The organism is Glutamicibacter sp. AOP38-B1-38, assembly GCF_052377485.1.
In the GTDB taxonomy this organism is placed as follows: Bacteria; Actinomycetota; Actinomycetes; order Actinomycetales; family Micrococcaceae; genus Glutamicibacter.
In genome coordinates this window covers 1-57,671 of the sequence record NZ_JBQSWU010000010.1, presented here as the reverse complement: position 1 = coordinate 57,671, position 57,671 = coordinate 1, and the positions used below count along the sequence as shown (strand labels likewise).

46 protein-coding genes and 2 tRNA genes (1 of these 48 running past the window's edge) are annotated in these 57,671 nt (G+C 55.0%); 40 read left to right on the top strand and 8 right to left on the bottom strand.

The window, feature by feature from the left end:
- Positions 1-552 carry the final stretch of a methionine--tRNA ligase gene (metG, locus tag ACT3TP_RS07680; protein ID WP_444620198.1) on the top strand. It extends 999 nt beyond the left edge of the window, so only the last 552 of its 1,551 coding nucleotides appear in the window; its start codon lies off the left edge, out of view; the stop codon is at positions 550-552.
- A gap of 68 nt (positions 553-620) precedes the next feature.
- On the opposite strand, the gene ACT3TP_RS07675 is transcribed toward metG, so the two are convergent.
- Positions 621-1,310 (bottom strand): response regulator, encoded by a 690-nt coding sequence (locus ACT3TP_RS07675; RefSeq protein ID WP_444620196.1) that lies wholly within the window; start codon positions 1,308-1,310, stop codon positions 621-623.
- A 5-nt stretch (positions 1,311-1,315) separates the two neighbouring features.
- Positions 1,316-2,527, bottom strand: a complete 1,212-nt coding sequence (locus tag ACT3TP_RS07670) for a sensor histidine kinase (protein ID WP_444620194.1) — start codon at positions 2,525-2,527, stop codon at positions 1,316-1,318.
- A gap of 161 nt (positions 2,528-2,688) precedes the next feature.
- Here ACT3TP_RS07670 and ACT3TP_RS07665 point away from each other — a divergent pair, with 161 nt between their 5' ends.
- The 7 genes from ACT3TP_RS07665 to ACT3TP_RS07635 all read left to right on the top strand — a co-directional run bounded on the left by ACT3TP_RS07665 (position 2,689) and on the right by ACT3TP_RS07635 (position 12,784).
- Positions 2,689-3,747: a 3-isopropylmalate dehydrogenase gene (locus tag ACT3TP_RS07665; protein ID WP_444620192.1), complete on the top strand. Its 1,059-nt coding sequence runs from the start codon at positions 2,689-2,691 to the stop codon at positions 3,745-3,747.
- A gap of 118 nt (positions 3,748-3,865) precedes the next feature.
- Positions 3,866-4,960, top strand: coding sequence for a branched-chain amino acid aminotransferase (locus ACT3TP_RS07660; RefSeq protein ID WP_444620190.1), 1,095 nt, complete (start codon positions 3,866-3,868; stop codon positions 4,958-4,960).
- A gap of 85 nt (positions 4,961-5,045) precedes the next feature.
- Positions 5,046-6,131 (top strand): UDP-glucose 4-epimerase GalE, encoded by a 1,086-nt coding sequence (gene galE, locus ACT3TP_RS07655; RefSeq protein ID WP_444620188.1) that lies wholly within the window; start codon positions 5,046-5,048, stop codon positions 6,129-6,131.
- A 229-nt stretch (positions 6,132-6,360) separates the two neighbouring features.
- Entirely contained in the window at positions 6,361-8,613 is a 2,253-nt protein-coding gene (locus tag ACT3TP_RS07650) for a hypothetical protein (RefSeq protein ID WP_444620186.1), read from the top strand.
- 145 nt (positions 8,614-8,758) lie between these two features.
- Positions 8,759-9,523, top strand: a complete 765-nt coding sequence (locus ACT3TP_RS07645; RefSeq protein WP_444620184.1) for a fumarylacetoacetate hydrolase family protein — start codon at positions 8,759-8,761, stop codon at positions 9,521-9,523.
- A 121-nt stretch (positions 9,524-9,644) separates the two neighbouring features.
- Positions 9,645-11,150, top strand: coding sequence for a glutamate--tRNA ligase (gene gltX, locus ACT3TP_RS07640; protein WP_444620182.1), 1,506 nt, complete (start codon positions 9,645-9,647; stop codon positions 11,148-11,150).
- Positions 11,151-11,773: 623 nt separating this feature from the next.
- Entirely contained in the window at positions 11,774-12,784 is a 1,011-nt protein-coding gene (locus tag ACT3TP_RS07635) for a hypothetical protein (RefSeq protein WP_444620180.1), read from the top strand.
- Here the strand turns inward: ACT3TP_RS07635 and ACT3TP_RS07630 are convergent.
- Positions 12,781-12,912: a hypothetical protein gene (locus ACT3TP_RS07630; RefSeq protein ID WP_444620178.1), complete on the bottom strand. Its 132-nt coding sequence runs from the start codon at positions 12,910-12,912 to the stop codon at positions 12,781-12,783. The genes ACT3TP_RS07635 and ACT3TP_RS07630 overlap by 4 nt on opposite strands.
- 660 nt (positions 12,913-13,572) lie before the next feature.
- Between ACT3TP_RS07630 and ACT3TP_RS07625 the strand changes: the two genes are divergently transcribed.
- The 5 genes from ACT3TP_RS07625 to thiL all read left to right on the top strand — a co-directional run bounded on the left by ACT3TP_RS07625 (position 13,573) and on the right by thiL (position 18,292).
- Positions 13,573-13,644 (top strand) — tRNA-Gln (locus tag ACT3TP_RS07625).
- Positions 13,645-13,692: 48 nt separating this feature from the next.
- Positions 13,693-13,765: transfer RNA gene (locus tag ACT3TP_RS07620), tRNA-Glu, on the top strand.
- Positions 13,766-13,859: 94 nt separating this feature from the next.
- On the top strand, positions 13,860-15,629 hold the full coding sequence (locus ACT3TP_RS07615; protein WP_444620176.1) for a dynamin family protein: 1,770 nt from the start codon (positions 13,860-13,862) through the stop codon (positions 15,627-15,629).
- Positions 15,626-17,269 (top strand): GTPase, encoded by a 1,644-nt coding sequence (locus tag ACT3TP_RS07610; RefSeq protein ID WP_444620174.1) that lies wholly within the window; start codon positions 15,626-15,628, stop codon positions 17,267-17,269. Before ACT3TP_RS07615 ends, ACT3TP_RS07610 begins: the two co-directional genes overlap by 4 nt.
- A gap of 6 nt (positions 17,270-17,275) precedes the next feature.
- The gene (gene thiL / locus ACT3TP_RS07605) at positions 17,276-18,292 is read left to right on the top strand and encodes a thiamine-phosphate kinase (protein ID WP_444620172.1); all 1,017 of its coding nucleotides are present in this window, start codon (positions 17,276-17,278) and stop codon (positions 18,290-18,292) included.
- 12 nt (positions 18,293-18,304) lie between these two features.
- Here thiL and ACT3TP_RS07600 read toward each other — a convergent pair whose 3' ends face one another.
- Entirely contained in the window at positions 18,305-19,027 is a 723-nt protein-coding gene (locus ACT3TP_RS07600; protein ID WP_096287226.1) for an IclR family transcriptional regulator, read from the bottom strand.
- 122 nt (positions 19,028-19,149) lie between these two features.
- On the opposite strand from ACT3TP_RS07600, the gene leuC reads away from it, so the two are divergent.
- From leuC to ACT3TP_RS07570, 6 genes are all read left to right on the top strand, one after another.
- Positions 19,150-20,589 (top strand): 3-isopropylmalate dehydratase large subunit, encoded by a 1,440-nt coding sequence (leuC, locus tag ACT3TP_RS07595; protein WP_444620280.1) that lies wholly within the window; start codon positions 19,150-19,152, stop codon positions 20,587-20,589.
- A gap of 14 nt (positions 20,590-20,603) precedes the next feature.
- Positions 20,604-21,209: a 3-isopropylmalate dehydratase small subunit gene (leuD, locus tag ACT3TP_RS07590; protein WP_105554571.1), complete on the top strand. Its 606-nt coding sequence runs from the start codon at positions 20,604-20,606 to the stop codon at positions 21,207-21,209.
- A gap of 247 nt (positions 21,210-21,456) precedes the next feature.
- Complete coding sequence (murA, locus tag ACT3TP_RS07585) at positions 21,457-22,776, top strand: UDP-N-acetylglucosamine 1-carboxyvinyltransferase (protein ID WP_444620169.1); 1,320 nt, start codon at positions 21,457-21,459, stop codon at positions 22,774-22,776.
- 14 nt (positions 22,777-22,790) lie between these two features.
- Positions 22,791-23,564 carry a lysophospholipid acyltransferase family protein gene (locus ACT3TP_RS07580; protein WP_444620167.1) on the top strand — a complete coding sequence of 258 codons (774 nt, stop codon included), beginning with the start codon at positions 22,791-22,793 and terminating at the stop codon, positions 23,562-23,564.
- 27 nt (positions 23,565-23,591) lie between these two features.
- Complete coding sequence (locus tag ACT3TP_RS07575; RefSeq protein WP_444620164.1) at positions 23,592-24,626, top strand: NAD(P)H-dependent glycerol-3-phosphate dehydrogenase; 1,035 nt, start codon at positions 23,592-23,594, stop codon at positions 24,624-24,626.
- On the top strand, positions 24,626-25,738 hold the full coding sequence (locus tag ACT3TP_RS07570) for a D-alanine--D-alanine ligase family protein (protein ID WP_096287102.1): 1,113 nt from the start codon (positions 24,626-24,628) through the stop codon (positions 25,736-25,738). Before ACT3TP_RS07575 ends, ACT3TP_RS07570 begins: the two co-directional genes overlap by 1 nt.
- A 65-nt stretch (positions 25,739-25,803) precedes the next feature.
- Here ACT3TP_RS07570 and ACT3TP_RS07565 read toward each other — a convergent pair whose 3' ends face one another.
- On the bottom strand, positions 25,804-26,238 hold the full coding sequence (locus ACT3TP_RS07565) for a DUF3515 family protein (RefSeq protein WP_444620162.1): 435 nt from the start codon (positions 26,236-26,238) through the stop codon (positions 25,804-25,806).
- Between the two features lie 153 nt (positions 26,239-26,391).
- On the opposite strand from ACT3TP_RS07565, the gene ACT3TP_RS07560 reads away from it, so the two are divergent.
- The 4 genes from ACT3TP_RS07560 to rsmD are packed head-to-tail and all read left to right on the top strand — an operon-like array spanning position 26,392 to position 31,225.
- Positions 26,392-27,438 carry an LCP family protein gene (locus ACT3TP_RS07560; protein WP_096287104.1) on the top strand — a complete coding sequence of 349 codons (1,047 nt, stop codon included), beginning with the start codon at positions 26,392-26,394 and terminating at the stop codon, positions 27,436-27,438.
- Positions 27,439-27,460: 22 nt separating this feature from the next.
- A complete protein-coding gene (locus ACT3TP_RS07555) occupies positions 27,461-28,426 on the top strand; it encodes a DAK2 domain-containing protein (RefSeq protein WP_176484203.1) in 966 nt (321 codons plus the stop codon).
- A complete protein-coding gene (locus ACT3TP_RS07550; protein WP_444620160.1) occupies positions 28,416-30,605 on the top strand; it encodes an ATP-dependent DNA helicase RecG in 2,190 nt (729 codons plus the stop codon). The genes ACT3TP_RS07555 and ACT3TP_RS07550 overlap by 11 nt, the downstream gene beginning before the upstream one ends.
- A 29-nt stretch (positions 30,606-30,634) precedes the next feature.
- The gene (gene rsmD, locus ACT3TP_RS07545) at positions 30,635-31,225 is read left to right on the top strand and encodes a 16S rRNA (guanine(966)-N(2))-methyltransferase RsmD (protein WP_096287108.1); all 591 of its coding nucleotides are present in this window, start codon (positions 30,635-30,637) and stop codon (positions 31,223-31,225) included.
- On the opposite strand, the gene ACT3TP_RS07540 is transcribed toward rsmD, so the two are convergent.
- Positions 31,196-31,978 carry a spermidine synthase gene (locus ACT3TP_RS07540; RefSeq protein ID WP_444620158.1) on the bottom strand — a complete coding sequence of 261 codons (783 nt, stop codon included), beginning with the start codon at positions 31,976-31,978 and terminating at the stop codon, positions 31,196-31,198. The two genes, rsmD and ACT3TP_RS07540, sit on opposite strands and share 30 nt — an antisense overlap.
- On the bottom strand, positions 31,975-33,186 hold the full coding sequence (locus tag ACT3TP_RS07535; protein WP_444620156.1) for an aminotransferase class I/II-fold pyridoxal phosphate-dependent enzyme: 1,212 nt from the start codon (positions 33,184-33,186) through the stop codon (positions 31,975-31,977). Before ACT3TP_RS07535 ends, ACT3TP_RS07540 begins: the two co-directional genes overlap by 4 nt.
- Positions 33,187-33,299: 113 nt before the next feature.
- Between ACT3TP_RS07535 and coaD the strand changes: the two genes are divergently transcribed.
- From coaD to ACT3TP_RS07475, 12 genes are all read left to right on the top strand, one after another.
- Positions 33,300-33,773, top strand: coding sequence for a pantetheine-phosphate adenylyltransferase (gene coaD / locus ACT3TP_RS07530; protein WP_444620154.1), 474 nt, complete (start codon positions 33,300-33,302; stop codon positions 33,771-33,773).
- An 80-nt stretch (positions 33,774-33,853) separates the two neighbouring features.
- A complete protein-coding gene (galU, locus tag ACT3TP_RS07525; protein WP_444620152.1) occupies positions 33,854-34,756 on the top strand; it encodes a UTP--glucose-1-phosphate uridylyltransferase GalU in 903 nt (300 codons plus the stop codon).
- Positions 34,757-34,876: 120 nt separating this feature from the next.
- On the top strand, positions 34,877-35,938 hold the full coding sequence (locus tag ACT3TP_RS07520) for an LCP family protein (RefSeq protein WP_444620150.1): 1,062 nt from the start codon (positions 34,877-34,879) through the stop codon (positions 35,936-35,938).
- A gap of 144 nt (positions 35,939-36,082) precedes the next feature.
- The gene (locus tag ACT3TP_RS07515) at positions 36,083-36,931 is read left to right on the top strand and encodes an ABC transporter permease (protein WP_444620148.1); all 849 of its coding nucleotides are present in this window, start codon (positions 36,083-36,085) and stop codon (positions 36,929-36,931) included.
- The gene (locus ACT3TP_RS07510) at positions 36,921-37,805 is read left to right on the top strand and encodes an ABC transporter ATP-binding protein (protein WP_444620146.1); all 885 of its coding nucleotides are present in this window, start codon (positions 36,921-36,923) and stop codon (positions 37,803-37,805) included. The genes ACT3TP_RS07515 and ACT3TP_RS07510 overlap by 11 nt, the downstream gene beginning before the upstream one ends.
- Before the next feature lie 8 nt (positions 37,806-37,813).
- Positions 37,814-38,851, top strand: a complete 1,038-nt coding sequence (locus ACT3TP_RS07505; RefSeq protein ID WP_444620144.1) for a glycosyltransferase family 2 protein — start codon at positions 37,814-37,816, stop codon at positions 38,849-38,851.
- Positions 38,848-39,672, top strand: coding sequence for a CDP-alcohol phosphatidyltransferase family protein (locus ACT3TP_RS07500; protein WP_444620142.1), 825 nt, complete (start codon positions 38,848-38,850; stop codon positions 39,670-39,672). Before ACT3TP_RS07505 ends, ACT3TP_RS07500 begins: the two co-directional genes overlap by 4 nt.
- An 18-nt stretch (positions 39,673-39,690) precedes the next feature.
- Complete coding sequence (locus ACT3TP_RS07495) at positions 39,691-40,581, top strand: glycosyltransferase family 2 protein (protein ID WP_444620140.1); 891 nt, start codon at positions 39,691-39,693, stop codon at positions 40,579-40,581.
- A gap of 36 nt (positions 40,582-40,617) precedes the next feature.
- Complete coding sequence (locus tag ACT3TP_RS07490) at positions 40,618-41,109, top strand: adenylyltransferase/cytidyltransferase family protein (protein WP_444620138.1); 492 nt, start codon at positions 40,618-40,620, stop codon at positions 41,107-41,109.
- 863 nt (positions 41,110-41,972) lie between these two features.
- Positions 41,973-42,923 carry a stealth conserved region 3 domain-containing protein gene (locus tag ACT3TP_RS07485; RefSeq protein WP_444620136.1) on the top strand — a complete coding sequence of 317 codons (951 nt, stop codon included), beginning with the start codon at positions 41,973-41,975 and terminating at the stop codon, positions 42,921-42,923.
- 61 nt (positions 42,924-42,984) lie between these two features.
- Positions 42,985-46,494 carry a CDP-glycerol glycerophosphotransferase family protein gene (locus tag ACT3TP_RS07480; protein ID WP_444620134.1) on the top strand — a complete coding sequence of 1,170 codons (3,510 nt, stop codon included), beginning with the start codon at positions 42,985-42,987 and terminating at the stop codon, positions 46,492-46,494.
- A 177-nt stretch (positions 46,495-46,671) separates the two neighbouring features.
- The gene (locus ACT3TP_RS07475) at positions 46,672-50,505 is read left to right on the top strand and encodes a CDP-glycerol glycerophosphotransferase family protein (protein WP_444620132.1); all 3,834 of its coding nucleotides are present in this window, start codon (positions 46,672-46,674) and stop codon (positions 50,503-50,505) included.
- On the opposite strand, the gene ACT3TP_RS07470 is transcribed toward ACT3TP_RS07475, so the two are convergent.
- Entirely contained in the window at positions 50,502-51,698 is a 1,197-nt protein-coding gene (locus ACT3TP_RS07470) for a CDP-glycerol glycerophosphotransferase family protein (protein WP_105569195.1), read from the bottom strand. The two genes, ACT3TP_RS07475 and ACT3TP_RS07470, sit on opposite strands and share 4 nt — an antisense overlap.
- 391 nt (positions 51,699-52,089) lie before the next feature.
- On the opposite strand from ACT3TP_RS07470, the gene ACT3TP_RS07465 reads away from it, so the two are divergent.
- From ACT3TP_RS07465 to ACT3TP_RS07445, 5 genes are all read left to right on the top strand, one after another.
- Entirely contained in the window at positions 52,090-52,611 is a 522-nt protein-coding gene (locus tag ACT3TP_RS07465) for a YceD family protein (RefSeq protein ID WP_096287240.1), read from the top strand.
- A 2-nt stretch (positions 52,612-52,613) separates the two neighbouring features.
- Complete coding sequence (rpmF, locus tag ACT3TP_RS07460) at positions 52,614-52,817, top strand: 50S ribosomal protein L32 (RefSeq protein ID WP_060701450.1); 204 nt, start codon at positions 52,614-52,616, stop codon at positions 52,815-52,817.
- A 3-nt stretch (positions 52,818-52,820) separates the two neighbouring features.
- Positions 52,821-53,519, top strand: coding sequence for a ribonuclease III (gene rnc / locus ACT3TP_RS07455; RefSeq protein WP_105569194.1), 699 nt, complete (start codon positions 52,821-52,823; stop codon positions 53,517-53,519).
- A 9-nt stretch (positions 53,520-53,528) separates the two neighbouring features.
- Positions 53,529-54,461 (top strand): bifunctional DNA-formamidopyrimidine glycosylase/DNA-(apurinic or apyrimidinic site) lyase, encoded by a 933-nt coding sequence (gene mutM / locus ACT3TP_RS07450; RefSeq protein WP_444620129.1) that lies wholly within the window; start codon positions 53,529-53,531, stop codon positions 54,459-54,461.
- 220 nt (positions 54,462-54,681) lie between these two features.
- Positions 54,682-57,390, top strand: coding sequence for a heparinase II/III domain-containing protein (locus ACT3TP_RS07445; RefSeq protein ID WP_444620127.1), 2,709 nt, complete (start codon positions 54,682-54,684; stop codon positions 57,388-57,390).
- The last annotated feature ends 281 nt before the right edge of the window (positions 57,391-57,671 follow it).

The window sequence follows — 57,671 nt, the reverse complement described above, 5'->3', positions numbered from 1 at the left end:
GAGGTGACCTTTGGCGCTGATGGTAGCTACAACCATGACACCATTGTTGCGCGCATTAATGGCGATCTCGCCAATAACTTTGGAAACCTAGCGCAGCGATCGCTTTCCATGGTGGCCAAGAACTGCGGGGGCGTCGTGCCGGCACCCGGGCAGTTGCTGGAAGCCGATGAGCAGATACTGGCTGCCGCCTCAAAGCTTTTGGAAATCAATCAGGAAGCATATGACCGCCAAGACTTCAGTCGGGCTTTGGAAGCCGTCTGGCACGTCTTGGGAGACACCAATGCGTACTTCGCCGAGCAGGAACCATGGAAGCTGAAGAAAACCGATCCAGCACGCATGGAAACGGTTCTCTACGTGACCATTGAAATTGTTCGCAAGGTCGCAATGCTCCTGCAACCGGTCCTCCCGCAGACCATGACCGGCATGCTCGACCTGCTCGCTGTTGGACAGGGGACCGCACGCAACTTCGAGAACTTTGACACCGTTCTGGTGCCGGGAACCGAATTGCCAGCGCCGGCTCCGGTTTTCCCGCGGTACGAAGAAGAAAAGTAAGTCTGAAAACTTAGAGCTCCAAGCTTGGTTCAACCCCGGCTTGGAGCCCTTTGTTTAATCGGTAAGCGCTAGGCGCTGACTACACCGGTCTGGTAGGCAATCACTACGGCCTGGACCCGGTCACGGGCACCGAGCTTGGCAAGAATGTGTCCCACGTGAGTTTTTACCGTGGCTTCGGATAGAAACAGATCTCTCGCGATCTCTGGATTCGAACGCCCCAAGGCGATGTGTCCAAAGACTTCGCGTTCACGAGGCGTCAAGGATTCTACTGCGGATACCAACGTATCGTTGGTTTGCGATGAGCGTTTTAGCAGCGGGGCCATATGGTCCAGAAGTCTTCTTGTCGTCGAAGGCGCAATCACGGCATCCCCGCGGTTTACTGTACGCACCGATTCCAGCAGTTCTTCGGGAGGGGCATCCTTGAGCAGGAAACCGCTCGCTCCAGCCTGAATGGCGCTGAACGCATACTCGTCCATATCAAAAGTGGTCAGCACGATGATGCGCGGCGCGGGCTTGGATTGATCCCTAGTAGCCAATAGCCGTTCGGTCGTTTCGATTCCATCCATTTCCGGCATGCGGACGTCCATCAATATGACATCTGCAGAGGCCAATGAGGGAGAGGCCAACGCCTCGCGTCCGTTGGAAGCCTCGGCGACAACATTCATATCCGGTTGGGAGTTGATGAGCATTCGGAAACCGCTACGAACCAGAAGCTGGTCATCGACCAAGGCGACTGTAATTGGCTCACTGGTGGTCATTCTATTTAGTCCTCGGAGTAGGGGATGAACACAGAGACGGCAAAACCTCCGCCAGGATGCGGAGCAGCGGTGCTGGTTCCATCGTATAGGGAGACTCGTTCGTGCAATCCGCGCAGACCTTGGCCGGTGCCAGCGATACCCAAGCTTCCTGCGCCCCGGCCGTCATCGATGACGCTTATTTCGATACCTCGATTAGTCCAGCTCAGGGTCACGTTCGTGGTTGACCTTGGGCCCGCGTGTTTCATGACATTTGTCAGCGCTTCCTGCACGCAGCGGTACGCGGTCAGCTCCGCTCCGGTTGGCAACTGGCGACGCGGCGATCCTTTGACTTGAAAATAAACTTCCAGTCCGGACCTCAGAGCAGTTTCAACCAACTCTGGAATGTTGTCCAGTGTTGGCAACGGGCGGTGATCAACCTCTTCATCTGTGCGCAGCACGCCCAATAAGCGTCGCATTTCGCGCAGTGAGGAGCGCCCCGCGTCAGAAACCGTCTTCAAGGTTTCAACCGCAATATTTGGGTCCTGTGCGGCCGCGTAGCGTGCACCATCTGCCTGGGTAATAATCACCGAGAGCGAGTGGGCCACGATGTCATGCATTTCTCTGGCGATATGGTTGCGTTCATCCGAGGCTGCCAGCTCACGTTCAATCAACCGTTCGTTTTCCAAGCGTTGTGCATGCGCGCGCAAGGCGTTCAGGGTTTGCCGCCGGCTTCGGGCGAGATCACCAAAAGTCCAGGCCAGCGTTACCACCAGCGATAAGCCCACAAAGGAGATGATCATGTCAAAGGATAAGGCGGCTTGACCGTAGGATCCCGGGCCAAAGATGTTAAAGGTTGCAAGAATCGCACCGAGCAACCCCACGCCCAAGGTAGCGAAGGATTGCCACCGCTTCCCGTAGACGGCCATGGTGTAAATCAGCAAGGGAACCGATAGCTGCGAGGGAAGGAAGAATCCTTGGAAGAACAGCTGCATGAGGTGAGCGCAGGCTACAACAATCGTGACGCCCCATGGATAGCGGCGGCGAACCATCAATGGGGCCGATTGCAAAATGGCGACGGCAAATAAACTAAGGGCGAAACCCATGCCGTCCCCGGCGCCCATGGCAAGCGCGACCCCTGTGCACATCAAAGTATAAAAAGCGCCGGTGAACAAATCGATCCGGCCTGGATTCGAACGAATCCACCGGTCGATGCGCCGGTGTGGGTTATTAAAGATCAACTGTTCCCTCGTGCCTAAAGACTTCTACTACTCGAGTCTAGTCAGCGTTCAGAGCTCCGTCCTCATGCCACGGTTTGATGTTCTGATGACTTACATAGAAATGATTCTCAGTATTTGAGATGGGTTCTCAAATGGTGGATTTGCTTCGTTATGATGAAAACATGGGAAACGTCATTAATATTGCTGTCATTCCAGGCGACGGTATCGGCCCAGAAGTGGTTGCCGAAGCCGTGAAGGTCCTGAAGTTCGTGACCAACGGTGGAGGTCAACAAGTTGATCTCACGGAATACACGTTGGGTGCGGAACACTGGCTCAAAACGGGGGAGACCCTGACGGATGAGACGCTTGAAGCTATCAAGCAGCATGATGCCATCCTGTTTGGCGCGGTCGGCGCGGCTCCTGGCGACACGAGAATCCCCTCGGGAATCATTGAGCGTGAACTGCTGTTGAAGCTGCGCTTCTCGTTGGATCATTTCGTGAACCTGCGCCCCGCCAAGCTCTACGCCGGAATCGAAAGCCCGCTGGCTAACCCGGGTGACATCAATTTCGTAGTCGTCCGCGAGGGCACCGAAGGCCCGTACGTTGGAAACGGCGGCTCGGTGCGTACCGGGACCCCGCATGAAATCGCGACCGAGGTTTCAGTGAACACCGCCTACGGTGTTGAGCGTGTAGTTCGTGATGCCTTCACCCGCGCAGCCGCCCGGGAGCGCAAGCACGTGACCTTGGTCCACAAGCACAATGTGTTGGTTTATGCCGGACATTTGTGGCGGCGCGCGGTAGAGATGGTGGCACCGGAATTCCCAGAGGTGACCCACGACTACCTGCACGTTGATGCGGCGACCATCTTCTTGACTACCGATCCATCCCGATTCGACGTAATAGTGACCGATAACCTATTTGGTGACATCCTCACCGACCAGGCCGGCGCCATCACCGGTGGCATTGGACTGGCGGCCAGCGGCAACATCAACATGGACCGTACCTACCCGTCCATGTTCGAACCGGTCCACGGCTCTGCTCCCGACATCGCCGGCCAGCAGAAGGCTGATCCGACCGCCGCAATTTTGTCGGTGGCGCTGATGCTGGATCACCTCGGCATGTCTGCCGAAGCGGCTACCGTTGAGCAAGCTGTCGAAAAAGAGATCACTTCACGCCAAGAATTGACCGATCACCGCACCACAAGTGAAATTGGCGATGCAATCGTGTCGCTACTGGCATAAGCTAAAAGCGATGTAACTCGATTATCCGCTAATCGAGAAGCAAATCCACGGACGGGTGTTCCGCCAATGGCGTGGGGCACCCGTTATTCGTTAATTGAGCAAGGAAGTCCTGAGGCAGATGGAATTCAACGAAAATCTTTCATCGAATCGCAAGAGCGCGGAAGAACGCGCTGCCGTTCTGGCCAACCCGGGGTTCGGAGACTTCTTCACCGACCACACCGTGGTCATTGACTGGACCGCCACCTCCGAGCCCGGCTCGGGCCAGTGGCATGACGCGCGGATTGAGCCGTACGGGCCGATCGCCATGGATCCCGCCGCTTCGGTATTGCACTATGGCCAGGAGATCTTCGAGGGCCTGAAGGCCTACCGTCACGAAGACGGTTCGGTCTGGACCTTCCGCCCCCATGCAAACGCTGCTCGCTTGAATAAGTCGGCAGCTCGGCTCGCCCTGCCGCAGCTTGATGATGAAGTCTTCGTTGAGTCCCTGCGCAAAATCGTTGCTACCGACATTGAGTGGGTTCCAACCGGTGACGGGGAAGCTCTGTACCTGCGCCCATTCATGATCGCTACCGAGGCGTTTCTGGGTGTCCGCGCGGCACGCGAAGTGTCCTACCGTGTGATTGCCTCACCGGCCGGAAACTACTTCGGTGGAGAGCTGAAGCCGGTGGGCATTTGGGTATCCAAGAACTATGCACGCGCAGGTCGCGGTGGTACCGGATCGGCTAAATGCGGTGGCAACTACGCAGCATCTTTGGTGGCTCAGCTCGAAGCAGAAGAAAACGGCTGCAAGCAAGTACTCTTCCTTGACTCTTTCAACGACAATGCGGTGGAAGAGCTCGGCGGAATGAACGTGTTCTTCGTGACCAAGGACAAAAAGCTGGTCACTCCGGCGTTGACCGGCACCATCCTCGAAGGAGTTACACGTTCCTCGATCATCCAGCTTGCCAAGGATCGCGGCATGGACGTTGAAGAACGAAAGATCACTTTGGATGAGTGGCGGGACGGCATTGCTAATGGAGATATCACTGAGGTCTTTGCCTGCGGCACCGCTGCGGTCATCACTCCAATTGGCGTGCTGAAGAATGGTGACGAACTAATCGGTGATGAAAATGCGCCGGCCGGTGAAATCACCATGTCGATCCGTGAAGAGCTTCTCGGCATCCAGCGTGGAACCGTAGAGGACCGCCACGGCTGGCTAGAGCGCTTGGCCTAATAGTGCAGTAAAAATTCGCTAGAATGGCCCATGTAAGTTCCATTTACATGGGTTATTCTAATTTTTGACGTTGGGGAAATCATAGATGCGCATACTTGTCACCGGCGGTGCTGGATATATTGGCTCCCATACGGTACTCCTGCTTTTGCAGGAAGGGCACCAGGTATCAGTCATTGATAACTTTAGTAATTCGTCCCCAGAGTCACTTCGCAGAGTGGCTAGTCTTGCCGGACGGAGTCTGGATGCATACCATATCGACCTATTAGACGCCGAAAGTTTGGCTCAAGCCGTCGGTGAGATTAAGCCGGAGGCGGTCATTCATTTTGCCGGGCTCAAAGCTGTCGGTGAGTCGGTAGCTCAGCCGCTTAAGTACTACAAGAACAATGTCGTCGGCACCCTGAATTTACTTGAAGCAATGAATAAAGCGGAGTGTCGAACCATCGTTTTTAGCTCTTCTGCCACAGTCTATGGCGAGTCGACAGATCTACCACTGCATGAAAACACATTAAGAAACGCTACAAATCCATACGGGCGCACGAAACTGCATATCGAGGAGATGCTTGAGGAGCTGGCTGCGTCAGACTCGCGCTGGCATATCGCTAATCTTAGATATTTTAACCCGGTTGGTGCACACGAATCTGGCCTTATTGGGGAAGACCCGCAAGGAATTCCAAACAACTTGATGCCTTTTGTGGCTCAAGTAGCTATTGGAAAACGTGCCGAAGTGCAAGTCTTTGGCGGAGACTATTTAACTGCTGACGGTACTGGAGTGCGAGATTATATCCATGTATTGGATCTCGCAACTGGGCATTTGGCCGCACTCGACTATCTGTCTAATTCTCAAGGTGTGCATGTTTGGAATCTAGGCACTGGTGCTGGTTCCAGCGTGTTGGAAGTAATTGACGCGTTCGCTCGAATCTCCGGGCGGCCGGTTCCCTATCGAATCACGGAGCGTCGTCCAGGCGACGTCGCAGAAAGTTATGCACATCCCGAAAAGGCCCGCCTAGATCTAGGATGGAAAGCCGAACGTGGTTTAGAACAAATGGTCGCAGACATGTGGAATTGGCAGTCCAATAATCCCGATGGATTTCCGGAAGCCAACCATCAACTTGTCAATGCTAAATCTCTGCAAGACTTTATCCGTGGATCTAGTCCTACAATCACGGAGTAGCAGGCAGCTGGACGTTCGCCATAGGCGGCTGGGACGGTTCCGGTCTATTACTCCACACTTCGGTCAATGCCTTGGTCGGTCGTGCGCCGGACCGGATGTAGGGAAAGAGAGAACCGAACTATCCAACTTTCAATTTGCCGCGTGGTGTCGTAGCTGAAATCTCAGGCTTCGATGAATGCGTCATTTATCCGCTATGCCGGCGTATTTCATGCGCGTAAGGAGATAGTCAGTGGCCGAAGACGATAGGGGTTCGTCGAAACGAATCAGCCGACGAGTAGTTTTGACTCTCGGAGCGGTCACCGCAGGGGCAATTGTCTACAATCAACTTCCGAACTCTGGACCTGGCGAATCGTCGGCACCTTCCAAACCAATCACTCCGACGATAACTCCACAGCCTGAATCAGCTCTCAGCAATCGTGATCCCTCAGTTGTCACTCTTCTCAAACGCACTCGCAACACCACCGGTGCACTGCAAAATCATGAAGGAGCCTTCCCGGCCACGAAAATTAGGCGCGTGGAACCGCTGCCCGGTATTGAAAAGTCCGGGCTTCCCTGGTTGGCAGTGTCGATTGTCGGCCCCGCCCACCAACTTCAAATAGTGGATCCGCGGCGAACTTCCCCCGTGCACGTTGTGGACGTTCCCAACAGCCATAGTGGTGGAATCCAATCCATGAAATGGCACAAAGCGAGCAAGACCCTATATCTAGCAACGCGCAATTCGCTTTTGGTTTGGAAGCCATCAAGCCCTTCGGTGACGACCGTGGTGGGTGAGGTTCCCAATGCCTCCACGATCTATGATCTGCAAATAGATTCCAAGGGGACTGTTTGGGGCGGAACTTATCCGCTGGGCGCTGCCTTTAACTACACTCCCAAGACGCGCAAGGTCCAGGTCTTTGCGCGGGTTGCGGCCGATACTGACTATGTCCGCCGTGTGGCCATTGGCGCGAACGACGTCGTCTGGCTAGGCACAGGTTCGCGTAATCCAAGATTATTTCGTTTCTCCGCGAGTTCTCCCAAGAGGACCACCGAGATCGCTCTGCCAGAGCCCAAAGCCACCGGCTTCATCTCATCGTTGGAAGCGATTGGCAATAGAATCGTCGTTTCGGTCGATACTACATCGGGACAATTGCTGTTCAATCCGGAAACAAATTCTTGGGATGGAACGGTGGAACGGGTTTGGTCAGGTCGAAAAGCCTCCGCGGTGACTCCTAAGGCAAAGAATTTCTACAGCGTGAGCAATGGTCAACTCTTTGCGACCAACATTTCCTCTTGGGAAGACCAACTGGTCGGCAATATTTCAGCCAGCGCCGCACTCAGCATCTATGCCACCGAAAGTCAGATCGTTGTCGTCTCTTCGAATGCAACGGGCCTGCAGATTGAAGTGGTAAGACTTTCGAGTCAATCGGTGCAATTGGTGAATACCGTGGCCCTGGCAAAAGGCGAGTTCGTGGTGCAATCCCTGATGGCGCATTCGGACGGCAACGTGTATGTCGGAGGCTATATGGGCGCCGGTATAACCTCGATCAACCCTGATACGGGACAACGATGGACATCACCAGCGGACCAAAATGTGATTAACCAGATCGAAGGCATGATCGAATTCAATGCCGGTAAAACTCTGGTTGGATCGTACGGGTCGGCTGACGTCGTGCGCATCAACAGTGCAGCCAAAAATAAGGCCGAGGGATATCTGAGAATCGAACGGCTCGCAACGAATTACGAGCAATCCAGAATTTTCGCCTGGGCGAAGAACTCGAAAAACGTCTTCTTCGGGACTGTTCCAGAGTACGGACGTTCGGGCGGCGCCCTAGGAATGCTTGATCCTCACACCGATGAGATCATCTGGGTGCTGGACGGCAAGGGCCAAGGATTTATTACCGAGCATTCGATCACCGGCCTGGTAGCAGACGAAGAATATGTTTATGGCAGCACCTCGGTACGAAACGGATACGGCCTGCCAGACACAGAGGGGATCGCGAGGGTGTTTAAACTTCACATTGCGACGAAAGAAGTCTCCTGGGATGTCGGGCCAAGGGCGAACTGCGGAGCACTGTACGCGCCAAAGCTCATTGCCGGATGGCTGCTCGTGGCTGATCTTGAAGGCGTGAACGTTTTGGATCCGGAGAGCGGAAGATTGCTCAGGAAGCATCGTCTGACCAATGCAAAAAACACAAGCTACCGGCCTGGATGGAAAAACGCGGACCTGGTTGTCCTAGAACAACAGGGCAAGGCGGTTCACAGCGCAGCTGGGACAACAACTGTCATAAATTTCCCGGCCGGGACTCGTGCAACCATTGGCAGCCCGCAGCTCACCCATCAGTTTGGAAGTCGGCTTACCGCATCAAATGATGGCCGAGTCTTTGCGAACGCTGCGAAAACTTCAATTGCCGAATTGGACTTGCAACCAATTGCTGCAAAGAAGAAATCCACAGGTACGCCGACACCAAAGGTGCCCGCGGCCACCAGTTCCAAGGCTCCTTAGCAGCAAATAACCGGCCTCCCGGAAACTGGAGCGCTACAGTCTGTGCGCATCGCTTTTGCCAGATGTAGCAAATCGCACGCCAACCTTCAGACCGGCTTTTCGGCAGCATGCGTTTCAGGGGAAAACATGCCCTAGGCTTATTACTATGCGCATTGCCAGATTTGTAGTTGATAGCGACCCTATGTACGGAGTCGTTGACGGAAACGATGTCCATGTTTTGGCTGGTGACCCATTTTTCCAGGGCATCAAGACCACCGGTGCCACACACCAGTTAGACGACGTACGACTAGTTGCACCAATCATTCCACGGTCAAAAGTCATTGGATTCGGGCGGACCTACGGCGAGCACGCCAAAGAGCTCGGCAACGAGATTCCTAGCGAACCGCTGATGTTCTTGAAGCCAAATACTTCGGTGGTTGGGCACGGCGACCCAGTGACACTTCCTTCGTTCTCCGAAGAAGTCTCCTTTGAAGGCGAACTAGCCGTGGTCATTGGACGTATCTGCAAGGATGTCCCTGCCGAAAAGGCAGCTGATGTGATCTTCGGATATACCGTGGCTAATGACCTCACCGCTCGCGATGCTCAGCGCACCGACCCGCAATGGGCGCGTGCCAAGGGCTTTGACGGCGCTTGCCCGCTGGGACCCTGGATTGAAACGCAGCTGGAGAACCCGGATGATGTGGGAATCTTCAGCCGCGTTAATGGCGAAGTCCGCCAAGACGGATCGACCAGCGAGATGATCTGGTCGGTGAATGATCTGGTGGCTCGGGCATCCGAAGCCTTCACTTTGCTACCCGGAGACGTGATCCTCACCGGCACACCAGCAGGTGTTGGACTGGTCACTGAAGGCGATAACGTCGAGATTGAAGTTGAAGGTATCGGAACGCTGCGTAGCGTCTTCCGCCGCTAGGCCAATGGGACCGGCAAGGCCGGTTTGACCATAGCGCGTTGGTCTTCGCATCCCAATGTGATGCGAAGACCAGCGCGCTATTGTGCTTCTTGCCTTGCAACGAGACTAGAATGAAAACACCATGACTGATCTATCGCTGATTCCTACCGTGACCGACGAAACCCCGGTTCGCGTTCGTTTCTGCCCATCGCCTACGGGCACCCCACATGTTGGCCTGATCCGTACCGCCTTGTTCAACTGGGCTTACGCACGCCACACCGGGGGCAAGATGATTTTCCGTATCGAAGATACGGATGCGAAGCGCGACTCCGAAGAAAGCTACAACCAGCTGCTGGACGCCCTGGCGTGGCTGGGCATCGACTGGGATGAAGGCGTCAATGTCGGGGGCCCGCATGAGCCTTACCGCCAGTCCCAGCGCGGCGACATCTACCAGGACGTCATTGCAAAGCTTCGCGCTGCCGGGCACGTCTATGAGTCCTACTCCACCCCGGAAGAAGTCGAAGCACGCCACAAGGCGGCAGGCCGCGACCCAAAACTGGGATATGACAACTTTGACCGCGACCTGAGCGACGAGCAAATTGCCGCGTTCAAGTCCGAGGGCCGCGAACCGGTGCTGCGCATTCGCATGCCGGAAGAAGACCTCACCTTCACCGACCTGGTCCGCGGCGAAATCACCTTCAAGCCGGGCACTATTCCAGACTTCGTGGTGGTTCGGGCAAATGGCCAGCCGTTGTACACCCTGGTGAATCCCGTGGACGATGCCTTGATGGGCATTACTCACGTGCTGCGTGGTGAAGACCTGCTCTCTTCCACTCCTCGCCAGATCGTGCTCTACCGCGCCTTGATCGACATCAAGGTGGCTCAGTACATGCCGCTGTTCGGCCACCTTCCCTACGTGATGGGCCAGGGCAATAAGAAGCTCTCCAAGCGAGACCCTGAGTCGAGCTTGTTCTTGCACCGCGACCGCGGCTTCATTCCCGAAGGATTGCTGAATTACCTCTCGCTTTTGGGCTGGTCGCTGAGTGCAGATGAAGATATCTTCACTCGTGAACAGCTAATCGAAGCCTTTGATGTCAAGGACGTGCTTTCGAATCCCGCACGTTTCGACCTGAAAAAGGCCGAAGCCATCAACGGCACCCACGTACGCCTGCTCGCGCCACAGGACTTCCGTGACCGGCTAGTTCCGTACCTGCAGGCTGCCGAGCTAGTTGGAGCCGAACTGACCGCGCGTGAAAACGAAGTCCTTGATGCGGCAGCACCGTTGGTCCAGGAACGCATTGGGCTATTGGGCGAAGCTGCAGAGATGATGGAATTCCTCTTCAAAACCGATGACCAGATCGTGATTGACGACAAGGCTCTGAAGGGAATGCCAGCGAATCTTGTCGAGGTCGTTGAAGCGAGCATTCAGGCATTGGAGGGCGTCCAAACCTGGAACGCCGAAGCCATTCAGGAAGCGCTGCGTGCGAAGCTGATTGACGAGCTTGAATTGAAGCCACGCCAGGCTTTCGGGCCGGCACGTGTGGCTGTCTCAGGAAAGCGCGTTTCGCCACCGCTGTTCGAGTCAATGGAAATTCTGGGCCGGGAATCCAGCCTGAACCGTCTTCGCATGTTCGGTGAATCCCGCTAGCAGGCCATAACCTGAAAAGAGTTAACTGAAGAACGCCTTCGATATCCCCGTCCTGTCGGATGGACGTATCGAAGGCGTTCTCTTTGATATTGATGATACTTTGGTGGGTTTGCACACGGCTTCCATTGAGGCATCGATCGCGGTGTGCGTCGAAAACTGCAAAACGTCACCCCGTTGTCCTTCGGTATTGTGCCGAGGGCTTTCCCATTAATCAGGCGGGCACATGCAAGAAGTGCATGTTCGGAGAACTCACACTCTTGGGACAGTGCCAACAGCGCTTGAACCAGTCTTTCGAACTCGCGGGACAAGAGAAGCACCGCGATGACGATTTTCGTTTTTGGGCCAGAGGCTTATGAGTTGGGTTCTGAGCATTTCGATCACGCACGCCCACGTTGAGAACCGCATGATTCCGAGGTGTTCCCACAATTGAATATACGTATTTTCCGAAAGTAATCAGAAAATCTATGCTCGAAACTATGCTCAGTTACCGCCTGAAGGAGCACCTCTGGCCATGAAAGAATTATGAGTTGGAAACAAATAGCTCCGGCTACTTCTAGGTCTTCCGAAACCGCATCTAGGCATCATTTCTTCCTGCATGGAATTAGAAGTGTTAGGATTGATCGGTGTATAAACGTGAGAGAGACACCACGAAATTCTCGGATCTTGGTGTGCATGAATACGAGGAATTCGAAGAATTTTTGGGCGCCCCTATTTTGGAGGGGCTAAACACGGTTCGTTTCGGCGGTCGCTTGTTTGATTTCTTTTATGAAGACCGTGGCGCACCGGTCACTTTTATTACTTTCACTGCAGCTATCAGTCCTTCTTTCGTGAAATACCCGATATTCTCTAGTCGCCCAGTTGCTGAACGTCTCAACGTGAACTTCTTGTCTTTTGCCGATCCTGCTTCTGGTGGAGACGAGGCTTTGACGACTTTCTGGCACTTGGGGACCGCCGAGATTCCTTCGCATGAGGTTCTCCCAAAGATAATTTCCAAGGCCATGAGCGAGGGCAGCGGGGAGCATTTGTTGTTCTTCGGTTCGTCTGCTGGTGGTTTTGCGGCGCTGAATTACAGCGCGCAGTTCTCTGGGTCTGCGGTGATGGTTATGAATCCTCGCGTGAGCCTCCTGAACGAACCGAAGCACACCGGCAGGTATGTTCCGGTTGCTTTCCCCGGACGCAATGTCACTGAGAAAATTCGCGAACTGCCCTACGACATGTCGAAGGTTTACGCCACGCCGCAAGGCAATCGCGTGTTCTATATGCAGAACTTGAAAGACCCGATTTATAAGCGGCACCATTACGCCCATTTTCAGAAGTCTGCCCGTGGGCGTGACGATGTCACGTTTATTACCGGTGATTGGGGTGAGAGGCATGTTGTTCCGCCCCGCGACCTTTTCGAGGGCGTGCTGGCTGAGCTTGTTGGGTCTGCCCCTCGCTGGGACGCGCACCCAGAAGTAGCGCGTCTCAGCCTGCCGGGTAGTGATGGCAGTATGAGCCGACGAGAGAAACTATTGAACGCTGCTGATACCTTCGCCCGCATTTCCGTATCCTTGCGTGAAGCTGAGGATAAAGAGATTGTGATTGAAGCTATTGCAGATGCGGAGACTGCCTTGACTGATCTCCGCTCGCTCTAGGTTTCCCTATCTTCAGGTGCCATGTTTTCCTGATCGACGCCGGCGCAGATCGCGCAGGTGCCGGTCGGCATGAACGGGGCAATGTCGTTGTGGACCTGCGCGCCGTTTTCGTCTACTTCGTGCCTCACGCTGCAACTCCTGGTGGAGAAGCCGGTCAAGGTTCATCAATACGCCAGCTAATTGTGAGGTTAGCACGCTGATTCTTTCTTGTAGGGCGTGCCGGACTTGAACCGGCGACAAAGGAATACGAGTCTTTGGTCAGAGAATCATGGAGACCCATCGACGTAGTTTAGGCACATCTCGATACGCTCACTGCGTGAGGCAATCCATTTGGAGCGGTCAGCAATAACATAGAGTCCTTCCAACGAATGAAGCTGGAGGCTGTGGTCCTTGCGGGATGCTCCGTGGTGATTGGGTCTAATGCTGCGGGCGCTCCGAAACCAGATCCGGCACCATCCTGGCAGGTTGCTCTGCATTGGCAACCTTGCCCGCTGGAAAGCTGTACACCGGAGATTATCGCGCTAATGACGTGCTCGTCGCGAAGAACGCAGGACTCATCGCGGTTTTGGCCGACCGCAAATTGGAGCGTGAGCCCCACACCGGAGGCACGGTGGCCAGCCTAGCAGAGCCTGCCTCTCTGCTGCGGATAATCCGAGTGACTCACGATGGGCGCTGAGTGCGCACTATCAATTTGTCATGGCTCGGCTACGTGGGTATAGTTAATTCTCGTGCTGCGGCGTGCGATCCGAATACTTTGGAGGTATTTTGATCAAATGCCCAAGTCACATTGGGATATGGTGTAATTGGCAACACAACGGTTTCTGGTTCCGTCATTCTAGGTTCGAGTCCTGGTATCCCAGCGCTTCACCAGAGTAATTTGGTGAGTTGAAGAGAAATCTTCAGCGTACGGCCCCATCGTATAGCGGCCTAGTACTCCGCCCTCTCACGGCGGCAACACGGGTTCGAATCCCGTTGGGGTCACAAAACCACGACACAGTCGTGGTTTTTTCCTTTAACCCGCCAAAGCATTCGTGTACTGATGGCAGAGTGCTTTCCATAAGGCATGATGGAGCTTATGGAGTCCACATCATTGCCGCAGGAGCCGACCGAACCGGTGAACCAGCTACCTGACGCTGGTGCCGTTCAGCTTCTGGACCGGTTTGCCAAGCTCGAATCGTCATTGAATGATCTGAACTTTATCCTCTCCACCTCGAATTCGGCTCCCGGCGGCGAACAGCTAAGAGTGAAGGCTTTGCACCAGATCAATGATTATCTGGAACCTCGTCTCAAGAACCTGAACGCCCCGCTGCTGGCTGTGGTTGGCGGATCGACCGGTGCCGGTAAATCTACCTTGGTGAACTCACTGCTCGGCGACCAGATAAGCCGCTCCGGCGCCGTGCGACCCACTACGCGAACGCCCGTGCTTGCGGTGAACCCCGCAGACGAACCTTGGTTCGCAAACGAGCGGGTACTTCCTGAACTGACTCGGCTGAGTGGGGCAGGCTTCAGCACAGGGCATGGGATGGATCGCCATGACGCGCTGCTGGTTGTGCCGCATATGAACGTTCCACGCGGACTGGCGATCCTCGATGCACCGGACATCGATTCGGTTTCCGACGACAATCGCGCCCTAGCCGGACAGCTCTTGAACGCCGCAGACCTCTGGATCTTTGTCACCACGGCAAACCGTTATGCCGACGCTATTCCGTGGGAAGTGCTGACCGAGGCTGGCGTTCGAGAAATCACCGTATGCGTGATTCTCAACCGTGTCCCGGCCGGCGCCGAAACGGATATCGTTCCGGACCTCGAACGGTTGCTTGCCGCAAAAAATCTGGACCCCAAACTCCTCCATGTAATTAATGAAGTTCAGCTGGACGAACAAGCAATGATTCCCGGGGAACGAATTGAACCTTTTTCGGCTTGGCTGAATTCCTTGGCTGCTGACGCTACCGAACGCCAACGCATCGCCGAGCAAACGCTCGAAGGCGCTATTAGGAGATTGCATGAAGACCTCCACGCGCTCAGCGAAGAAGCCGAAGACCAGGACTCGCAGCTCGACGCCCTGGGGAAGGTTGCGACCGAACGTTTCGCTTTTGCCGTGGGAAAAACTACGGAGGCCTTGAACGACGGGTCGCTGCTTCGTGGCGAGATCCTCGCCAGATGGCAAGATTTTGTGGGAGCCGGCGAACTGCTCCGCGGCATTGAAGGCGTCATAGGGAGAATTCGGGACCGAGTCGGTTCCTTTTTCAGCGGGAAGCCGGTGGCGACCCACCGGGTGGAAGAAGCGATAGAATCTGGGCTTCACACCGTGTTGGTCAGCGAAATCACCAATGCCTTCCAAGACATTGATCGTAACTGGCGCAATACACCCATCGGGGTTCATCTTTTAGCGTCGCTCCCGGCCGAGCGCCCCGGTAAAGACCTCGAAGTTCGGGCCGCGGATAGCATCCGGGCTTGGCAGAAAGATGTCTTGGAAATGATCCGGAGCGAGGGGGCCGGCAAACGAAAAACCGCGAGGATTGCCGCCTTCGGCGTCAACGGTGTGGCGGTAGCGCTCATGGTTGTGGTCTTCGCTTCTACCGCCGGCATGACCGGGCTGGAATTAGGCATCGCCGGTGGCTCTGCCGTTGTCGGACAGAAATTACTCGAAGCAATATTCGGTGAAGAGGCAGTTCGGCGCATGGCCACTCGCGCACGAACCATGCTGGAAGCCAGAACACGCGAACTCATGGACGAGAATCTGGCTGTCTATCAGGGAGAGATCGAGGCTAACCTTCAACCGGTCATCGTGCAAGAACTACGCGAACAAGTCAACGGACTGCGCAGGGGAGGATTCAAGGCATGAGCGAGCGCAAGGTGAATCGTGCTCATTCGGGACTTAGCGAGCAAATTGAGGCGGTGGTTTCGGCAATGCAAATTGCCGAACCCTATCTTGAACCTGAAGTAGTTGATCACGCCGCGGTGGTCATCGAACGAGCGGAAGCCCGCCGCCAGCTGTCGGCAGACCACGTGGTTTTCGGTCTGTTCGGTGCGACAGGCAGCGGTAAATCTTCGCTTTTCAACGCGCTTGTCGGTTCCGATATTGCGCAAACTGGCGTCATTCGGCCCACCACTACCAAGACGGTGGCCGCCATCTGGCAGCCGCAAGGCGCCGGTGAGCTGCTCGATTGGCTCGAAGTCAGCGAGCGTCATGTGCTTGATTCCCAGGTTCTCGGTGCGGAAGCTAAGAAATCACAGGACCCAGCCGGAGGACTGATCCTGCTTGACCTGCCGGATATGGATTCAACCTCCACCGAGCACCATCAGATCGCGTCGCGTCTGGCGGGGCAAGTTGACTACCTGGTATGGGTATTAGATCCCCAGAAGTATGCCGACGCTTCGATTCATCATGGATACCTCAGCGAACTTTCAGGACAACGCGGAAACCTCTTAGTCGTGCTTAACCAGATAGACACCATTGCGTCTAGTGACCGGGCACCTGTGAGCGGTTCCTTGGCCGCGTTGCTTGAAAGCGAAGGGGTTGGCCAGGTTCCCGTTATTCTGGCCTCAGCGCGTACTGGCGAGGGACTAGAGGACATTCGCGGAAAGTTCTCCTCGGCACTGAAAACCAAGGTGCAGGCAACCCGGCGCTTACGCGCTGACGTTGACGAACTGCTGCGCACGCTTGAAGGTGAACTCGCCGTGCCCAAGGTCAGAATGCCAGGAGTGATGGAGCAATCCGACCTGGAGCGCAATATCGCCAAAGCTCATGGAACGCACCGCATCGCCGAGGCCGTGCAGACCTCATATAAGTTACGCGCCTCAACGAATACAGGCTGGCCAATCACCAGCTGGCTCACCCGACTGCGCAACGATCCGCTCAAGCGCATGAACCTTGGGCGTGGAATCGAAAAGCCAGAAATCTCATTGACATCTCGCCCGGATCTTTCGGTGGCCGAAAATGCGGCGGTTGACCAATCGGTAGGGCGCTATCTTGGCGAAGCCACCGAAGATCTGTCGCCACGCTGGTCCCAATCATTGAAGGACGGCGTTCATGAGCAGAAGGAACAACTAGCCAACGATATTGATATAGCCATTGCCAGCAGCACCTTGGGCGTTGAAAAGAAGTCCTGGTGGTGGCCGGTCACCAAGTTCGTCCAATGGCTTGGCGTCATCGTGGCCCTGGCCGGCGCGTTATGGCTGGGCGGAATAGCGTTGGCCGCGTACTTCCAATTCGACCTGCCGCAGACGCCACGAGTCGAAGGGATCGCGATTCCCACGCTGATGGTTTTCACCGGGATACTTCTGGGCATAGTCCTCGGAATTCTTGGATCATTCGTCAATCGAATGGTCGCTAGACTGAAGCGTAGGAAAGCGCTTAAAAACCTCCAAAATTCAGTGTCGGGGGTCGTCCGTCGATATATCGTGGATCCCACTGCACACCACTTAGAGCAATACAACAGTTATGCAGCGTTGATTTCCAACGCGGCGAAGAAAGCCGAATAGCAACCTGTGACTAATCAACAGACTGACAATAGCCCGACCGTGGGCGACATTGGTGAAGAAGGAATCTTGAACGAGATCCTCCCGCTCTTGGATGCCAAGGACGCGGGACTCGGCCCAGGAGATGATGCCGGAGCGCTACGCGTTGCCGGGGGAGAAGTAGTCGTCTCCGTGGACACCATTGTCCAAGACCAGGATTTTCGTTTGATATGGCCCAGCGGACACGAACATGCCGCATATGACATCGGCTGGAAATCGATCGCGCAAAATGTCTCCGACATCAACGCCATGGGTGGCGTCCCTACAGGTGCCGTCATTTCACTTTCCATGCCAGCGGAGGTCTCGCTGGCCTGGGCCAAGGAATTTGCGCGTGGAATTGCTGCCGCGATTTCTTCGCTCGGGGCCGATCGCTTGGCCGTCTTAGGCGGTGACCTCAGCCGCTCATCAGAGATCTCGGTGACTACCACCGTATTGGGCGAGTGCGAATATGGAAAAATTCTTCGCACGGGGGCCAAGCCCGGAGACCGGCTCGCCGTAGCTGGCCGCCTTGGTGCAGCTGGGGCAGGGCTAGCCCTGCTAGAGGGAAAGCATGAAGCAACGACCTGGAGCCGCGCGGTGCTACGCCTTGCCGATGCCCAGTGCAAGCCAACTCCACCTTTGGAGTCTGGCCCGAGAGCCGCCCAAGCCGGCGCTCATGCCATGATGGACATTTCCGACGGGCTTGTCCGAGATGCTGGACGGCTGGCCAAGGCAAGCCATGTCAGTATCAAGTTGGATAAGACCGCACTTGAAGTATTCGCTCATCGGCTGGAACCAGCGGCAAAACTCTTGGACTTTGATCCTATGCAATGGATACTGCACGGCGGCGAGGACTTCGGATTGCTCGCTTGCTTCCCATCAGGCGTAGAGATTCCAGAGGAATTCTCGGTGGTGGGCGAAGTGGTGCCATTGACCGGCCGGCGTTCCAATGTTTTCCTCAATGGAAAGCAGCTGGACTACCGAAGCGGTTTCGACCACTTCGGCTAAGCGCCCGCTGTTTTATCCTTCTGACTGGATCCGCAGCAAGTCCGAAAGCTCGCGCGCGGCATTGACTATGGAATCGTGGTGGATCTTTCCCGGCTGACGGGTCAGTCGTTCAATCGGGCCAGACATCGATAACGCTGCAATGACCCGCCCCGATTGTCCGCGCACGGGAGCCGATACCGAGGCGACGCCTGGTTCACGTTCGCCTAGCGACTGGGCCCACCCGCGGCGACGTACCCCGGCCAAGATGGTCGGGGTAAATCGAGCGTGTTGCAAGCCGCCGATCATGCGTTCGTTGTCTTCCCAGGCTAAGAGAACCTGCGCGGCGGAACCTGCCTTCATGGACAACTGCGTGCCCACCGGAATGGTGTCGCGCAATCCCACAGGACGTTCTGCGCTGGCGATACACACACGGAATTCACCCTGCTTGCGGAATACCTGTGTGCTCTCACCGGTCAGGTCGCGCAACTTGGTCAATACCGGCCCCGCAGTGCTGACCAATCTGTCTTCACCGGCCGCGCTGGCGAGCTCGACAAGTCGTCCACCGAGCTCAAATCGGCCGTGCAAGTCGCGGCCCACCAGGCCATGGTGCACCAATGATTGGGCGATGCGGTGCACAGTTGGCCGGGAAATTCTCGTGATCTCTACCAGCTGCGAGAGGGACGTTGGCCCATTTTCCAATGCATTGAGAATGGCTGCTGCCTTATCCAGAACACCAACACCGCTACCTGTAGTCATAAAACCATTATCATGTCTCAGTATTTGAGATTCAAGTCCAGATACTGGAAATGGAGTTCTGTGAAGTGTCAAAGTAATGGTGTTGATAGTTCGTAGCTTGAGGAGTGTGTCGCATGTCCACCATGCAGTCGCCCCAGACCTTGGCAGAAAAGGTCTGGAACGCGCACGTAGTGCGCCAGGGAGAAGGGCAGGGCGAAGCCCGTCAGCCCGATTTGATCTACATTGACCTTCACCTGCTACACGAGGTCACCTCGCCGCAAGCCTTCGAAGGCCTGCGGTTGGCCGGGCGCAAGCTGCGCCGCCCAGATCTCACTATCGCCACCGAGGATCACAACACCCCGACCCTCGACATCGACAAGCCCATTGCGGATTTGACCAGCCGGACACAGATTTTCACCTTGCGAGATAACTGCAAGGAATTCGGTGTTCGCCTGCACTCCTTGGGTGACAAGGAACAGGGGATCGTGCACGTGGTTGGCCCGCAGCTGGGTCTGACGCAGCCGGGCATGACCGTGGTGTGCGGTGACTCCCACACCTCAACCCACGGCGCCTTCGGTGCATTGGCCTTCGGCATCGGTACGTCCGAGGTTGAGCACGTGATGGCAACCCAGTCGTTGAGCCTGAAGCCATTCAAGACCATGTCCGTCAATGTTGAAGGCACGCTCAAGCCCGGAGTGACCGCAAAGGACATTATCTTGGCTGTCATCGCCAAGATCGGCACCGGCGGCGGGCAGGGCTACGTGTTGGAATACCGTGGCTCCGCGATCCGTGCGTTGTCCATGGACGCACGCATGACCATCTGCAATATGTCGATTGAGGCCGGTGCGCGCGCAGGAATGATTGCGCCGGACGAAACCACCTTTGAATATGTCAAGGGCCGCCCGCATGCGCCACAGGGTGCCGACTGGGATGCCGCTGTTGAATATTGGCAGACCCTGCAAAGCGATGAAGGCGCACGCTTCGACAATGAAGTGTTCCTGAACGCGGATGAATTGGAACCATTCGTCACCTGGGGAACCAACCCGGGGCAAGGCGTTTCACTTTCCTCCAGGGTTCCGGTACCTGAAGATTTTGAAGACGAAAACGATCGCAAGGCCTGCGAACGCGCACTCGAATACATGGGACTCATCGGTGGAACACCGATGAAGGAAATCCGTGTCGACACCGTATTCCTGGGTTCCTGCACCAACTCGCGGATGGAAGACCTGCGCGCCGCGGCCGAGATTATCAAGGGCCGTGAAAAGGACCCGCAGATCCGCATGATCGTGGTTCCAGGTTCGGCACGAGTTCGACTCGAAGCCGAAGCGGAAGGCCTTGACCAAGTGTTCAAGGACTTTGGTGCCGAGTGGCGTTTTGCTGGCTGCTCCATGTGCTTGGGGATGAACCCGGATCAATTGGCTGAGGAGGAACGCTGCGCGTCCACTTCAAACCGAAACTTTGAAGGACGTCAAGGCAAGGGCGGGCGCACCCACCTGGTGTCCCCGCTGGTCGCAGCGGCCACCGCCGTCCGTGGCACGCTGGCTTCGCCTGCGGATCTCATTGACGCTCCGGCATCGGTCTAGGAAGGAACACCATCATGGAAAAAGTCATTACCCATACCGGGATTGGTGTCCCGCTACGCCAGAGCAACATCGACACCGACCAGATCATCCCGGCCGTCTACCTGAAGCGAATCACTCGCACGGGCTTTGAAGATGCTTTGTTTGCCGGCTGGCGCCGGGATGAAAATTTCATCCTGAATACCGAGCCGTACACCAATGGTTCGGTGCTGGTTGCCGGTCCGGACTTCGGCACCGGTTCATCCCGTGAACACGCCGTCTGGGCGTTGAAGGACTATGGATTCAAAGCGGTGATCTCCTCGCGTTTTGCCGATATCTTCCGGGGCAACTCGGGTAAGCAGGGTCTGGTAGCAGCCGAGGTCGCACAGAGCGACATCGAACTGATCTGGAAGGAACTGGAGAACAATCCGGGTACCGAGATCAGCGTAAATTTGGAAGCACGCACCGTGCAGTGCGGTTCGATCCTGGCGCCATTCCAGATTGATGACTACACGCGGTGGCGCTTAATGGAAGGCCTTGATGATATTGGGCTGACCTTGCAGCATGAGGAAGACGTCACATCCTTTGAAGCTACTCGTCCGGCCTTCAAGCCGCAGACTTTGCCTGCAAGAACTGCTGACTGATCACGAATCTAGGCCTCGTCCGTACCCACTAGTAGGTGGCTGCGGGCGAGGCTTTTTTCGTTTTGCCGCAATTGCAAGCCGACCCATCAATAGTCCAACCCTGAAAGCATGCTCACAATGTGTGCGCCACGGGCTAAACTGCCCAGAACTGCTCCCGCGATGGCGGTATGCTTGCTAAGTCCTGCCTGTTTTGTTGGCCCACCGGTCCGGGCAGGAAAAACGACTACGCGATGAGGTTTATTCATACATGGGTAAGATTCTAACGGTCCATGGCGGTGTCCCCTTGAAGGGCACCGTTCGAGTAGGCGGCGCTAAGAACTTGGTCCCCAAGGCAATGGTTGCAGCCCTGCTCGGAAGCTCTCCCTCGGTACTACGCAACGTACCGGAAATCAAAGACGTCGCGGTAGTCCGTAGCCTTTTGGAGATCCATGGCGTCAAGGTTTCCCAGGATCCTGAAACAGGCGACCTGACCATGGATCCGGTCGCGGCGAAGAGCGCTTCGAATCAGGCGATTGACGCCCACGCGGGCGACTCGCGTATCCCGATTCTTTTCTGCGGCCCGCTGATCCATTCCCTGGGGGAAGCGTTCATTCCCGATCTGGGTGGCTGCCGTATCGGTGACCGCCCCATCGATTTCCACTTAGAGGTATTGCGCGAATTCGGCGCGGTGGTGGACAAGGAAGCGGAGGGTATCCGCATTTCTGCACCCCTGGGGCTGACCGGTGCCAAGCTTGAACTTCAGTACCCAAGTGTGGGAACGACCGAGCAGGTACTGCTCTCTGCGGTCCGCGCCAAGGGCGTGACCGAAGTCAGCAACGCTGCGATCGAGCCAGAAATCCTGGACCTGATTTCCTTGCTGCAAAAAATGGGTGCCATCATTTCGGTTCACCGTGACCGCGTCATCCGCATCCAGGGCGTTGATGAACTGCGCGGTTATGACCACTACGCATTGCCTGACCGCAATGAGGCCGCCTCGTGGGCTTCGGCAGCGCTGGTCACCAAGGGTGACATTTTCGTAGAAGACGCCCAGCAACGGGATCTGACGGCCTTCCTTCACGTCTACCGCCAGATCGGTGGCGAGTTCGAGGTCGCCCACAACGGTATCCGTTTCTACCACCCAGGTGGCGAGCTGAATCCGTTGATCCTGGAGACCGACGTGCATCCAGGCTTCATGACGGATTGGCAGCAGCCGTTGGTTGTCGCGTTGACGCAGGCCAATGGCGTGTCGGTGATCCACGAAACCGTGTATGAAAACCGCTTCGGCTTCACCGACGCCTTGGTGCGCATGGGCGCTACGGTTCAGGTCCATACGGACTGCTTGGGCTCCACCCCGTGCCGCTTTGGCCAGCGGAACTTCAAGCACTCTGCGGTCGTGCTGGGCCCGGCCCAGCTCAAAGGTGCAAACATCGACGTCCCGGACCTCCGTGGCGGTTTCTCCCATATGATTGCCGCGCTGGCTTCCGAAGGCACCAGCAAGGTCACCGGAATAGAAATCATCAACCGCGGCTACGAGCACTTCATGGATAAGCTCACTGCCCTGGGCGCAAATGTTGAACTGAGCAACTAGGGGAACACTGGATCGTGACAGATAATCTAGTGCACCGGGAAACAGCTAAAACCAAGACCGCCTTTGCCATCTTGGCCGGGGTTGTGCGTCCGGCAATGAACGTGCTGATGGGCAAGACCTGGAAGGACTTTGACAAGCTTCCCTCCGGTGGATTCATCCTTTGCCCAAATCACCTCACCGAAATCGACCCACTGGTTGTCGGCCACGCGATCTACAGCAGTGGCCGTCTGCCTCGCTGGTTGGCCAAGGAGTCCTTGTTCAAGGTTCCGGTCCTCGGCGCTGCGTTGCGTGCCACCGGTCAGATCCCCGTCTCACGGAGTGGTGCTAACGCGGCAGATTCGCTCAGTGCCGCGAAAAGGGTGCTTGAAGCAGGCGGCGTCATCGTCATTTACCCCGAGGGTACCTTGACCCGTGATCCGGAATTGTGGCCAATGGTCGGCCGCACCGGGGCTGCGCGACTCGCGTTGCAGACGGGCGCCCCAGTAGTTCCCATGGCTCACTGGGGGGATCAAGAGCTGTTCCCTCGCTATGCCAAGAAGATGTACCCATTCCCGAGAAAGCACGTTACCTTGAGCGTGGGGGAGCAAGTGCAACTCGACGATCTGCGTAGCGGCCCGCGAACGCGTTCGGTCCTGCAAGCAGCCACCGAGCGGATCATGGCTTCGATCACCGAGCTGCAGGCCGAGCTGCGTCAGCAGACCCCGCCCGAGAAGCTCTGGAATCCGGCCGAACATGGACAAACAGCTACGGGTCGGGAATTTGATGCCCCACAACCTCCGAACGACTAAGTCTCAATACCTAGCGAAGGAACTGCCTTGAGTAAGCCGCTACCACGTAAGATCGCCGTCATGGGTGCCGGAAGCTGGGGAACAACCTTTGCGAAGGTGCTTGCGGACGCGGTGCCTGAACAAGGCATCCCGGTGCAAATCTGGGCTCGTCGGGATGAAGCCGCACAGGAAATCAATGAACGGCACACGAACTCGCGCTATCTGCGTGACACGAAGCTTCCCGCAAATGTGACTGCCTCTTCCAATGTTGAAGAAGTGCTGGCCAATGCAGACCTGGTGGTCTTGGCAATTCCGGCGCAGTCGCTTCGTGAGGAACTAGCGAAGTTCACCGCGCACTTTGAGCAAGACGTGGTGTTGCTTTCCCTGATGAAGGGGCTGGAGCGCGGTACGGATTTGCGCATGAGCGAGGTCATGGCAGCGGTCACTGGAATTCCAGCAGACCGCATCGCCGTGCTTTCCGGTCCGAATCTGGCCATGGAAATTGCCCGAGAGCAACCGACCGCTTCGGTGGTTGCCTGCACCAGCAATGAAACTGCCCATTGGATCGCACAGTTGTGCTCCGCACCTTATTTCCGCCCATATACCAATGATGACGTGCTTGGCGTAGAGCTTGGGGGCATTGTCAAGAACATCATTGCCCTGGCAGTTGGCATGTGCGACGGCATGGGGATGGGGGACAACACCAAATCCACGGTTATTACGCGTGGGTTGGCGGAGACCACTCGCCTGGTGATTTCCCTCGGCGGACGGTTGGACACCTTGGCGGGCCTGTCTGGGCTGGGCGACCTAGTCGCAACCTGCTCATCCTCGCTTTCGCGGAACAACACCGCCGGGCGTCTGCTCGGTCAGGGACTTTTCATCGAAGAAGTCAATGACCGGATGTCGCAGACGGCTGAGGGGATCAAATCGGCCCGTGCGGTCTTTGACCTCTCGCGAAGCCATGGGGTGGAAATGCCCATCACCGAAGCAGTGGTGATGGTCTTGGAAGGAAACTTAAGCGTGGAGAACATGGCTGAGCGACTTCTGGCACGAGAATTGAAATCTGAAGGGGAACAGCAGTAATGAGTCAGCGTAAACCACGGGTGCTATTGCTCTTTGGCGGCCGTTCCTCTGAACATTCGGTCTCTTGCGTCACCGCAGCCGGCGTGATGCAAGAAATCGACAAGGATCGTTTTGACGTGATCCCTGTCGGGATCACTCGTGACGGTGCCTGGACGTTAGTCGATGAAGATTCATCGGGGTGGACGCTGAGCTCCGGGAAACTTCCCGAAATCGCCGTGGCAGATAAGCCGGTCCACCTTTCGAACGATTCTGAACGCACAACTCTGTTGCATTACTCGGACTCGCAAATTATGGATCTGGGCCAGATCGACGTGGTATTCCCGCTGCTCCACGGACCGTTCGGCGAGGATGGATCCATCCAGGGCATGCTTGAAATGTCTGGTGTCGCCTACGTAGGTTCAGGCATTGCAGCCAGCGCCATGGGCATGGACAAGCATTTCATGAAGGTCGTGTTCGAAAATGCCGGGTTCAACGTAGGCCCCTACGAAGTGATAACCAATAAGCAATGGCTGCGCGACAGCGAAGCGGCGTTGGCCCGTTGCGAAAAATTGCAGTACCCCTTGTTCGTCAAGCCTGCACGTGCCGGTTCGTCGGTGGGAATCACCAAGGTTGATGAGCCTTCAGACCTTCGGGCGGCCATCGACGCGGCGCGCCTTGAAGATCCAAAAGTCATCGTTGAGCAAGGAATCAGCGGCCGTGAAATTGAGTGCGGGGTACTTGAAGGCCGTCACTCAGAGCCTGCCCGAGCCTCAATGCCGGGCGAGATCGCCGTTGCTGAAAATGGCCATACCTTCTATGATTTTGAAGCGAAATATGTTGATGGCACTGCCGCGAAGCTCAGCTGCCCGGCGGTACTCAGCGATGAGGCCACGGCGAGCATCCGCGAGCTGGCAGTCAATGCATTTGATGCCATTGACGCCGAAGGATTATCCCGGGTGGACTTTTTCTACACGCCAGATGGCCAGTGGATCATCAACGAGATCAATACCATGCCTGGCTTCACACCTTCCAGCATGTACCCGCAGATGTGGGATAAAACGGGGATTGGCTACAGCGCACTGATTGATGAGTTGATTGCCTTGGCCTGTGAGCGGAAGATCGGTTTACGCTAAACCGTTCAAGAAGTGTTTGACCGCGCAAGATCCAAGATCGCGGCCAAACACTTCTTTTGCGTTAATCAGAGATCCACGCTCTTATCGACGCTCAGGCAAGCACCCTCGGCCGGAATGCGCGAGGCTGCCTGGGAAAGCGAAGCCAGGACCGTACTGGATGGAATGACTTGCGGATCCAGCACAACTTCGGTCGCTGGCGTGCGGCCGTAGGTGGTTAGCGTCCAAACCCCGTCGTCACCCTCGTGGGCAATCCAATCAACATCATTGACTGATACGCACGGATCCGTAGTTGGTCCGGGCACCTGGACTCCGCATCGCAGGACCACCTTCGAAGGCTCGCCCCATACGGACGTCGCCTGTGAATTCGTGCTTCGACGCTCGGCATCTCCGACGAATTCGGGAAGGATGACCATCATCTCGGCGCACAATGGATTTCCTGCATCTGCGGCAGGTTCGACGGCGGCAATGGAGGCGCACGCGGAGAGCATCGGTGCAAGCACCGCTGCTCCAAGCAATAGCGCACTTGTACGCCTAATCCTTAGATTAAGTTTTGATGACTCTTGACTCTTATTACTGAAAACTGGCACTTTATCAGCCTACCGTTCGTTTCTGAAAGATAGGATGTAAAGAGTTGAAACTGTGAAAGGTAGCATATGTCCTTTGAAGAACAGCCTGTACGCCCGCGTGCGAAGAAGAAACGTACGGGGCGTGGAATCCTTATCGGTATTCTGGCACTGGTCGTTATTGCCGGATTGGTAGCCGGCGGGTACGTATGGAATCTTGGCCGCACCTTCGATGAGAAGAGCGACAAGATCGCCGAGGCTTTCCCGGCTGAGGAGACTCGTCCAGAAGTTAAGGAAGAGTCAAAGGACGCCGTAAACATTCTGCTCCTTGGCAGCGATACACGAGCCACTCGTGATGTCGATGATGCGGAAGATGACTTTGGCACACTGCCCAATGGTGGTCGTTCGGACACCATGATGCTGGTGCATATTCCGGCTGATCGCGATGGCGTTTATGTCACCTCGGTCATGCGCGATACCTGGCTGGATATTCCGGGCGTCGGTACTGCGAAGATCAACCGTGCTTTTGCCAGCGGAGGCGTGCCAAAAGCAGTTGAGACCTTAGAGGGCCTCTTCGGGGTACGCATCAACCACGTAGCATCAATTGACTTTGAGGGATTCAAGGGATTGACGGACGCGCTTGGCGGCGTGACCGTTAACAATCCTCAGGCTTTCCGCCAGTCAATTACCAATGGCATGTATTTCCCGGCTGGTGTCCAAACCCTTGATGGAGAACAGGCCTTGGCCTTTGTTCGTGAACGCAAATCGTTCCCGGGCAGCGACTATGGACGAGTCAAGAACCAGCAGCTGTTTGTCAAAGCGATGCTTGGGCAGATTATGTCTAAGGAAACCCTGACCAATCCGGCTAAGCTTAATAGCGTGGTCAGTGAGATGGCACCATTTATCGCGGTTGATGAATCGTTGGATGCATCTACCGTGGCCGGTTATGCCACCTCGATGATGAATGTGCGTCCAAACGACATGACATTCTTTACGCTCCCGAACAATGGCCCTGGCCGTTCGGCGGACGGTCAGTCGATTGTCATTCCGGATATGGCAACCATAGACAAGTTTGGCACCGCGTTGCAGGAAGACAAGATGGAAGAATTCGTGAATACCACGGACCTTTCCCGCTAAGAACTGAAAGACCCGATTTCCCATGACACAAAAACTCGATACCTCCGTGCGCGCCATCGGTGAATGGTTGCAGCGGAGCGTGAAGAGTCTCGGGAATCATTCCGATCGGCTGAATGCCATCAATGTTTTCCCCGTGGCGGATGGAGATACAGGTAGCAACCTGTATCTCACCGCCCGGGCGGGGCAAGACGCGGTCAGCAAGTTGGAAAGCGATGATATCGGCGCCTTTTTGGAAGTTGCTGCCCGCGCCGCCATGGAGTCGGCGCGTGGCAATTCGGGGACGCTGCTTGCGGTCTTCCTCAGCGGTCTAGCGGAACCTTGGCTGGGTCATGATCGGCTGAATGCCAGCATTCTGGCCAAGGGGCTGGAACGCGCCAAGGTCCGCTCATGGTCTGCGCTAAGCGAGCCAGTCGAGGGCACCATGCTCTCGGTGATCAGTGCCGCCGCGCTGGCAGCCGGATCCACGCTAGCCCACCTGAAAACCGATGCCGAAAGCCGTGCAGCGCTGGATTCGGTGCTAAGCCAGGTATCCCAAGCCGCACGTATGGCCGTGCACGGCACCGAAAATGAGTTGCCCAGCCTTGAAAGTGCCGGCGTAGTCGATGCCGGGGCGGTTGGGATGCTGGTTATTCTTGATGAGCTTTGCGCTGCCGTCCGCGGCACCGAGACGGATTTCGAATATTATGAAGGATTCCATGGGTACCATATCCAAGACCCACATGTGCATCTGATCCAGAATGATGCGCAGGGTGTCGAGGTCATGTGCACTATCACCCTGGACGCTTTGGGTGCTGCGACCTTGCGCGGTCAATTGGACCGAATAGGCGACTCGGTCATCATGTCGCCGGTCAATTCGACCAGCGAAGAATTCTACCGTTGGCGAGTCCATGTTCATGTTGCCCAAGCCGAAGCTGCGCTGGAACTCATCCGTCAACAGGGCGAGCCGGTGAACGTCAGCGTCACCGATCTGTGTACCCATGATGGATGAAATCCGTTTGAAGAATATTGAACTAGCCGAGCTCTCCAAGGCATTGGGCGCCAAAAATGCTGGAGCACTGGAGAAGGCCTTCGGGTATACCACCGTTGGAGAGTTTCTCTGGCATTTTCCCCGCCGCTATGTCGATGTGGGGGAGCTGACCCCCATCGCCGAGCTGCCCTTTGACGAACACGTCACCGTAGTAGCCCAAGTGGTCAACGTCAGCCAGCGGCAGATGCACTCACGGCGTGGTTTCATCTTTGAAGTGACGGTGAGCGACGAACTTGCCAATAATGGGCAAGAACTGCGGATGACCTTCTTCAACGGTTACCAAGCGCGCAACGATCTGCAAATTGGAACCATCGCAATGTTCAGCGGCAAGGTGGGCTGGTACCAAGACCATCTGCAGCTGAGCCAGCCGGATTACGCAATTCTGGACACGGCTGAGCAGGCCGATCCGCGGCCAATACCGATCTATCCGGCCTCGGCAAAAATGCCGAATAAGAAGATTCGTGATCTGATGGGCCTGCTCACCGAACTGTTCACCGAAGAGCAGCTTCCGGAGTTCCTGCCCGAGGCAACCCTCGCACAGCATCATTATCCGCGTCGGGCGAAGGCCTACCTGGATAGGCATAGCCCGCGCGAAATCAAGCAGGCGTATATTGCCCGGCAGCGCTTTGCCTTCGAAGAGGCCTTTCTGCTGCAACTTTCGCTCGCCGAACGAAGCCGAAAGCTGGGAAATCAGCCTGCAATTGCCCGAAGGCAAGTCAAAGATGGACTCGCCGATAAATTCGAATCAAGATTGCCCTTCGAGCTCACTGACGATCAACTAGAGGTCGGGGCGGCTATCACCGCCGACCTGGCTAGAGCGCATCCCATGCACCGATTGCTGCAAGGCGAAGTTGGTTCGGGTAAAACGATTGTTGCCCTCCGTGCAATCTTGCAAGTCATTGACGCCGGGGGACAAGCGGCGCTGTTGGCGCCGACAGAGGTCCTCGCCGCGCAGCATTATTCCTCCATTAAGAAGATGCTGGGGAACCTAGCCGAACCAGGCCTCTTCGGTGAGGGCGAGGGAACTGGGGTAGCGCTGCTGACCGGTTCGGCCAAAACGGCTCAACGCCGGGAAGCCCTCTTGGGCATAGCCAGCGGGGAGACCGGACTGATCATCGGCACGCACGCGCTGCTCGGCGAACACGTGCGATTTGCCGAGCTCGGCCTCGTTGTCATCGATGAGCAGCATCGATTCGGTGTCGAACAGCGTGATGCGTTGCGGGCCAAAGGCGAAGACGCGGTGCCTCACACGCTTGTCATGACCGCTACGCCGATTCCACGTACGGTGGCGATGACGGTCTTTGGCGATCTGGACACCTCCACCATCAGGAAGCTTCCTGCCGGACGCGCCCCCATCTCCACGCATATCGTTCCCATGCAGCTCACCGGATTCCGGGACCGGCTCTTCTCACGGATACGGGAAGAAGTCAGCAAAGGCCATCAGGTGTATGTGGTCTGTCCGAGAATTACAGAAACGGCAGCGGAGCAAGGGATCTTGGTAGCCACCGCTGAAGATGGGGCCAACCAAACCATGAGCGTTGAAGCAATGTTTGAACTTCTTTCCTCCATGCCTTCGTTCACCGACGTTCGTCTGGAATCATTGCATTCGCAGCTTGACTCCCATGACAAGCAAGAGATCATGGATGAATTTGCAGCCGGGCAGATAGATGTCCTGGTTTCCACCACGGTGATTGAAGTCGGTGTGGACGTGCACAACGCAACCTTGATGGTGATCATGGACGCCGAAAGATTTGGGATCTCACAACTCCACCAGCTGCGCGGTCGTGTCGGCCGTGGCGGATTACCGGGCACCTGTCTGCTGACCACCTGGTTGGACGCCGATCACCAGTCGGTCAATAGATTGCGCACCATTGAGTCGACTCTGGATGGATTCGAATTGGCCGAAGCGGACCTTGCCGAACGCAAGGAAGGAAATATCCTTGGCGTTCAGCAGTCCGGTAGCCGGTCAACGCTGCGTGAATTGAGTATCATCAAAGATCGTGGCTTGATCGAATCGGCCCGTGACGACGTCCAGCTGCTCATGCAGTCCGGGAATTGGGCCGCCGAGCACTCGCAGCTCGCCTCGGTTGTAGGGTCGTGGATTGATCAGTCCACCAGCGAATTCTTGAATAAAAACTAATATCTATATTTCGAAAGTGGCAGCATCACATGAGCCGTATTATCTCCGGCATAGCCGGTGGCACTACCTTGAAGTCGGTTCCTGGAGATGCCACGAGGCCCACCACAGACAGGGTCAAAGAGGCTCTGTTCTCCCGGCTGGAAAGCTGGAACGTCATTTCTTCGGCGCGAGTGCTGGACCTGTTTGCTGGTTCCGGAGCCCTCGGGCTGGAAACCGCTAGCCGTGGGGCGCGTCAGGTGCTGCTGGTGGAGCTGGCGCCAAAAGCTGTGAGCGTGTGCCAGCAGAATGCAGCAAAAATCAACGTGGCCTTGAAGGGCCAGATTGCTTCGGTTCAACGAGGCAAGGTGGATTCTGTACTCGCAGGTTTCGTCGACGAAGAAACTTCCTTGACCCGAAAGACTTTTGACCTGGTCTTTATGGATCCGCCGTATCCGTTGACTGAGCAGGAGCTCTCGGCGACCTTGGAGAAAGTCTCCAGGGTTCTCGCTGAGGACGCGACCCTTATTGTTGAACGTTCCAGCCGTTCTCCTGAACCGCAATGGCCGTCGGGCCTTGAGAAGATCGCGGATAAGAAATACGGAGAGACGCACCTATGGTTTGCCGAACCGGTCCAAGGCTAGAGAATGCTTGATCTCCGACGGATAAGGGCCTGCCGCTTGGCAAGCTTCGATAGCCGGCTCGTCGATCCTGGCTTTTGACGCGGTAAGGATGAGGTTCCCGGGGAATCTTCGGCTAAACATCTCTGGAGTTGAGCTGAGCAGCACATGGGCGAAGACAGTTTGTGCGGCCGCCACCTGGCGATCGGTGAAGGCCAAGGGCGGGTCATCTCCGATATTCACGAAGAGCAGACCATCGACGGCCAGCGAGTCTGCAAGTTCTGCATAGTACTCTGCGGTGGTCAGATGCTCCGGTGCCTCCGGTCCGCTAAAAATGTCAACGACAATAACGTCGTAGAGCTCACCTGCCAGTTCTTCGTAAAGCACCGCACGGGCATCGGCCACAATCGCCCGCAAATTGCTTTCTTTTGGCATGGGAAGGTGCGTTTGCACGAAGTCGAGCAGTTCGCGTTCGATATCAACGGCAACGTGCGTGCTTTTTGGATAGCGCAGAGCACCCCAACGGGCTAAGGTCAGCGCTCCGGCACCTAGATGGAGGAATTTTAATGGTTCTGGCTTGGGGCGCAATACGCTCAAATGATTGGCAATTCGAGCCAGGTATTCATAGAAGATCTGTTCCGGATCAGCCAGATTTACATGTGACTGTTCGGCGCCAGCAATGGCGAGGATCTTGGCACCAGGAACTAGGTCATCGTCATAAATCGTTGCATGAGCCTGAACACCACCGAGCCAGCGTTTGATGGGTTTATTGCTCATTTTGCGAGTTCTCCCGGAAGATTTTGCAGCAGCTCGACGGCGCGCGCAATGACCTCAGGTTTTTTGCAGAAGGCAAAACGCAGTAGGGAGGCATATTCCGACTGATTTTCTTGGTGCGCAAATACCGATAGCGGGATTGCGGCCACACCGATTCGTTCGGGCATGAGCTTCGCCGCGTCCACAGCGCTTTCGACTCCCTGTCCCTTGAGATCGGCGACCAAGAAATAGGTGCTTTTGGGGCGCATCACCGGGATCCCCGCCTTTTCTAGGCCGTCGGCAAGCTGTGCACCTCGCTCACCGAGATCGGCGGAAAAGTTGGTGAAGAAGGAATCCGGAAGCGCCAGAGCCTCAGCGACGGCTGGCTGGAAAGCAGGCCCGGAGGAATAGGAAAGGAATTGCTTGACTGTCCGTACCGCGGTGATGAGTTCGCGAGGCCCAGATGCCCACCCAACTTTCCACCCGGTGAAGGAAAACGATTTGCCGGCAGAGGAAATCGTCACGGTGCGTTCAAAACCGCCGGCAAGAGTCGCGATGGGGATATGCGGCGAATCAAATGTGAGATGTTCATAGACTTCATCCGCCAAAATGATGCAATCATGCTTATGCGCGAGGGCAATGATTTCGTTCAGCACGCTCTCGTCGAAAACCGTACCCGTGGGGTTATGCGGATTATTGACAATGATTAATCGTGTCTTGTCGGTAACGGCAGCCCGAAGTTCATCCAGATCTGGCTCGAATGATGGTGCTCGCAGTTTCACTACCTTGTGCGCAGCATTGGCCAACCCAATCATGGCTGCATAGGAGTCGTAATAAGGCTCAAAAGTGACTACCTCATCACCAGCTTCGACAAATGCCAAAATTGTCGCCGCGATAGCTTCCGTGGCGCCGGTGGAGACGACCACCTGTGTATCCGGATCAATTCTCAAACCATAAAAACGCTTCTGGTGCTCCGAGATAGCCTGCCGCAACGCGGGAATACCGCTGCCTGGAGCGTACTGATTGGCTCCGTCATGTATGGCTTTGACGGCCAATTCGCGAATTTCTTGCGGGCCCTCGGTGTCGGGGAAACCTTGACCTAAATTTAGTGCCTGGTGTTTATTCGCCAGACCGGTAATCTCTTCGAAGATTGTGACCCCGGGTTCGCCCGTTGGTCCCAGCAGGTTTGCACTGCGCGCGGTACGCCGCCATGGCGTGGATTCATAGGTCATAGATCAATTATGCTTCGTATCAGAAAATTGGCGTTGGGTAACACGCATGAATCGTTACGTGACAGCCCATCCAAAATCACGCGCTATCAGCGGTTTGTTGATAGATTCAATATATGCGCAGAGCTGTATGCCCAGGATCCTTTGATCCCATCCACAATGGCCATGTTGAGATCATTGCCCGTGCGGCGAGCCTCTTTGACGAGGTAATCGTTGCTGTGTCGACGAACTACTCCAAGAAGTATCGCTTTAGCGAAGAAGAACGAGTAGCCATTGTCGAAGAGACCGTAGGAGGTCTTCGCGGAGTTTCCGCAATGCCCATGGGCCAAGGGCTCCTCGCGGATTTCTGCAAGGAGCAGGGTGCCGAAGCCATCGTCAAGGGTCTGCGCAGCACCGTTGATTATGCCTATGAGATCCCCATGGCCACCATGAACCGCCATCTCACCGGTGTGGAAACCGTCTTCCTTCAGGCGGACACTAGATTTACTCATTTGTCTTCGTCACTGCTCAAGGAAGTGCAGTCGCTTGGTGGGGATGTTGCTGAATACTTTCCACGCGCAGTTATTAAACGACTCTCGAAGAAACAATAAGCAGATATTTTAGATCTCATACTAGCTAGATATCTGTCCAAAGAAATTTGGACATTTTTGAACGGTAGGAACCAAAACAAATGACTCATACAACGCGTATCACCAAGGCAGTTATTCCAGCTGCCGGGCTGGGAACTCGGTTTTTGCCAGCAACGAAGGCAATGCCAAAAGAGATGCTTCCTGTTGTTGATAAGCCTGCAATCCAGTATGTCGTTGCCGAAGCCGTGAATGCTGGGCTGAACGACGTGCTGATGATTACTGGGCGTAGCAAGCGCGCTCTCGAAGACCACTTCGATCGGGTTCCCTCCTTGGAAGCATCCTTGGAAGCCAAGGGGGACATGAAGAAGTTGCGTTCGGTTCAGGAAGCAACGGAACTTGGCGATATTCACTACGTACGCCAGCGCGACCCTCGAGGCCTTGGACATGCGGTCCTATGCGCAAAGCAGCACGTAGGGCAGGAACCATTCGCAGTTTTACTGGGAGACGACTTAATTGATTCACGCGATGAACTGTTGTCGCTCATGGTAGAAACCCAGCAGAAGACCGGTGGGTCGGTGATCGCGCTCATGGAGGTCGAGCCTGAACAGATTAGCGCCTACGGCTGTGCGGACGTTTCTCTCGTCGAGGGCGAAGACTATGTGAAAGTGAATGCCCTGGTTGAGAAGCCAAGCTTGGAGGAAGCTCCAAGCAATCTGGCAATCATCGGCCGCTACCTGCTGCACCCCAGAGTTTTCGAGGTGCTTGAGCACACCGCTCCGGGACGCGGCGGTGAAATTCAGCTGACAGATGCTCTTCAGGAGCTTGCTGTGGGCAGCGATGAAGGAGCCGGAGTCCATGCCGTAGTTTTCCGCGGCCGACGTTATGACACTGGTGACAAGCTGAGCTATCTCCAGGCAAACGTGACTTTGGCCGTTGAAAACGAGGAACTAGGCGCGGGCATGAAGACTTGGCTAAGGACGTTCGTCGCAAACCTCGAAGACTAATCGTAAGGGGCTACTCAGGATAATCACATTTATCTTGAGTAGTCTTTTTCTTTGCCCCTGTAGCGAGCATTGAACTTGCCACATGGGCATACCCTAGATTTTCTTTGAGAAGCTGCAGGAATGAATACCCAAAACACAAGTGAAAGCTTTACGTCTCGTAGCGCGCGCTATGGTGTGGAGCGACGGCGGAAGCGCCGCCTGCGTGGCGTTCTATTGTCCGTAGTTGCGGTCGTAGTCATTGCAGCCTTAGGTGCAGGGTTTTACCTTTTTAGTCTTCAACATCAGTTCAATTCGAAAACCAATACCTTGTCCATCGACTACAGCGATGAGCAGCAGAGTTCGAGACCTGTCAAAGATCCCGACGATGGCTCCATGAATATCTTGATGCTAGGAGTAGATCATGCTGATGATGAGCAATCGGACGCAGCGGCGCTAGACGGCGCGGTGAATCAACGCAGTGACTCCATGATGCTGGTGCATATTCCAGAAAACCGAGAGCAAATTTACATCATGTCTTTGGTCAGAGATATGTGGGTAGATATCCCAGGATATGGCCAGAACAAGCTCAACGCTGCGGTGTCGCTTGGAGGGGTACCGTTACTGATGCAAACCGTGGAAGGACTTTTCGACACGAAAGTCGATCACGTGGCGATGATTGATTTTGAGGGCTTCCGAGAGCTTTCCACGGCCCTGGGCGGCGTGACGGTCGACAATGAAATACCCTTCACCGCGAATGACACGGACTACTTCTACCCTGCCGACGAGGTCACTCTTGAAGGGGATCGCGCCCTGCGTTTCGTCCGTGAACGAAAGTCGTTCAATGACGGTGATTACCAGCGCGTCAAGAATCAACGGACATTCCTCGTTGCGGCCGTAAACCAGATGCTGTCCAACGATACGCTCACCAATCCGGTGAAGCTCTACGATATTGTCGACAAGGTTTCGCCTTACCTGAGCTTCGACTCGCAATTCGACGCGGCGACACTAGTTGGTTTGGGTATGCAGCTCAAAAACGTGGACACCGAAAACCTGGAGATGTTCACGATGCCGACTGCAGGTAGCTCAACTAGCGCCGATGGTCAGTCAATCGAACTTGCCAGCGAACTAGCAGTCGCTCAAATTTCAGAGGCTCTGCAAACCGATACCATGGCTGAATATTTGGCTGAGTACCCGCCAGAATAGACGTGGCCAAGCGCGAGTGGGAGCAATTGCACTCGCGTACGCAGCGCGAAATCACGTGTTACCACCACTCGTAAACTAGACTTTGATCATCTGTGCTTACGAATTCAAGTAGTAGTTAGCATTCGACAAGAGGACATTTTGCACATGACAGTTGCGGAGGAGGCCGAGAAGTACGGCTTGCACCGAGTAGGGGCAAGACCGTCATTGGTCGATTACCTGAAGCAGACGTGGAGTCGTCGCGAATTCATTTATGAACTTGCCAAGGCCCGACTTCAGTCTCAGAACGAACGTAACCGTCTGGGCATGGTTTGGGTGGTACTTAAACCTACATTTAACGCAGTGATGTATGGATTCATTTTCGGCATCTTGCAAGGTGGCAGCAGGGGGGTAGACTTCCCAGTTTTCGTTGTTATCGGCGTGTTCCTATTTGAGTTTTTCACGTCATCTATGTCTGGTGGCGCAAAATCAATTACGGGAAATACTGCCCTTGTCCAATCTCTGGCCTTTCCGAGGCTTGCCCTGCCCGTTGCACAGGTAACTCAGGGCATCTTGACGTTGGCACCGATGCTTGCCGTAATGTTCATTTACGCTTTAATCTTGGGCACGTCACCTAAGTGGACGTGGTTTGTAATAATTCCGCTGGTGCTTCTTTTCAGTGTCTTCAACATGGGTGTTGCGCTGATCTGTGCGCGTATTACCGTGCATATACGCGACTTCACCAATATATTGCCGCTGATCGGCCGAGTACTGTTCTACACTTCGGGTGTTTTGTTTAGCGTGGATCGCATCCTAAACAAATGGCCCTGGATGGTTACAGCCTTTGACTATCACCCGCTGTATCAGACATTGCAAATTGCGCGTGCGATGATCATGGACCACGCGGTATACGAACCACGCGCATGGTTTGTCGTAGGTATTTGGGCGATTGCTACTCTGGCGTTCGGTCTTGTTTACTTCTGGAAAGCGGAGGAGCGTTACGGCCGTGAGAATTAATTTTGATGATCTCATCAACCCCGAACTGCATCCGGAATATGAACCCGAGCGGATTTTTTCCGATGATACTTCGTTCATCGACGTGGTCCCATCGGAAGACGTACAGAACTCGAATCTGAATATTGATCCCAGCCGTCAGCCTGTCGTGATGGTGGATAATCTTCATGTGAAATACGAAGTGTTCTCGAGCGGAAAAGCAGTCGGCGCAGCGGGGGCACGACGCTTGCTGCAGTCGAATATGCGTGGTGTCCGCACGGTGCATGCATTGAAAGGGATCTCGTTCGTAGCTTACGAAAATGAGTCGATCGGAGTTATCGGATCAAATGGTTCGGGTAAGTCGACGTTGCTTAAGGCTATTACAGGCTTGACTCCTCCTGCTTCCGGAAGCGTGTTTGCAAGATCGCGTCCGAGCCTTTTGGGCGTCGGCGCTGCTCTGATCCCCGGACTCTCGGGAGATAAGAATATTACTCTCGGCGGACTCGCCCTTGGCTACAACCGTCAAGAAGTCGAGAAGATGCGCGAAGACATCATCAAGTTTGCTGAACTTGAAGAATTTATCGATTTGCCCATGCGTACCTACTCTTCCGGCATGAGCGCGCGCCTTAAATTTGCGATCGCGGCGTCGAAGCAGCACGACATCTTGATTATTGATGAAGCATTGGCGGTCGGTGACGCGAAGTTCAAAAAACGCAGTGAAGCGAAAATCCGCGAAATTCGTGAGAACGCGGGAACGATCTTCAACGTTTCGCACTCGATGAACTCGATCAAGGAAACCTGCAATCGCTGCATCTGGATTGAAAAAGGCGTCCAGAAAATGGACGGCGATCCAGACACCGTGATCAAGGCGTACCAAGCACACTTGAAGAAGAAATAAAGGAACGGATGACTGACTATCCAGGCGTTGCCTACGTAATGCCTGTGCTGAACGAAGCAGATTACCTCGACGAGGCCGTCGCTTCTATCTTGGCGCAGGACTACGAAGGTGACAAGGAGCTTGTTCTTGCACTAGGTCCAAGCACGGACGAGACGAATCTTGTCGCACAGCGCCTAGCGGCTCAAGACTCTCGCATCACCTTGGTAGACAACCCACAAGGGCGAACTCCGATTGCATTGAATCTCGCCATCCGCAGTTCGACTAATCCGATTGTTATTCGCGTTGATGCGCATAGCGAGCTGCCCGCTTCCTACACGAAGCAGGGCATTGAAACGTTGAATCGTGTAGGCGCGCATGATGTGGGTGGCCTGATGGACGCCCGTGGGCGCACGGCACTCCAGCGGGCGATTGCCGCGGCGTATCACTCCAAGTTCGGTTTCGGCGGACCTGCATATCATTCCGGCGCACCCGAAGGCGAAGCGGAGTCGGCATACTTAGGTATCTTCCGTCGCGAAGTTTTTGAAGAAGTGGGCTATTTCGACGAAAACATGTGGCGTGCTCAAGATTGGGAGCTATGCCTGCGGATCCGTCAGGCGGGGCATAAGGTCTGGTTTGATCCGGAACTTAAGGTTGGCTATTACCCGAGAGACAACTTCCCTTCCCTGATTAAACAGTCATTTGCTTCCGGAACTTGGCGCGGGGAAATTGCGCGTCGTTTCCCAGAGGGCAAATCGTTGCGCCATGACCTTCCACCATTACTCCTTGCTGGGATTAGCGTGGGGATAGCGTCAGCAGTAATTCAGCCGTTGGCCGGTGAAAGACTTCCGAAGCCAGTCAATATCCTGCTGATGCTCAGCAAAGCGATTCCGGTTCTCTACGGCGCGTGCGCTTTGCTCGCCGGCTTTCGGGCCAAGGGAGAAGGCCTGAAAGAAAAGCTGCTTACCGCAGCCACCTTCCCGGCCATACACCTTCCATGGGCCGCCGGCTATATCAAGGGCCGCGCAGTGGGAGCAGGAAGCACTCTCGATAAAGGGCGAATCAAATGATTGCCGAACGCCCGGCTCGGCCCACCCTAGAAGAGCTGCGGGCCGTATGCCAACCCCCTGAAGTCCGTGCGCGCAAGAACGCGGAGCACTGGACAGCTGAGCTGTACCTGCGCCATATCTCGATATATCTCACCGCGGTGTTGGTCCGTACCCGAATCTCGGCCAACGGTGTTACCGGGTTGATGATTCTTGCCGGTTGGTGCATGTCCCTGGCACTGCTGATTCCGGGCATCTGGGGCCCGATTCTCGCTGTGGTTCTGTCACAAGTTCAGCTCTATTTTGATTGTTCGGACGGGGAAGTTGCTCGGTGGCGTGGTACGCAGTCACCACGTGGCATTTTTATCGACATGGTCGGTCACCATACGACCGAAGCCCTCATACCTATTGCCTTGGGATATCGCGTTTTCCTAGAGCTCTCGGCAGGCGGAGCGAATGCAGCGCAAGCCTGGCCAACGTTGTTCATGGCTGGGTGCCTAGCTGTGTTACTGGTATTGAACAGGTCCCAGTCCTTGATGGTGCATGCCGCCCGAAGTATGGCTGGACTGGCTAAGCTCCCGGATACCGCAGATGCGCGTTCAATTCCGGTGACATCCATCGTGGGCCGCTTGCGTTCGCTGGCCCGCTTCATGCCCTTCCACCGGATGCTTCACGCGGTGGAACTCAGCTTGGTAATTTTGGCCTGTTCAATCATCTCTGCTCTGGTCGGCATTCCTGGAATTGCCGAGAAATGGATGATTTGGATTCTCTTGCCTGCAACCGTCCTGGTTAACGTTGGCCATTTCATTGCGAACATGGCTTCCACACGGCTTAAAGCCAGTTAGTTCGAAGGGAGGAGGATGATGTCTGAAAAAGAATTGCCTCGCGTCGGTGTCGTCGTGTTGACAATGGGAAACCGCCCCGCAGAGTTGCGGCGCGCTTTGGACTCCCTACTTGCCCAGGAGGCTGTACAGATCGACGCCGTGGTCGTTGGCAATGGTTGGGATCCTGTTGATATCCCTGCCTCCATAAAGACGCATTTTCTTCCGGAGAATCTTGGAATTCCTGCTGGCCGCAATGCCGGCGTGGGTCTAGTTAATGGCGAATACCTCTGCTTTCTGGATGATGATTCTTGGTTCCTTGACGATGATTTCTTAATTACGTCAGTCGAGCGCTTCAAGAGCTATCCGAAGATGGGCTTGCTGCAGCCGCGCATTACCGATCCGAAATCTTTCGAGAATGATCCCACCCGTTGGATCCCTCGCTTGAATAAGCGCACCGCAGAAGAACCTAGCAAGGTTTTCCACGTCGGGGAGACTTGCCTGGTCAGCCCACGCGCGTTATTTGACAAAACAGGTGGCTGGGCTGCCGGTTTTTGGTACGCACATGAGGGAATTGAACTTGCTTGGCGTATCTGGGACACCGGACACTATGTTTGGTATGCCGGAGACATGAGGATCGGCCATCCGGTCGTGGATCCGCGTCGCCATGATGAGTTCTACCGGCTAAACGCACGGAATAGGGTTTGGCTGGCACGTCGAAATCTGCCGGCTCCCTTGTGCTGGATCTATCCAACTTCATGGCTCTTGGTTGAGTGTCTCAGAATGAGGAAAAATCGCTCTGCTGTCAGTCAATATGTGGCTGGTTGGCGTGCGGGCTGGCGTGGAAGTCCATGGCATCGGGAGGCTCGGCCTAAGCTTAGATGGTCAACCGTGCTTAGAATGACTATGGCGGGAAGACCACCAGTACTTTAAAACTTATGGCGAGCGGCAGAGCTCGCCACTAAAACTATGCACCAGCTAAATGGCGCGGAGGTAAACATGGCTAAAACAGTTCTTACTTACGGAACGTTCGACTTGTTTCATATTGGACACCTGAATATTCTCAAGCGCCTGAAGGAAAAGGGTGACCGACTCGTAGTCGGCGTATCAACAGATGAATTCAATGCGATCAAGGGCAAGAAGCCTGTTGTTCCGTTTGCCCAGCGTCTAGAAATCGTCCAGGCCATCAAATACGTGGACCTGGCGATCCCGGAAGAGAACTGGGAGCAGAAGCGCTTGGACATCAAAAAATATGATGCGAAGGTCTTTGGAATCGGCGAAGATTGGAAGGACAAATTTGATGACCTGGGCGACGAAGTTGAAGTAGTTTACTTGCCGCGTACCGCGGGAATCTCGACTACCGAGATGAAACGCGTATTGAGCGAATTCGATGAAAGGCACGTCGAGTCGTTGAAGAATACGCTTGACTCATTGAGCCAAATCGTTAAGGAACTGAGCTAGTCAGCAAGAGCGCTTTTCTCCCAGAAGAGTAAGCCCCAAGTAGCAGGTGTGCGCCCGGAATGCTGCCGCTTGGCGGTGGGCTACATCGATTAGTCACAGAGCGCTCCCGGTGACTCGGCTTGTATTCGCAGAAAGTTCGGAACTGTTTGGCTGCGCCGCATTCCGAAGATTACCTTGATTGCTTCGCATACCCGCACGGAGTGGGGGCTTAAAGTCATGTCGTGGTTTGAATAGGACCGTTACGACAATTCTTCCGGCTCGAGTTGATGCCAAAGACCTGGCAGTGAGCTTTGCGGAACGCACCACAAATCTTCATGGAGCAGTCCCAGCGCTTGGACTTCCGCGGGGCAGAATTGGATGAAACTATCAGGGAATACTAGGCAATTACGCCCGGATGTTCTCGTCGCTGCGGACCCAGCATTTCGTAGAATAGGTACGGACTTCTAAGTTGACCAAGAATCGGGAGAGTCGTGGAATTCGCTGGATGGCGTGGCAAGCTAGGCAGGATCCTGCCGTCGGCACTGCTGCGCAAGGTCCTAGTTTCCCAGCAATCCGGGAAATTGCCGCTGTTGGCTTCCGCATCCAAGGTGCGCTCAGAGAATGAAGATGCCGTCAGGGCCGTCGCCGATCGGCTGGGCATAACTTACGCCTGGGATGAAAATTCCACTAGCTATGTCACGTACCACGAGTCTTGGCGCTTGTTGGAATCGGAGCTCCAATTAGCTGGGATGTCCTGTTACCCCATCACCGAGCTTGGCTCATACGCAGCTTCCAGCTCTTGGGCGGTGGGCCTCTCACGGCTCGATTCTCGATCCCAGGGCACCGGAGCCAGATGGAATGTATTTCCGGGAGAAATAGAACCAATGCACGATGCCTTGGACTTTGTTGGCCCCATCGATGTGGTCTACACCTGGGTAGATGCCGACGATCCGAGTTGGCAGTCCGCGTATCGGCGGGCACTGCTGAAGGAAAAGGGTGAACTCGAATCAAGCGCCGCGGACTTGGGGCGATTTGTTTCTCATGATGAGCTCCGGTATTCACTGCGTTCGTTGGAAATGAATCTTCCCTGGGTTAATAACATATATCTGGTTACGGCCGCTCAAGTGCCCAAGTGGCTTGTAGATGAGCACCCAAAACTCACGGTGGTTGACCATGCAGAGATCTTCGACCCACGTTGCTTGCCAACGTTCAATTCGCATGCCATCGAATCACGGTTATCGTTCATCCCGGGTCTCAGCGAACATTTCATTTACGTCAATGACGACGTGTTCTTCGGGCAACCGCTTTCACCCAACACCTTCTTCGGACCGTCTGGGCAAGCCAAATTCTCCCTAGCTCAAGGGCACTTTGCGGATGCCACAGAGGCAGAACTTCCAGTCAACGTGGCTGCGGCAAATAATCGCGAGCTCGTAGTTTCATCCTACGGACGCACTACCTCGCGTAAATTTAAGCACGTCGCGCACCCGCAGCGACTCAGCGTTCACCGGCTGGCCCAAGAAAAATATGAAGTAGAACTGGCCGCTACGGCGAGGAATAAATTTCGCAACCCCGCCGATATTTCACTTCCGTCGTCGCTGGCGCATCAGCTAGCTGCCCGGACCGGTCAGGGATACCCTGCAGATTTCGACTACGCTTACTTAGATATAGGTAGTCCCAGCCTTTCAGTGCAGGCGCTTCGTCTAGCCCGGCGTAAACCGCCGCAAATGTTCTGCTTGAACGAGGTCCGGCAGCCAACAGACATCCAGCAAAGAGCGCGCGTTGTGAAGCAGCTGTTCGAAGTCCTGTATCCGTATCGTTCTTCATTTGAAAAATAGGTTCTGGCCGCAACGCCAGAATCTGAAAGTTAGTGACGCACAATTTTAAGGAATATCGTCAGTGGTTCTAAAGAAGCTTTCCGCGCAAACGCTGGTCCAGTCGCTCGTCAGCGATGTCCGCGGCCAGCGTCTGAAAAGGAAATCGTTCCGCTACTATGCCGGTCATCATACGCTTGGCCTGGAGTCACGCGACGGCGCCCTGCTCGTGGACGCGGAGCTGGATTACGCTCCCTCTGGCGTCTCGGTGCTGCATGGCCGGACCCTCGTGTTCAGCACAACCACGGATAACGTGGAACACGCAGATACCGGACGGATCACTGCCAAAGCGAAGATCGGGCTAGCAGCCCTGCTCGATGCATGGGAAGACTACCGTGCGCAGAAAGCTGCAGAGGCGAGCATCACCGTCCCGGATGATGACGACGTTGCGGTATCCGAAGAGTCCGCAGTGGACGACGAAGGTCTTCCCGCCGGCACGGTACGCTTGGCATTCACGTTCAACTGCCTCTTTGAAGACTTGCCCACCGGGATCGCCTGGGTACAGCTCGAACCCAATGGCGAGCTGATGCGCCGCAAGGAAGTCAAGGATCTTATTGCCGAGGAGGCACTAGTTCTCGACGGTCCGGTGATCGCTCACCGCATTATGGGTAGGTTTGAAAAGACCGAACTGCGCGATGCCGCTCACTTCCATGCGGGCGAACGCAGCGCCGGTGTCTACGTGAACAAACGTGCCGAGGTGTCCATTGGGCTGAACCGCGATGTTACGCACTCCTATCGGATTCGAACCGACAAGACGCAAGTCCAAGAGGGGGTATTCAGCCTCGCCGGGATTCTTGACACGCAAACCGATCGGCTGACCGGGGCGCACTTGAGCATTGTCGGGCGCCGCTCCCAATTGGTTTTTGAATCGCCCGTGGACCTGGCCTTGGACGATACTCTTGCGGACCGCCGATTTGGCAAGGCTACGTACTCTTGGAAGACTTCCTTGGACTTCTCCAAAGAAGACTGGTCATTGATCGACCGGGGCGATAACTACGATGTCTACTTGATGGTCACCTCCGAGGGAAACGACGAACCACGTCGCATCCGTGTCACCAGAACCCCATTCGTGGTCCGTTCAACCACCCGTGCCGGTGCGGTACAGGTGGGGAACCAGACGCTGGCAATCTCGCCGTACTTCACCTTCAAGGCCAAATCCACATCGTTGACTCTTGAAGTCTTCGACAAGGAGGCCTTCGCGGTCCTGGCCGATTCAAAGGCGCGGCATTTCCCGATTCTTGAGGCGGGGCGCAAGCCCATCTGGATTGTCGGAGAGCTGTCCTACAAAGCTCAGGACAATGGGCTGCACTTGTTCCGCTATTTGCGTGCCGAGCGCACGGACATCGATGCCTACTATGTCATTGACGAGAATGCCCCGGATCTGCGCAACTTCGACTCGATGGACCATGTTGTTTTCCATGGCAGCAAAGAGCACTTCGAGTTGGCCATTAGGGCATCCCGATTTGTCGGCACCCACCATGCGGACTATCTGTACCCCACCCGTCATCAAAGCTTTTCCTCACGGACCCGCGCAATCCGAGTCTTCCTCCAGCACGGTGTCATGGGCACCAAATGGATGGTGCCCAACTACGGAAAGAACTCCCCGGGCTTCACCACGGACTTGTTCATGGTGTCCTCCGAGCGCGAAAAGCAGTACATCGTCTCGGACTTCCTGTATTCCGCAGAAGATGTCAAAGTCACGGGCCTGTCGAGGTTCGACTCGCTGCTTGCCGAGGATATCTCAACCAACCAGAACATGCTGCTGATCATTCCCACTTGGCGGGATTGGATGCAGAACGAGGAAGCGTTCCTCGAATCCGAGTACCTGCAGCAGTGGAAGGATCTGCTCTCGTCTCCGGAACTCGCGGTATTGGCTGCCGAGCATTCGCTAGAGATTGTCTTCAGCCTGCACCCGAATATGCAGCACTTCCGCGAGCATTTCAAAGATACTCCGGCACGACTGATCGTTCAGGGCGAGGTCGACGTCCAGGAATTGATTAAAACCGCTGCGGTGATGGTTACCGATTACTCCTCGGTGGCTTTTGACTTCAGCTTCCTGCACAAACCGGTGCATTACTTCCAATTTGACCGTGCACGCTTCCTGGGCAAGCAAGGCTCGCATCTTGACCTGGATGCCGAGCTGCCGGGGCGTATCGCGTTTGATAGCGCGACCCTCTTGCAGGATCTTACGGAGACGATGGACCGGGACAAGGCCATGGAGGCCGAATACGTCCTGCGAGCAGACGCCTTCATGACCCACCGGGACCAAGGCAACAGCCAGCGAGTTACCGCTGAGATCGAGCAGGCCGCGTTGCGCCGCCGCTCGCAGGACGGATGGAAGGCTGAACTGCCTGAAAAGCTCATGCGCCGATTCCGGAAGGACAAGCGCTACTTCTCGGTCATGCGCGCCCTGTTCAAGGCCGTGTCCCGCACGCCGGCCGACGATAACCTGATTGTTTTCGAGTCGGGACTGGGCAAGCAATACGGCGACTCGCCGCGGTACATCTATGAAGAACTGGTTCGCAGCGGCGATACCCGCAAAAAGGTCTGGATCTATTCGGGTGCGCATCGCTTCACCGACTCCAACACGATCACCATCAAACGGCTTTCTCCCGAGTACTTCTGGTACTTGGCGAGGGCTAAGTACTGGGTGAGCAATCAGAGCTTCCCGCACTACCTGCGCCGTCGCAAGGAAGGCATCTTCCTGCAGACCTGGCACGGAACGCCGCTGAAGCATATGGCTTTGGATATCGAGGAGATCCATGGCCGTGATGAGGGGTACGTCCAGCGAGTGTTGAATGCCACCAACCAGTGGTCTCACCTCATCTCGCCGTCAAAATACACCACCGAGATCATGAAATCGGCGTATTCATTCTCTGGAATTGCCGCCGAACTTGGATATCCGCGCAACGACATCCTCATGTCCAGCGACGCGCCAGCTAGGGAGGCAAAGATTCGTGAAGGGCTTGGTCTGGCTCTGGGAGTGCAAACCATCCTTTATGCGCCCACCTTCCGAGATGACGCAGGAACAGGCCGCGGTCGATTCAGCTTCGAACTTCCAATGGACCTGGAGGAATTTGACCGGCGTTTTGGTGCGGACACCGTGCTGCTGCTGCGCATGCACGTGCTCGTCTCCAACGCGATCAGCATTCCGGAAGAGCTCCAAACGCGGATCATGGATGTCTCGAGCTACGCGGACATCCAGGAGCTATACCTGGCGGCAGACGTTCTGATCACGGACTATTCTTCGGTGTTCTTCGACTATTCCCTGCTGCGCCGACCGATCGTTTTCTACGCCTATGACTTGGAAAATTATCGGGATAACCTCCGCGGGTTCTATCTGAACTACCAGAAGGAAATGCCTGGTCCGATTGTCGAGACCGAAACGGAGCTGTGGGATACGGTGCAGCGAGCTCTGGATGGCAAGGACATTGGGGGAGCGGACCGTGAGAGCTTCATTGCCCGTTTCGCGCCACACGACGACGGATCAGCCTCACGGCGCGTCGTTGAACGCTTCTTCCCACGCAGTTCATAGCTAGCCAGTAAAGCCCGGCATCGATCTATCGATGCCGGGCTTTACTTCGGATGGCAGCCAACACGGCTGAAATATAGCTGATTGTCCGGGTAAATAGGGAAGAATCATCAGGTAGCTCGCGAGCCACCGATGGACAGCCTGCGTGATCCAGCACGGGCCGATGGTTAAAGGAACATTGTGAATAGATTTAGTACCCGCGTCATCCTAGGAATTGGACGACGTATCGAACATCGCGGCAAATTCCGCCTTGCCGCAATATTCTATGAACGGGCGCTGGCAACGAAACTCCTGAAATCCGACGAAATTCGCTTCCGGCTCGGATTCTGCCAGTTCAAGATGAAGAAATATTCCTTGGCCATGGTCAATATGGAATCCGCCATCGCGCACCAACCGCACCGCTTCGGCTGGATCCAAGCCCTTGCCATGAACATGCAGCGGATGAAAAAGTTCGACCGCGCCCTGGAGCTATTCGCGGCGGCTTGCGCTGGACAACCGCAAAATATTCGGTGGCACACCCGTTACGCCAAGTGCGCGGTTGCTGCCCGCAAGAAGGATCTTGCCGGGTCAATATTAGAGAATCTCGTCGTCAGGTTCCCTGCCGAGCCTTCGAGCTCCGCGTCCCTCGCAGATCATCTGCTTCAAACCGGGCAGCGATGGCGTGAGCTCGAAGTACGCCAGGCGTACGCCCCGGTGCACGAGCTTGAAGCCAAGTGGATGCTGCTCACCGGCCAGGCGGCACAATTCATGGCTCGGTTCGAAATATCCCGAGACTATTTCCAGCAGGCCACGGCACTGGATCCGGAGTATTCCAAGGCCTGGTATGGCCTGGCTCGTGCCTACGAGGAACTAGGCGAATACGAGAACGCACAACGAGCCGACGCCCAAGCCGTGCTCACCAGCAATGACCAACAAATATCGACGCTGGGTGTGGGACGGTTGCATGAACGAGCAAACGACTGGATGCGAGCCTCGGAATCCTACCGGGAAGCGTTGGCCGCCTCCAACAGCCCGGGGACGAGGCAAGGACTGAACTATCGCGCAGGCGAAGTGAACAGCAAGCTGTTCAATCTGGAAGCGGCAGCCAAGCACTTCGGCGACGCTCGCGAAGCCGCCACTACGGTCGAAGAGCAGGTACTATCGGCCTACGCCCAAGCCCGGGTCTACGCCCGCGCCGGCAATTTCGCCGGTGCCGCGGATACCTACTCGAGCTTTGTCGAATTGCTGCCGGAGCAAAGCCGTGTGGAAGAACCTGTAGCGCTCTACCGTTATGCCCATGCCCTGCACCGAATGAACGATTATGAACAAGCGGCAAGAGTGTACCTTCGGGCGGCTAGCGCGTGGGGCTACCTCGACGGAAAGCTGAAGGTCCCGGCCGCAGCCGGGCCACGCGCCGCCCACCATATCGACCTAGCACAGGCTGCCGAAGAACGCGGGCAGTGGGATGACGCCGCGGAAGCCTATCGAGATGCGCTATGGCACACCTCTACGACCCAACGGACGTGGCAGGCACGTGCAGGACAAGCACTGGCCAAGAGCGGTGAGCCGCGAGTTGCCTGCGATTACTTTGAGAATATGCTGCTCTTCACCGAGATTTCGGTGGCGGGTCTGGGAACCGCACTCAAGGGCGTGGGGCGACACCGGGGCGCCTTATACATTCACTCGAGCGAACAGCTTCCCCTGGATGAGAAGCTGGTGCTTTTTGAGTCTTCTCACGGAAAAAACGTGCATTGCCACCCTCTGGCCATTTACCAGGCCATGCGCCAAGACGAACGCTTCGACGGGTTCCGCTACGCGTGGGTCTACAACGACCACAACGAGGTCCCTGCGCAGCTTTCGGAAGATCTGGATGTAGCGATTATCAAGCAACACTCGGATGCTTATATCCGGGTGCTGGGAACCGCTAAATACCTGGTGAATAACGCTACTTTCCCGGCATATTACTCAAGGCGCGAGGGGCAGCAGGTCCTGAATACCTGGCATGGTACCCCGCTGAAATTCATGGGAAAGCTCGTCAAGGGCGCCGTTGGAGAACATAGAAATGTGCAGCGCAACTTCCTGCACACCACACACCTGATGGTGCCGAACCGGCACACGTTGAAGACGCTGTCGCAGGATCACGACCTGGACGGGATGTTCCCGGCTACGGTGGCACTGACCGGCAGCCCACGTGTTGACTCGATGGTGAACCTCAGCGCGCAGCGCCGTGCAGAAATACTCACCGAGCTGGGGATTGATCCGCAGAACCATGAACCGGTCGTGCTCTTTGCCCCCACCTGGCGCGGACAGCTCAACGACCGAAGCTATAACGTGGATTCGTTGGTGACGGACGTAGCCAAAATGGCGCGCGGCGACCACCAGATGCTGTTCCGCGCGCACCGCTTCGCCGAACAGCTCATTGGCGACGCGCAATTGGACGCCACAGTGGTTCCGGCGTCGATCGATACCAACGAACTTCTAGCCGTTGTCGACGTGCTGATCACAGACTATTCATCGATTTTCTATGATTTTCTCCCGGCGCGAAAGCCCGTACTCTTCTACACCCCGGACTTCGAAGCCTATGATGCCGAACGCGGGCTGTATTTCGAGCGCGAAAGCTGGCCCGGAGAAGTCAGCGACAGCATTGACGATTTGGTCAGCAGCCTGCGCCAGACGCTGCAAGCCCCAGCAGGCACCGCGCACCCAAATTTCGAGGAGAATCTTGCAGAGTTCGCTCCGATGGAGGATGGAAACGCGAGCGCACGGGTCATCGAATTCTTCTTCTTTGAAGATCAGGCGCACGTACTCGCCCCAGAGGCCGACGCTCGGACCAAACTCCTCTTCTACCAGGGCCCATTCAAGCCCAACGGAATCGCAACAGCCTTCGTGAACCTGATTGGCTCCTTGGATCCCGACAAGTACCTCGTCGCGGTGGCAGTGGACATGAACGCGACGGGTTCCGACCCGGCGGCCATGGAAATCCTCAATTCGCTGCCCAGCCATGTGAAGGTGCTGCCGCGCGCAGGAGCCACGGCGATGTCCGCCGAGGAACGCTGGGTATCGGATTCTTTCCATGCCCAGCGCGGTTTCAGCTCGGCAGAGGCAGAGAATATTCATCTGGGCACCATGGCGCGGGAAATGAACCGCAGCTTCGGCTCCGCTCGCTTTGACATGGCCATCAATTTTGAAGGATATTCACGGTTCTGGGCCGCGCTCTTCGCCGCGGCCCACAGCCACGCAGCAAGCACGAGCATCTACCTTCACAACGATATGGTGGGCGAATGGCTGCTGCGCTTCGGCACCATGCCAGGCTTGTTCGCCACCTACGGCCACTATGACGCCCTCGTTTCGGTGACCGACAGCGTGGGGGAGATCAATCAACGGCAACTAGGTGAACAATTCGGTATCGACGAATCAAAATTCACCGTCTCGGAAAACCTGCTGGATCTGAACAAGCCCTCGGATTGGGCAGAACTGTCCGAACCGGTGCACGAGTTCAGCGGAGAGGGGTTGACGATCTTCGCGAATATGGCACGACTTTCCCCCGAAAAGGGGCAGGCAAAGTTGCTGCACGCATTCGCTCGGGTGCACGCCGCTCATGCAAATACCCGACTGTTGCTCATCGGCGACGGACCGTTGCGTCTGAGCCTCGAAGAGCAGATAACCGAACTTGGCTTATCCGGCCAAGTAGTTATCACCGGTCTGCTAGCCAACCCGTTCCCGACCTTGAAATCTGCCGATTGTTTCGTCTTCTCCTCGGACTATGAAGGACAAGGACTCGCAATGATCGAGGCGATGATGCTGGGCCTACCGGCAATTTCCACCGACGTCGTCGGTTCGCGCAGCGTCTTGACCGGAGGATTCGGACTGCTTGTCGAAAATTCCGTCGAGGGATTGGCCGAAGGCATGGAACATCATCTCAACGGGTACAAGGCCGAGCTTGAGTTTGATGCCGAACGCTACCAATTGCAGGCGCTAGAACAATTCGAAACTCTGGTGAAATCGCCAGTGCCTACCGGTTCGCGCCTGGGCTAGGAGTCGAGCAGGGCGAGCGACTCCGCCAGGAACCGCGTCATGCTCGCGCCGGGCGTGATGTCCCCGAAGTACTTCTCAATGAGGGCATCACGTTCGGCGTCGTTGGTTTCCAGCGCTTCACGGACTAGATCGGCAGTGTGCGCGGCTTGAACTGAGCTTAGGCTCGGTAGCTGTTCCAATGCGGGGGAGTCGGCCACGACGGCCTCCGAGGACACGGGTGTGGTGATGAATATGGGTTTGCCGGTAGCAAAGAAATCGTAGGCTACAGCCGAGATGTCCGTGATGCAGGCATCCGCCTTATGCCATTGCCATCCCCAATGCGCGGTGTCGTCAAAGAGCAACCGTCCAGCTGATTTCGGATTCGCCGAATTGAGTCTTTCCCGGATCTTGGCCACGTCCGCGCCGAATTGTTCAACGTTGACCCCGGACCGAGGATGCGGGCGGAAAATGACGTTGAAGCCTCCGTCATTGATCAACGAATCGATGACCTGCACGCCGTGGCTCGATACCGATCCGTAGTTCATTGACGGACGGTCCCCTTCCCAGGTGGGCGCATAGAGCACCGTGGGCAGCGCGCTATTCAGCGCATAGGGAGCCAGATATTCCGCATCAATCTGCGGCCGGCCAACCAATCGGGTTCGCTGCTCGACATCATAGTTACGCAAGTTCAGCGCTAGCCGGTCACGTGCGGCCTGGCCTGCACTGAAAACATAGTCATAGGCTTTGAGCTGGTTAGACCACATATAGGCCTTTTCGCTTTCCCCATGGCAGATGAACACGTGGTTGGGTTCGTTGAAGCGGAGCATCTGGAAGTTGCGGATGTTCTGATTGATGTAGAACACCACGTTGAGATTCTGGGAATCAACTAATTCTTCGATGTCGCCAATTGTGGGGGCAAGATACACGGGAAGCGGGCATTCTTCAGACAAGGCCAGCGCGGTACCGGCGTTGCGGGTAATCACCACGACCGGAGCGGACTCGGCCAAGTGCTTCAACGGCTCATACCACTGGCGGATCTGATACGCATTGACCATCGCATCGGCAAAGTACAGTGCCACCCGATACCGTTGCTCACCGGTGGGCTGATGGAATAGGTGCCGAGCGTGCCGCTGGACGTAAGCGCGCTGCTGGCGGGCGTCCAAGCGCATCTTGGCAAATTTAGCTGCACCGGCCAAAACTGGAATCGCGCGCATTTATCCCTCTCATGAACCTCAGAAACTCATGAATCATTCTATGCAAGAGATTATTTCGGTAACTGGTAGACAGGCCAAATGGCCGAAAAATTTCAAATCGTGTGATGATCTGGGCTCATGCAAGCAAAAATAGCGGAAATGGGTGCCTTTTTGTCTTGATGCAAGAGGAAGGTGCGATATTGTGTGTTTAGTGCAACATTGATTCTATGCCGTTTGAAGCGTTCCCGGTTTGGGAAGTGAGCGTCAATCAAGCTAAGATGAAATGTCGGACTATGTTTTTATAGGAGTCATCATTAGCGATAAGCGTTCTGATCGATCGTCACATGGCGCACTCGATCGCAACTCGCCATTGGTTATATCAGCCATGGACCTTGGCCGAGCGCCGGGATCCATGAAGGCTCTTAACGAACAAGTTCCGGCACCCGCTGATGTGGGTAACGCACTCATTGGTATTCGTGGAGGATCTGAGATTTCCTTAGATCTTCGCCTCGAAGCTGTGCACGAGGGAATTTTGGTATCCGGCATTGCCACGGTGGAAATCGCTGGCGAATGTGGACGGTGCCTTGCGCCTATCGGGTTCAACTACGGGGCTGATATTCAGGAACTCTTCTACTATGAAGAGAGCGATGAATTCGAAGAAGATGATGATGTAGATCAGTATTGGGTTGTCGGTGACTATATTGACATCGATCCGGTATTGCGGAACGCAGTGGGCACAGCCCTACCGTTCCAGCCGGTATGCCGGGATAATTGTTTGGGCCTCTGCAATGAATGCGGAGTCAGCCTCAACGATGAACCTGAGCACCACCACGAGGTAGTAGATCCTCGTTGGGCAGCGCTTGCGCAGCTGTCCGAGGCCGCCACAGAAGATGTGGCAACAGATAAAACGTCAGACGAGAGAGAAGAGAAGTAGTCGTGGCTGTTCCAAAGCGGAAGATGTCCCGTGCGAATACTCGTGCCCGCCGTTCACAGTGGAAGGCTACCGCACCGAGCTTGGTGAAGACCGTTGAAAACGGCCGCGTAACCTACAGCCTGCCTCACCAGGCAAAGGTTGTCACTGACTCAGCAGGTACCGAGTTGTTCCTTGAATACAAGGGTCGCAAGGTCGCAGACGTCTAAGACATGTCTTCTAAAGAAGAACTTTTGAAGCGTCTCGGAATCGACATCGATTCCGAGACGCTTCATCTTTCGTTGACCCACCGTTCGTACTCATACGAAAACGGTGGCATACCCACTAATGAGCGCCTGGAGTTTCTTGGCGACTCCATCTTGGGCTTTAGCGTTGCAGAGCACCTCTATAAGACGTGCCCCGATCTCCCTGAAGGCGATCTAGCAAAGCTGCGTGCCGCAGTAGTCAGTACCCGCGCCTTGGCTGATATTGCCCGAGGCCTCGAACTCGGCCAGCACATTCTCCTGGGCCGCGGCGAAAGCCAGTCCAACGGTGCTAACAAGTCTTCCATCCTCGCTGACACCGTAGAGGCCCTTATTGGCGCCGTCTATCTGGTGCACGGCATGGATGAAGCGCGTGACATGGTGATGCGCCTCGTTGGCCCGCTGCTCTCCGACCCGCAACTGCTCGGCGCTGCCACCGACTGGAAAACCGTCATCCAAGAAGAAGTCGCCGCCGCCAAAAACGGCGAAATGCGCTATGCGGTTACCGGATCCGGCCCTGACCATGCTCGCTCATACGTAGCGGAACTGCTCATTGGCGATAAGCTGCACGGAAAAGGCACCGGTCCGTCGAAAAAGGAAGCCGAGCAAGAAGCCGCGCGGAACACGTGGAATATGCTTCACCCCGGTGAAGATCTCCCGAAACGCTAAGGCACGGATATGCCTGAGCTGCCGGAGGTAGAAGTTGTCCGTGAAGGACTAGATAAATGGGTTCGCGCGCGATTGATCGAGTCTGCCCAGGTCCTGGATCCGCGGTCCGTTCGGCGGCATGCCGACGGTGTGCGCGATTTCGAAGAAACCCTGGCCGGATGCACCCTGGCTTCGGTCGTACGTCGGGGCAAGTTTCTCTGGATGGACCTCGAAGGCCTTTCTGAGCCGGCAGCCTTGGTGGCGCATCTTGGAATGAGTGGCCAGCTCCTGGTCGAAGAGCCAGATGCGCCGGATGAAAAGCACCTGAAGGTCCGGTTGTCGCTCAGCGAACGCAGCGACGCACCATCCGAGCTGCGCTTCGTCGACCAGCGAATTTTTGGCGGAATGTTCCTGTCCCCGCTGGTGCCGACCGCGGATGGGCATCCAGGCGGTGCCGGCAGCGATAAACCGTGTATTGCACAAGCCGCCGCGCATATAGCCCGAGATGTCTTGGACCCCTACAGGGACACTGCTTCGCTTTATCTTTCGCTGCGCAAACGAACCACCGATCTGAAGAGGGCGATTCTTGACCAGACGGTGATCTCCGGTGTTGGCAATATCTACGCCGACGAGGCGCTTTGGCAGGCAGGACTATCCGGGCTCCGTAACACCGCGACCATCAGGCGCCCAGAGGTCGAACGCCTGGACGCGGCACTCATCGATGTGATGTCCCGTGCGCTAGACGCCGGAGGAACCAGCTTCGACTCCCTATACGTCAATGTCAACGGCGCCAGTGGCTACTTTTCCCGGTCCCTGAACGCCTACGGTCGCGAGGGCAAGGCCTGCCAACGCTGCGCCGGAAACGGGCGAGAATCGGTGATCCGCCGAGACCCTTTCATGGGACGCTCCTCGTACAGCTGCCCTGTATGCCAGCCGCGGCCTCGGAATCGCGGGCTACAGTAAATTCGGTTTTAGTTGCGTGCCTAGAAACTGTTCTTTTGCTTATTCCGTGGGTGGCAATTGTCTTGCTAAGCTTGACAATAAGTACGACTCCGGAAGTATTAACTGCACGCTTGATGTCCGGAAACAGAATGTATTACGTGGATTTGTAACATAATTAAATATTTTATGGCAGGGATTGTCGCCAGATTTATATTATCGACTTATTATTTAAGGATTATCAGTGAAACTCGATTCTCAAGAATCTAAGATACTGCTTTGCGATTCCTTTTTTATCGGAATGTCTCAAGCAACCAATGAAGAGATCAAAGTGTTCTTCACAACTAACGCGACCAGAATTCCAACGCGTTACGGTGCGATCGGTTACGACTTGCGAGGGAGATGGGCTGACGGAGCAGATCGAACGAAGGCACGATATTTCCACGGTTTGCTTTTCATGCAAGGTTGGGCAAAGTATTTAAGCACGCAGGGTGTATCACGTGATTTCGACGTAGCCGCTAATATTATTCAAGAATGGCGGTCTTTGCATCCCTTTGAGTCAACCTCGAAGGAATCGATGGCCTACCACGATGAAACAACGGCTCAACGATTGAATATCGTACTTGGAATTATCCTCGCGTGCGAGTATAGGTCAATAAACTATGATTTGACCCGCCTGCGTGAGTTTGCAGATGAAACAGCTTCACTTCTCCTTCGAGAAGAATTCCATAGTGGATTGAACAACCATGGAATGTTCCAAGACATTGCGTTAAGGAATTATGCAGTAGCGGGGAGCTGGACAACGAAAGTCAGCCGACTGAGTGCACTTCACGTTAGCGCTGATCGCCTTTGTAAATATTTCCTGCACGCTTTCACCTCAGAAGGTGTTCATGTTGAGAATACCCCCACTTATCACCTAATGGTGGCTCGAAGCCTCAAAGCTCACCTGGATATTTTACGTGCGATAGAGTCAGACCATACTGAAGTCCTAGAAGATCTGTTGGACAAAGCCGCTGATTATGCTACCAACGTGATAATGCCAAATGGAACCTTTCCACCTATCAGTGACACTACGAAGATGGATCTACGCGGATCCGCAGGCAAGATCTTCGATTCTCACTTTGCCTACGCTTGCACGGCTGGTGCTACTGGCGCGAAGCCCAATATTGGATCTAAAGCGTATAAAGATAGCGGATATGCTATATACCGGTCAGACTGGGATTCTGCTGAAGCAACTTACCTGTTATTTCAAGCTGCCTACAATAATGATTATCATAAACACTCGGATGACTTATCCGTAATAATCTACTCTGGCGGGCGAGAGATAATAACTGACCCAGGCCCATATAGCTATAATTATAAGGACCCATTTTCTAGATATGCTTATAGCCAGTTCTCGCACAATAATATAGTTGTAGACGGTAAATCTTTGCCCCGCACAGACTCTAAGGCTTCATCAGTTCGCATTACTGACTTTCAGATTGATGATGAAAGATTTAAAGTTATTGGAGAAAATGGACGATTTCATGACACTAAACATATACGTGAGATCGAAATTTTAGGCGAGAAGAGAAGCGAATCTATAAATATTAAAGATTCTCTTATTTCGGATTCTTACCATGAATTTACTCAGCATTGGAACATAGCCGTGGGACTTCATGTGGTACCTCATGGGAACGGATTCGAGGTTTTTGACGGAACGCGTAAGGTTCTGGACGCTTTTATTGAATCTGAGTTTGCCATTAATGTAGATGTTGTGAATGGAGTAGAAAAACCAGGGGTAATAGGTTGGTCTTTTCCGAAGTTCGGGGAAAAGAAAACGGCAAACGTTGTTCGTGTGACTTTTTCTGGAAAAGGCAACCTTGAATTAGATACTAGATTTAATATATCTAAATTTAACTATGTAGATCGAGGGTTGGTAGCCGGTTCTGCTAGCGGCTGGAAGCGCTTCGAAGGCGAGCGGGGATTGAACTACCTTGAGGAAGACACTTCTTCAGGTGACCCGAATTCACCGCTCGTGTTTGTTTTTTCCGCAATGGCACCGGTAGGAAACTTTTCCTATAACTATAAAGCAACGATCGACAAAATCACTTGTCACGCTTTTTATATACTGGATGACTTCGGTGATCAAGGATCTTATTATCTTCAAGAAAATTCCGATAGATCTATATTCAATACAGTTCAATCATTTATTACGACACAAATACGCAAGTTCGGATCAGAACGACCTGTCTATTTCGTAGGGAGTTCTAAGGGTGGGACTGCAGCACTTCTACACGGCCTATTATTTGAGGGGGCTAAGATCTTTATCGGAGCACCTCAGACTAAAATTGGATCATTTGTTGAGAAACCCCATCCGAATGTTTTGAGTTATATGACGGGTGGCGTATCACAGGAACATATTGACTCGATCGATGAAGTGCTATTCCAAGACCAATATTTTTCCAACGAGTCTTGTGAAGTAACCATTGCAGTGGGTTTAGCTGACCATCACTATAAGAATCATATCCTTCCGTGGCACGATCGAGCTTTAAAAAATAATCTCAAAGTAAGGTTGATTCTTCTAGATGGTACGCCTCATTCCGAGATTGGTAGTGTTTATCGTGGACTGCTTCATGACGAGTTAACGGATGCTAACAGTGGTGGGAGACCGAAAGGACCCAAAGTGGCTAGCCAACACGTCGCCGATCTTGCTGGTGAAGTCGGCCAACATAGAGTTTGGTTCGACACCATTTCTCAGCGACTTTTTGCCACTTGTGAACCTATTCGTGGAACTGAAGTTTCATTTAGGCTGTATAAGGACAACGATCTAGTTGATAGTCAGTCCTATAGAATAGAAAATTTCACCTCATGGGCTAACCTGACAGCAGGTAAATATCGGGTTAGGTTTTTCAGAAGAAGAAAGAATTCTGCGGATTCCGCAAAGATAACGAGTCCATGGGTAGAGATTTAGGATTCATTTATACAATCTAAAATTGCTATATATTATTTGGACACTAGCAGCAGTTCACCCCGTTATGTTGTTGACAGCGCCATATCACCGAGGAACAGGAGGAGCTGTTTGCCGACAAATCTCGGCATGGTGTTTTGCCCCTGTCTAATCAATAATCTTAATTTTCTATATCTCTAATAGATCTTGTCAGGAGTGGTACCGCTCTTTCGCAACGTGACTAATTTTATATCTGGCGACGATTTCGTCTGCCTTGTGATAGACCCGTCCGTTGCGCAGAAGGG

Coding starts and splice junctions, on each gene's coding strand:
- ACT3TP_RS07515 (WP_444620148.1), top strand. CDS start 36,083: ATGACAGTTGCGGAGGAGGCCGAGAAGTACGGCTTGCACCGAGTAGGG.
- rnc (WP_105569194.1), top strand. CDS start 52,821: ATGTCTTCTAAAGAAGAACTTTTGAAGCGTCTCGGAATCGACATCGAT.
- ACT3TP_RS07560 (WP_096287104.1), top strand. CDS start 26,392: ATGTCCTTTGAAGAACAGCCTGTACGCCCGCGTGCGAAGAAGAAACGT.
- ACT3TP_RS07675 (WP_444620196.1), bottom strand. CDS start 1,310: ATGACCACCAGTGAGCCAATTACAGTCGCCTTGGTCGATGACCAGCTT.
- murA (WP_444620169.1), top strand. CDS start 21,457: ATGGGTAAGATTCTAACGGTCCATGGCGGTGTCCCCTTGAAGGGCACC.
- ACT3TP_RS07485 (WP_444620136.1), top strand. CDS start 41,973: ATGCACGATGCCTTGGACTTTGTTGGCCCCATCGATGTGGTCTACACC.
- ACT3TP_RS07465 (WP_096287240.1), top strand. CDS start 52,090: ATGAAGGCTCTTAACGAACAAGTTCCGGCACCCGCTGATGTGGGTAAC.
- ACT3TP_RS07500 (WP_444620142.1), top strand. CDS start 38,848: ATGATTGCCGAACGCCCGGCTCGGCCCACCCTAGAAGAGCTGCGGGCC.
- coaD (WP_444620154.1), top strand. CDS start 33,300: ATGCGCAGAGCTGTATGCCCAGGATCCTTTGATCCCATCCACAATGGC.
- ACT3TP_RS07550 (WP_444620160.1), top strand. CDS start 28,416: ATGATGGATGAAATCCGTTTGAAGAATATTGAACTAGCCGAGCTCTCC.
- ACT3TP_RS07665 (WP_444620192.1), top strand. CDS start 2,689: ATGGGAAACGTCATTAATATTGCTGTCATTCCAGGCGACGGTATCGGC.
- ACT3TP_RS07570 (WP_096287102.1), top strand. CDS start 24,626: ATGAGTCAGCGTAAACCACGGGTGCTATTGCTCTTTGGCGGCCGTTCC.
- leuD (WP_105554571.1), top strand. CDS start 20,604: ATGGAAAAAGTCATTACCCATACCGGGATTGGTGTCCCGCTACGCCAG.
- ACT3TP_RS07660 (WP_444620190.1), top strand. CDS start 3,866: ATGGAATTCAACGAAAATCTTTCATCGAATCGCAAGAGCGCGGAAGAA.
- ACT3TP_RS07540 (WP_444620158.1), bottom strand. CDS start 31,978: ATGAGCAATAAACCCATCAAACGCTGGCTCGGTGGTGTTCAGGCTCAT.
- ACT3TP_RS07470 (WP_105569195.1), bottom strand. CDS start 51,698: ATGCGCGCGATTCCAGTTTTGGCCGGTGCAGCTAAATTTGCCAAGATG.
- ACT3TP_RS07535 (WP_444620156.1), bottom strand. CDS start 33,186: ATGACCTATGAATCCACGCCATGGCGGCGTACCGCGCGCAGTGCAAAC.
- ACT3TP_RS07615 (WP_444620176.1), top strand. CDS start 13,860: ATGGAGTCCACATCATTGCCGCAGGAGCCGACCGAACCGGTGAACCAG.
- ACT3TP_RS07610 (WP_444620174.1), top strand. CDS start 15,626: ATGAGCGAGCGCAAGGTGAATCGTGCTCATTCGGGACTTAGCGAGCAA.
- rsmD (WP_096287108.1), top strand. CDS start 30,635: ATGAGCCGTATTATCTCCGGCATAGCCGGTGGCACTACCTTGAAGTCG.
- mutM (WP_444620129.1), top strand. CDS start 53,529: ATGCCTGAGCTGCCGGAGGTAGAAGTTGTCCGTGAAGGACTAGATAAA.
- ACT3TP_RS07505 (WP_444620144.1), top strand. CDS start 37,814: ATGACTGACTATCCAGGCGTTGCCTACGTAATGCCTGTGCTGAACGAA.
- ACT3TP_RS07495 (WP_444620140.1), top strand. CDS start 39,691: ATGTCTGAAAAAGAATTGCCTCGCGTCGGTGTCGTCGTGTTGACAATG.
- gltX (WP_444620182.1), top strand. CDS start 9,645: ATGACTGATCTATCGCTGATTCCTACCGTGACCGACGAAACCCCGGTT.
- galU (WP_444620152.1), top strand. CDS start 33,854: ATGACTCATACAACGCGTATCACCAAGGCAGTTATTCCAGCTGCCGGG.
- leuC (WP_444620280.1), top strand. CDS start 19,150: ATGCAGTCGCCCCAGACCTTGGCAGAAAAGGTCTGGAACGCGCACGTA.
- ACT3TP_RS07555 (WP_176484203.1), top strand. CDS start 27,461: ATGACACAAAAACTCGATACCTCCGTGCGCGCCATCGGTGAATGGTTG.
- ACT3TP_RS07600 (WP_096287226.1), bottom strand. CDS start 19,027: ATGACTACAGGTAGCGGTGTTGGTGTTCTGGATAAGGCAGCAGCCATT.
- galE (WP_444620188.1), top strand. CDS start 5,046: ATGCGCATACTTGTCACCGGCGGTGCTGGATATATTGGCTCCCATACG.
- ACT3TP_RS07490 (WP_444620138.1), top strand. CDS start 40,618: ATGCACCAGCTAAATGGCGCGGAGGTAAACATGGCTAAAACAGTTCTT.
- ACT3TP_RS07520 (WP_444620150.1), top strand. CDS start 34,877: ATGAATACCCAAAACACAAGTGAAAGCTTTACGTCTCGTAGCGCGCGC.
- ACT3TP_RS07645 (WP_444620184.1), top strand. CDS start 8,759: ATGCGCATTGCCAGATTTGTAGTTGATAGCGACCCTATGTACGGAGTC.